The 57671-nt window shown below is 60.8% G+C and carries 49 protein-coding genes and 1 pseudogene (2 of these 50 running past the window's edge); 40 read left to right on the top strand and 10 right to left on the bottom strand.

Features of this window, described 5'->3' with window-relative positions; genetic code table 11:
* A protein-coding gene (locus KSS91_RS03660) for a DUF2333 family protein (protein WP_217837079.1) crosses the window boundary here: on the bottom strand, positions 1–292 show its start. Its footprint begins 776 nt before the window's first position; only the first 292 of its 1068 coding nucleotides appear in the window; it begins with the start codon at positions 290–292; its stop codon lies beyond the left edge, outside the window.
* Positions 293–775: 483 nt separating this feature from the next.
* Here KSS91_RS03660 and gcbA point away from each other — a divergent pair, with 483 nt between their 5' ends.
* From gcbA to KSS91_RS03590, 14 genes are all read left to right on the top strand, one after another.
* The gene (gene gcbA / locus KSS91_RS03655; RefSeq protein WP_217837078.1) at positions 776–2446 is read left to right on the top strand and encodes a diguanylate cyclase GcbA; all 1671 of its coding nucleotides are present in this window, start codon (positions 776–778) and stop codon (positions 2444–2446) included.
* Between the two features lie 52 nt (positions 2447–2498).
* The gene (locus KSS91_RS03650; RefSeq protein ID WP_217837077.1) at positions 2499–4445 is read left to right on the top strand and encodes a methyl-accepting chemotaxis protein; all 1947 of its coding nucleotides are present in this window, start codon (positions 2499–2501) and stop codon (positions 4443–4445) included.
* Positions 4446–4616: 171 nt separating this feature from the next.
* Positions 4617–6365, top strand: coding sequence for a protein-disulfide reductase DsbD (locus tag KSS91_RS03645; protein ID WP_217837076.1), 1749 nt, complete (start codon positions 4617–4619; stop codon positions 6363–6365).
* 132 nt (positions 6366–6497) lie between these two features.
* Positions 6498–6953, top strand: a complete 456-nt coding sequence (aroQ, locus tag KSS91_RS03640; RefSeq protein WP_217837075.1) for a type II 3-dehydroquinate dehydratase — start codon at positions 6498–6500, stop codon at positions 6951–6953.
* A 24-nt stretch (positions 6954–6977) separates the two neighbouring features.
* Complete coding sequence (accB, locus tag KSS91_RS03635; protein WP_007971363.1) at positions 6978–7442, top strand: acetyl-CoA carboxylase biotin carboxyl carrier protein; 465 nt, start codon at positions 6978–6980, stop codon at positions 7440–7442.
* A gap of 17 nt (positions 7443–7459) precedes the next feature.
* Positions 7460–8818, top strand: coding sequence for an acetyl-CoA carboxylase biotin carboxylase subunit (gene accC, locus KSS91_RS03630; protein ID WP_095964765.1), 1359 nt, complete (start codon positions 7460–7462; stop codon positions 8816–8818).
* 273 nt (positions 8819–9091) lie between these two features.
* Positions 9092–9970 carry a 50S ribosomal protein L11 methyltransferase gene (gene prmA / locus KSS91_RS03625; RefSeq protein ID WP_015093304.1) on the top strand — a complete coding sequence of 293 codons (879 nt, stop codon included), beginning with the start codon at positions 9092–9094 and terminating at the stop codon, positions 9968–9970.
* Positions 9971–10000: 30 nt separating this feature from the next.
* Positions 10001–11254, top strand: a complete 1254-nt coding sequence (locus KSS91_RS03620; protein WP_217837074.1) for a DUF3426 domain-containing protein — start codon at positions 10001–10003, stop codon at positions 11252–11254.
* A gap of 184 nt (positions 11255–11438) precedes the next feature.
* Positions 11439–12449 (top strand): tRNA dihydrouridine synthase DusB, encoded by a 1011-nt coding sequence (gene dusB, locus KSS91_RS03615; RefSeq protein WP_015093302.1) that lies wholly within the window; start codon positions 11439–11441, stop codon positions 12447–12449.
* Positions 12446–12766, top strand: a complete 321-nt coding sequence (gene fis / locus KSS91_RS03610; RefSeq protein WP_015093301.1) for a DNA-binding transcriptional regulator Fis — start codon at positions 12446–12448, stop codon at positions 12764–12766. The genes dusB and fis overlap by 4 nt, the downstream gene beginning before the upstream one ends.
* 82 nt (positions 12767–12848) lie before the next feature.
* Positions 12849–14456: a bifunctional phosphoribosylaminoimidazolecarboxamide formyltransferase/IMP cyclohydrolase gene (gene purH, locus KSS91_RS03605; protein WP_015093300.1), complete on the top strand. Its 1608-nt coding sequence runs from the start codon at positions 12849–12851 to the stop codon at positions 14454–14456.
* A gap of 189 nt (positions 14457–14645) precedes the next feature.
* Positions 14646–15941, top strand: a complete 1296-nt coding sequence (purD, locus tag KSS91_RS03600; RefSeq protein WP_095964762.1) for a phosphoribosylamine--glycine ligase — start codon at positions 14646–14648, stop codon at positions 15939–15941.
* A gap of 100 nt (positions 15942–16041) precedes the next feature.
* Positions 16042–18819, top strand: a complete 2778-nt coding sequence (locus KSS91_RS03595; RefSeq protein WP_217837073.1) for a hybrid sensor histidine kinase/response regulator — start codon at positions 16042–16044, stop codon at positions 18817–18819.
* 65 nt (positions 18820–18884) lie between these two features.
* A complete protein-coding gene (locus KSS91_RS03590; protein ID WP_007971378.1) occupies positions 18885–19481 on the top strand; it encodes a MarC family protein in 597 nt (198 codons plus the stop codon).
* Here the strand turns inward: KSS91_RS03590 and KSS91_RS03585 are convergent.
* The 6 genes from KSS91_RS03585 to cobG all read right to left on the bottom strand — a co-directional run bounded on the left by KSS91_RS03585 (position 19450) and on the right by cobG (position 25663).
* Complete coding sequence (locus tag KSS91_RS03585; protein ID WP_217837072.1) at positions 19450–20211, bottom strand: hypothetical protein; 762 nt, start codon at positions 20209–20211, stop codon at positions 19450–19452. The two genes, KSS91_RS03590 and KSS91_RS03585, sit on opposite strands and share 32 nt — an antisense overlap.
* Before the next feature lie 54 nt (positions 20212–20265).
* The gene (locus KSS91_RS03580) at positions 20266–21081 is read right to left on the bottom strand and encodes a hypothetical protein (RefSeq protein ID WP_225923719.1); all 816 of its coding nucleotides are present in this window, start codon (positions 21079–21081) and stop codon (positions 20266–20268) included.
* A 218-nt stretch (positions 21082–21299) separates the two neighbouring features.
* The gene (gene cobJ, locus KSS91_RS03575) at positions 21300–23006 is read right to left on the bottom strand and encodes a precorrin-3B C(17)-methyltransferase (protein WP_217837071.1); all 1707 of its coding nucleotides are present in this window, start codon (positions 23004–23006) and stop codon (positions 21300–21302) included.
* Entirely contained in the window at positions 23006–23737 is a 732-nt protein-coding gene (locus tag KSS91_RS03570; protein ID WP_217838358.1) for a precorrin-2 C(20)-methyltransferase, read from the bottom strand. Before KSS91_RS03570 ends, cobJ begins: the two co-directional genes overlap by 1 nt.
* A complete protein-coding gene (locus KSS91_RS03565; protein WP_015093293.1) occupies positions 23737–24363 on the bottom strand; it encodes a precorrin-8X methylmutase in 627 nt (208 codons plus the stop codon). Before KSS91_RS03565 ends, KSS91_RS03570 begins: the two co-directional genes overlap by 1 nt.
* A complete protein-coding gene (cobG, locus tag KSS91_RS03560; protein WP_437179747.1) occupies positions 24356–25663 on the bottom strand; it encodes a precorrin-3B synthase in 1308 nt (435 codons plus the stop codon). Before cobG ends, KSS91_RS03565 begins: the two co-directional genes overlap by 8 nt.
* 301 nt (positions 25664–25964) lie before the next feature.
* On the opposite strand from cobG, the gene KSS91_RS03555 reads away from it, so the two are divergent.
* The 25 genes and pseudogenes from KSS91_RS03555 to ureC all read left to right on the top strand — a co-directional run bounded on the left by KSS91_RS03555 (position 25965) and on the right by ureC (position 49865).
* Complete coding sequence (locus KSS91_RS03555; RefSeq protein WP_217837069.1) at positions 25965–26612, top strand: hypothetical protein; 648 nt, start codon at positions 25965–25967, stop codon at positions 26610–26612.
* A 158-nt stretch (positions 26613–26770) separates the two neighbouring features.
* Positions 26771–27982 (top strand): precorrin-6y C5,15-methyltransferase (decarboxylating) subunit CbiE, encoded by a 1212-nt coding sequence (cbiE, locus tag KSS91_RS03550; protein WP_217837068.1) that lies wholly within the window; start codon positions 26771–26773, stop codon positions 27980–27982.
* Positions 27975–29072 (top strand): cobalt-precorrin-5B (C(1))-methyltransferase, encoded by a 1098-nt coding sequence (locus KSS91_RS03545; RefSeq protein WP_217837067.1) that lies wholly within the window; start codon positions 27975–27977, stop codon positions 29070–29072. The genes cbiE and KSS91_RS03545 overlap by 8 nt, the downstream gene beginning before the upstream one ends.
* The gene (locus tag KSS91_RS03540; protein WP_217837066.1) at positions 29069–29797 is read left to right on the top strand and encodes a cobalt-precorrin-6A reductase; all 729 of its coding nucleotides are present in this window, start codon (positions 29069–29071) and stop codon (positions 29795–29797) included. The genes KSS91_RS03545 and KSS91_RS03540 overlap by 4 nt, the downstream gene beginning before the upstream one ends.
* A gap of 258 nt (positions 29798–30055) precedes the next feature.
* A pseudogene (locus KSS91_RS03535) lies at positions 30056–30375 on the top strand (addiction module antidote protein).
* A gap of 37 nt (positions 30376–30412) precedes the next feature.
* Positions 30413–30811, top strand: a complete 399-nt coding sequence (locus tag KSS91_RS03530; RefSeq protein WP_015093286.1) for a DUF2946 domain-containing protein — start codon at positions 30413–30415, stop codon at positions 30809–30811.
* Between the two features lie 47 nt (positions 30812–30858).
* Positions 30859–31338, top strand: coding sequence for a copper chaperone PCu(A)C (locus KSS91_RS03525; RefSeq protein WP_217837065.1), 480 nt, complete (start codon positions 30859–30861; stop codon positions 31336–31338).
* 21 nt (positions 31339–31359) lie between these two features.
* Positions 31360–31803, top strand: a complete 444-nt coding sequence (locus KSS91_RS03520) for a DUF2946 domain-containing protein (protein ID WP_217837064.1) — start codon at positions 31360–31362, stop codon at positions 31801–31803.
* A gap of 239 nt (positions 31804–32042) precedes the next feature.
* Complete coding sequence (locus KSS91_RS03515; RefSeq protein WP_437179727.1) at positions 32043–34112, top strand: TonB-dependent copper receptor; 2070 nt, start codon at positions 32043–32045, stop codon at positions 34110–34112.
* Positions 34113–34213: 101 nt separating this feature from the next.
* Positions 34214–35593, top strand: coding sequence for a PepSY-associated TM helix domain-containing protein (locus KSS91_RS03510; RefSeq protein WP_217837062.1), 1380 nt, complete (start codon positions 34214–34216; stop codon positions 35591–35593).
* 180 nt (positions 35594–35773) lie between these two features.
* The gene (locus tag KSS91_RS03505; RefSeq protein WP_015093281.1) at positions 35774–36562 is read left to right on the top strand and encodes an ABC transporter ATP-binding protein; all 789 of its coding nucleotides are present in this window, start codon (positions 35774–35776) and stop codon (positions 36560–36562) included.
* Positions 36559–37518 (top strand): ABC transporter substrate-binding protein, encoded by a 960-nt coding sequence (locus KSS91_RS03500; protein WP_217837061.1) that lies wholly within the window; start codon positions 36559–36561, stop codon positions 37516–37518. The genes KSS91_RS03505 and KSS91_RS03500 overlap by 4 nt, the downstream gene beginning before the upstream one ends.
* Complete coding sequence (locus tag KSS91_RS03495; RefSeq protein WP_217837060.1) at positions 37515–38525, top strand: FecCD family ABC transporter permease; 1011 nt, start codon at positions 37515–37517, stop codon at positions 38523–38525. Before KSS91_RS03500 ends, KSS91_RS03495 begins: the two co-directional genes overlap by 4 nt.
* Positions 38526–38725: 200 nt before the next feature.
* The gene (locus KSS91_RS03490) at positions 38726–39148 is read left to right on the top strand and encodes a hypothetical protein (RefSeq protein ID WP_217837059.1); all 423 of its coding nucleotides are present in this window, start codon (positions 38726–38728) and stop codon (positions 39146–39148) included.
* 317 nt (positions 39149–39465) lie between these two features.
* The gene (urtA, locus tag KSS91_RS03485; RefSeq protein ID WP_007979634.1) at positions 39466–40731 is read left to right on the top strand and encodes an urea ABC transporter substrate-binding protein; all 1266 of its coding nucleotides are present in this window, start codon (positions 39466–39468) and stop codon (positions 40729–40731) included.
* Between the two features lie 163 nt (positions 40732–40894).
* On the top strand, positions 40895–42397 hold the full coding sequence (gene urtB, locus KSS91_RS03480; protein WP_217837058.1) for an urea ABC transporter permease subunit UrtB: 1503 nt from the start codon (positions 40895–40897) through the stop codon (positions 42395–42397).
* The gene (gene urtC, locus KSS91_RS03475) at positions 42397–43476 is read left to right on the top strand and encodes an urea ABC transporter permease subunit UrtC (protein WP_217837057.1); all 1080 of its coding nucleotides are present in this window, start codon (positions 42397–42399) and stop codon (positions 43474–43476) included. Before urtB ends, urtC begins: the two co-directional genes overlap by 1 nt.
* The gene (urtD, locus tag KSS91_RS03470) at positions 43473–44342 is read left to right on the top strand and encodes an urea ABC transporter ATP-binding protein UrtD (RefSeq protein WP_015093274.1); all 870 of its coding nucleotides are present in this window, start codon (positions 43473–43475) and stop codon (positions 44340–44342) included. The genes urtC and urtD overlap by 4 nt, the downstream gene beginning before the upstream one ends.
* A gap of 132 nt (positions 44343–44474) precedes the next feature.
* Positions 44475–45173 (top strand): urea ABC transporter ATP-binding subunit UrtE, encoded by a 699-nt coding sequence (urtE, locus tag KSS91_RS03465; protein WP_126048981.1) that lies wholly within the window; start codon positions 44475–44477, stop codon positions 45171–45173.
* A gap of 165 nt (positions 45174–45338) precedes the next feature.
* Entirely contained in the window at positions 45339–46178 is an 840-nt protein-coding gene (locus KSS91_RS03460) for an urease accessory protein UreD (RefSeq protein ID WP_217837056.1), read from the top strand.
* Between the two features lie 155 nt (positions 46179–46333).
* On the top strand, positions 46334–46636 hold the full coding sequence (locus KSS91_RS03455; RefSeq protein ID WP_015093271.1) for an urease subunit gamma: 303 nt from the start codon (positions 46334–46336) through the stop codon (positions 46634–46636).
* A 9-nt stretch (positions 46637–46645) separates the two neighbouring features.
* Complete coding sequence (locus KSS91_RS03450) at positions 46646–47179, top strand: GNAT family N-acetyltransferase (RefSeq protein ID WP_015093270.1); 534 nt, start codon at positions 46646–46648, stop codon at positions 47177–47179.
* Between the two features lie 6 nt (positions 47180–47185).
* The gene (locus KSS91_RS03445) at positions 47186–47719 is read left to right on the top strand and encodes a GNAT family N-acetyltransferase (protein WP_217837055.1); all 534 of its coding nucleotides are present in this window, start codon (positions 47186–47188) and stop codon (positions 47717–47719) included.
* The gene (locus KSS91_RS03440; protein WP_007979653.1) at positions 47719–48024 is read left to right on the top strand and encodes an urease subunit beta; all 306 of its coding nucleotides are present in this window, start codon (positions 47719–47721) and stop codon (positions 48022–48024) included. The genes KSS91_RS03445 and KSS91_RS03440 overlap by 1 nt, the downstream gene beginning before the upstream one ends.
* A 140-nt stretch (positions 48025–48164) precedes the next feature.
* The gene (gene ureC / locus KSS91_RS03435) at positions 48165–49865 is read left to right on the top strand and encodes an urease subunit alpha (RefSeq protein ID WP_217837054.1); all 1701 of its coding nucleotides are present in this window, start codon (positions 48165–48167) and stop codon (positions 49863–49865) included.
* A 66-nt stretch (positions 49866–49931) separates the two neighbouring features.
* Here ureC and KSS91_RS03430 read toward each other — a convergent pair whose 3' ends face one another.
* Complete coding sequence (locus KSS91_RS03430) at positions 49932–55202, bottom strand: dermonecrotic toxin domain-containing protein (RefSeq protein WP_217837053.1); 5271 nt, start codon at positions 55200–55202, stop codon at positions 49932–49934.
* A 249-nt stretch (positions 55203–55451) separates the two neighbouring features.
* Here KSS91_RS03430 and KSS91_RS03425 point away from each other — a divergent pair, with 249 nt between their 5' ends.
* A complete protein-coding gene (locus KSS91_RS03425; RefSeq protein WP_217837052.1) occupies positions 55452–56579 on the top strand; it encodes a sensor histidine kinase in 1128 nt (375 codons plus the stop codon).
* Between the two features lie 114 nt (positions 56580–56693).
* Here KSS91_RS03425 and KSS91_RS03420 read toward each other — a convergent pair whose 3' ends face one another.
* Entirely contained in the window at positions 56694–56999 is a 306-nt protein-coding gene (locus tag KSS91_RS03420) for a chaperone modulator CbpM (protein WP_007979663.1), read from the bottom strand.
* A 27-nt stretch (positions 57000–57026) separates the two neighbouring features.
* A protein-coding gene (locus KSS91_RS03415) for a DnaJ C-terminal domain-containing protein (RefSeq protein WP_015093265.1) crosses the window boundary here: on the bottom strand, positions 57027–57671 show its 3' portion. Its footprint extends 303 nt past the window's final position; 645 of the gene's 948 nt are visible here — the last part of the coding sequence; its start codon lies beyond the right edge, outside the window; the stop codon is at positions 57027–57029.

Genomic DNA, 57671 nt, shown 5'->3' with positions numbered 1-57671 from the left:
GCTTGGTCAGCAAGGTGCCGGCGACGGTCTTGAGGGTTTCCACCGTGGTGTAGCCGACGACCATCTGCTTGCCTTCTTTCTCGGCCGCCAGTTGTGCGGTTTGCTGGACCGGGAAAAGTGCCGGCTCCTGGCTCCAGTACCAGCCCAGGACACACGCCACCAACAGGTAGATGCCCAGCAGAGTGGCCAGCGCCCGGCTGAACAACAGACCGCCCAGGTAACTGCGGGCCTCCGACTTCGGTTCAGCAGTACGTTCAGGCGCACTGCCTGTGCGGTTCTTCCAGTCCAGCATGGCGATATCCTTTAAATCTCTTGAGTTCAACGGTTCGACCACAACCATACAACAACGTGCCTTGGCCCGGCACCCGCCAATGCACCGATGCGGAAAATTACCGGGCTTGTGGATGAAAAGTGTTCCTGGTCTCCCGACGACGCTACGACCTTCAAAATCCGGCTAATGCCCTGAACTACCGCCTAAGGGAATCCCCTACCCCCCGAAACCGAAAAAAAGGGCCACTGCGCAGAGGCTGGAAAATCATGAATCTCCAAATGCCAGTCACATTTCAATTACCGCGCCACGCCCACCAAGTGCCCTGAATAAAGCGTTTCACCCCCGCACACCGCGACTTTAAAGGGCCAAATCAGACTGATCGGTCACAAACTGAATGAGGTTGCATTGCAGATTATTGACGTACAGCACTCATGTAATGGAAAAGTGATGCTAGCATAGAGCCACCAGTCGACCTCAGTGTGCACCCTAACTAGTAGTCAGGATATGACCGAGCCAGAAGACCCCAGCCGCGAGCGCCTCAAGCACCACTTTGCCCAGCGGGTAATTCATCAGGCTCGTCAGATTCTTGAGATATGGCAGCGCCTGCAACGCAGCGAGTGGTCCACCGCCGACCTGTCGGAACTGAGCGAGGCCAATCTGCGCCTGCTGCGTTTCGCCGAGCGCTTCGAGCAACCGGAACACACGCAACTGGCGCGTCATATCGGTCAATCCCTGAAGGCGGTCGACGCCAACCGCGGACGCCTGAGCAGCGGTCTGATCACCGACCTCAACCGCTTGATGCAGCGCCTGTCACGCACCGGCCTGCGCCATGGCGACCAACTCGATCAAACCTTCCTGCCGCCACTGCGCAAGCCCATCTATGTGATGCTGCAGGACCACGACCGCGCCGAGCGCCTGGCCAAACAACTGGAATTCTTCGGGCTCAGCGCCCAGTCCCTGGACAGCGTAGACGCGTTTCGCTCGTCGATGGTCGAGCGCTTGCCGGCGGCGATTGTCATGGACGTGGATTTCAGCGGCCCCGGCGTCGGCCTGAAGCTGGCCGCCGAAGCCCAGGAAGGCCTGGACCATCGCTTGCCACTGCTGTTCTTCAGCCTGCACGAAACCGACACACCTACCCGCCTCGCCGCCGTGCGGGCCGGAGGCCAGGAGTTCCTCACCGGCACCCTCGAAGCGTCGAGCCTGCTGGAGAAAATCGAAGTCCTGACCTGCGTCGCACAGTACGAACCTTATAAAGTGTTGATCATCGACGACTCCCGCGCCCAGGCCCTGCACACCGAGCGCCTGCTCAACAGTGCCGGGATCGTCACCCGGACGTTGATCGAGCCGATCCAGGCCATGGCCGAACTGGCGGACTTCCAGCCGGACCTGATCATCCTCGACATGTACATGCCGGCCTGCACCGGTACGGAACTGGCCAAGGTGATCCGTCACAACGACCGTTATGTCAGCGTGCCAATCATTTACCTGTCGGCCGAAGACGACCTGAACAAGCAACTCGACGCCATGAGCGAGGGCGGCGATGACTTCCTGACCAAACCGATCAAGCCCCGGCACCTGATCACCACCGTGCGCAACCGCGCAGCAAGGGCCCGCAACCTCAAGGCACGGATGGTCCGCGACAGCCTCACCGGCCTGTACAACCACACGCACATCCTGCAATTGCTCGAAGACTGCTCGTTCCGCGCCCGTCGCGAGAACAAGCCACTGAGCTTTGCCATGCTCGACATCGACCATTTCAAACGGGTCAACGACAGCCACGGCCACCCCATGGGCGACCGGGTGATCAAGAGCCTGGCGCTGTTTCTCAAGCAACGCCTGCGCAAAACCGACTTCATCGGCCGCTACGGTGGCGAAGAATTCGCCATCGTCATGCCGGACACCGATATCGAAGCGGCCTACAACGTGCTCGATGAAATCCGCCAGCGTTTTGCCGAGATTCACTACCCCGCTCAACCCCAGGACCTGTGGTGCACCTTCAGCGCCGGGGTGGTGGAGTTATGCGAAAGCTCCGACAGCCTGATGATGGCCAGCCTGGCAGACGAGGCGCTGTACCGCGCCAAGGGCGGCGGACGCAATCGCGTGCAGGCCGCCCGCACATCAAAGCAAAGTGCCACTTTTTCATCGGAATCGACCCATACGGTCATAACCCTGTAACAGAAACGCAATAACTTCAGGCGCTTACCATTTCTGCCGTTGGTAGTCCTTAATGCGCCTGAAGCTGCTGACCAATCTCAATACCCTCCTTTTGGTGGCTGTGTGCGTGGCCCTCGGCGCCACGCTGTGGTGGTCGCAAAAAGCCCTTGAGCGTCCGTATCTATTAATGGAGCGCTACCTGGGCCTGTCGCAGCAGTTTCAGAATGAAGTCGCCCGCAGCGTCGAGGATTACCTTGGCAGCGGCGATGCCCTGCGCCTGAGCAGTGCCGCACAAGGCATCGACAGCCTGCAAAAACAGCTCGGCGAATTGCCACCCGCCCTGGCCGAGACCTTGCGTCCGAGCCTGTCGACCCTTGAAGAGTTCAGCAAAACCGACCTGCTGGCAGCCGGCAAACTGGCCGGCGATCCGCAGGCCCTGCTGCTGCAGGCCGAACGGGAGCTGGGTGCCAGTCTCGATCAGCTCAGCCAGTACGCCAGTGGCAATGCCGCCTATCTGACGCCGCTGCTCATCGCATCGCAGCACCTGGGCAAGTTGACCCTGGCGCGGGACAAACTGGTCAGTCGCGGCCGCAGCGAACTGGCCGCCGACGTCGAACGCGAAGTGACCAACATCCGCACCCAGGCAGAAAAACTCGATGCCCTGCCCTTGCTGGGGGTGACCTCCAGCAGCGAATCGAACACCGATGATTTCGCCGCGATGATGGGTCTTGAGAACCAGGAAAAAACCGTCGCCGAAGATGCCGGCGTCGGCCTCAAGCGAGAGCTCAACAGCCTGCTCAGCCGCTACCCGGCCGAGCTCGCGCGCACCCGCGATCAAATCGGCAAACGCGCTGACCTGAGCACCGCGACTCACCTGAAAATCGCCGACGTGCAACAGGCCATCGCCGGGCTGGAGCCGGTGGTACGCGCCCAGCACGGGCAGATCCAGGGTGAAGTACGGCTAATGCAAGGGGTGATGATCGGCTTGATTCTGTTGATCGCGCTGCTGATCGACACCTTGCAACGCAAACTGGCCCGGACCCTGACCAACCTCGCCCCGGCCCTTTCGACCTGGGCCGAAGGTGACTTCAGCCGCGACATTCAACTGGGCAACACCAACCGCGAACTGCATGACATTGAAGCCTCGCTCAACCGCCTGCGCGCTTACCTGGTGGACCTGGTAGGGACCATCCGCCTCAATGCAGAGCAAGTGGCCGGCAGCAGCCGCACCCTGGCCGACCTGAGCAATGATTTGCATGACGGAGCAGAACATCAGGCCGGCGACACGGCGCTGATCCGCGACTCTCTCAGCGAACTGGAAGCGACCATTCAGCAAGTCGCCGGCGATGCCAGCCAGGCCGCCGACGCCAGCCGCCACGCCGGCCTGGCCGTGGAGCACGGACAGAAAGTCATCGGCCTGAGCCTCACCGGCCTGCACGCGCTGGTGGATGAAGTGCAAGGCAATGCGCAAATGATCGAACACCTGGCCGAGGAGTCGGCCACCATCGGCGGCGTGTTGACGGTGATCCGCTCGATCGCCGACCAGACCAATCTGCTGGCCTTGAACGCAGCCATCGAGGCGGCCCGGGCCGGGGAAATGGGCCGCGGCTTTGCCGTAGTGGCGGAAGAGGTGCGCTCACTGGCGCAACGGACCGCCGGGGCCACGGCAGAAATCCAGACGCTGATCGCCGGGCTGCAAACCGCCGCGCGGCAGTCGGTGGAAGGCATGCGTGCCCAGGTCGAACACGCCGAAGCCACGGCCAGCCAGGCCCAGGCCGCCGACGGCGCGCTGGATAAAATCGTCGGGGCGATCCAGACCATTTCCGACACGGCGGTGCGCATCGCCGATGTCACCGCCCAGCAAAGCGGCGCGGTCAGCGAGATTCGTGATCACAGCGAGCGGATTCATCAGTTGGGTGGGGATAACTTGCTGCGCATTGGCGAAGGTCGTGAGCAGGGGGAGAACCTGCTGGTGCTGGGTGGGCGATTGCACACCGCCGTTCAAGCCTTCCGCGTCTGATAGGCCGCCATCGCGGGCAAGCCCGCTCCCACATTTGATTTGTGCACGACGCCCCCCCCTGTGGGAGCGGGCTTGCTCGCGAAGGCGCCAGATCAATCACCACAGATTCCCAGCCTGCACACCCCGCCGCTGTCCGCTATCATCCCCCCTATTCCGATACGCGAGATTGTCATGCGCCGTTTGCTCTGCCTGCTGCTTTTAGTATTCGCCCTGCCGGCCAGCGCCACCGGCTTGCTGGAAAATCGTCCAAGCTCGACCTTGGGCTCGATCAACAACAGCGCCGACTTCCTGCCCGTGCGCGAAGCCTTCCAGTTGAGCCTGGTAGAAAGCACGCCGCAATCGATCAAGCTGCGCTTCGTCGCCACTGAAGGCTATTACCTCTACCGTCACCGCTTCCAGTTTCGCGCCGATCCGGCCGAAGTCGTGCTCGGCGCGGCGAAACTGCCCGATGGCCAGAAAAAGCACGACGAGTACTTCGGCGACGTCGAGGTCTACCACGGCATTCTCGACGTCGAACTACCGCGCACCGATCAGCGGGCCTTCACCCTGGCCGTGACCTATCAGGGTTGCGCCGACAAAGGCCTGTGCTATCCGCCGGAGACCGAGCGCCTGAGCATCGACGGCAGCGGCGCGACGACGACGACGGCTTCTCAATGGCGCTGGCGCGAACTGGCATTGTTTTTCCTCGCGGGCCTGGGCCTGACGTTCACACCCTGCGTGCTGCCCATGCTGCCGATCCTGTCCGGGGTAGTGCTGCGCGGCCAGGTCGGCGGCTGGCGTGGTTTCAATCTGTCACTGGCCTACGTGCTGCCGATGGCCGCGTGCTTTGCCCTGCTCGGCGCGCTGATGGGCCTGTTCGGTGCCCAGCTCAATCTGCAGGCGCGGCTGCAATCGGCCTGGGTGCTAGTGCCTTTTGCGATGTTTTTTGCGCTGTTCGCGCTGGCGATGTTCGGCGTCTTCGAACTTAAGCTGCCGCAGGCCATCAGCAGTCGCCTGGACCGCATCGCCGGCCGCACCGAAGGCGGGTCACTGTGGGGCGCCGCGGTGTTGGGCGTGGTCTCCAGCTTGCTGGTTTCACCCTGTGTTTCGGCACCATTGGCCGGCGCGTTGCTGTACATCAGCGCCAGTGGCGATGCGCTGGGCGGCAGCCTGAAACTGTTCATGCTCGGCCTCGGCATGGGGGCACCGCTGTTGCTGGTGGCCACCGGTGGCGCAGCCTGGTTGCCAAAAAGCGGTCCTTGGCTGGTCTACGTGAAAAACGCGATTGGCGTGCTATTGCTCGGGTTGGCCGTCGGCCTGCTCAGTCGCGTCCTGCCGGGCCAGGTCACCTTGCTGCTGATCGGTTTGCTGGCCGGCGGTGTCGGCCTGTTCATGGGGGCGCTGGAATTCGTCTATAAACCACCACGCAAACGTCTCGGACAGTTGCTCGGCATGTTCCTGGTGTTTTACGCGCTGGCCTGCTGGTACGGCGCGTTCAGCGGCCAGACCGACCCGTTCAACCCGATAGGCCAGCCCCGTATCGTTGCCAACGGCGGCGCCACGCAAAACACCAGCGCCTGGCAAACCGTCAGCACGCCAGCCGATCTGGACCGCGCACTCGCCGACGCACGCGCCTCCGGCACACCGCTGCTGCTCGACTGGTATGCCGACTGGTGCATCAGCTGCAAAGTCATCGAGCGTGAGGTGCTGGACGACCCTGTCGTCATCGAACGCCTGAAGGGTTACCGGCTGATCCGCTTCGACATCACCGCCAGCAACGCCGAGCAACGCGCCTTGCTCGACCGCTACCAGTTGTTCGGCCCCCCGGCCCTGATGTTTTTCGGCAAGGACGGCGTCGAACGCGCCGATGTGCGGGTGATCGGCGAGATCAACGCCAGGGACTTCGCCGAACGTGTTACCAGGGCGAATGACCGCATTTAATCAAGCAGTCATATATTTCGCGCAAACATCGGTCATCGTGCTGCCTATTGCAGAGAACTGGACAGTCACAAAGGCTTTGCGGCATAGTCGCCGGGTTCTGACAATTGCTCACGGAAAATAAAGGAACAGCCGATGGCGACCCTACTGGTTCTGCACGGACCCAACCTGAACTTGCTCGGCACTCGTGAACCGGGCACCTACGGCGCCACGACGCTGGCGCAGATCAACCAGGACCTGGAACGCCGTGCCCGCGAATCCGGTCACCATCTGCTGCACCTGCAAAGCAATGCCGAGTACGAATTGATCGACCGTATTCACGCTGCCCGCAGCGAAGGCGTGGACTTCATTTTGATCAACCCGGCAGCTTTTACACATACAAGTGTCGCATTACGTGACGCGCTGCTGGCGGTGAGCATCCCATTCATCGAAGTGCATTTGTCGAACGTGCACAAACGCGAACCTTTCCGCCATCACTCTTACTTCTCCGACGTAGCGGTGGGAGTGATCTGCGGCCTTGGCGCCAGCGGTTATCGACTGGCCCTGGAGGCCGCCCTGGAACAACTTGAACAACAAGTTAACCGCCCCTGACCGACCCTTGGGAGTTGATGATTCATGGATATCCGTAAAGTTAAGAAACTGATCGAATTGCTGGAAGAGTCCGGCATCGACGAGCTCGAGATCAAGGAAGGCGAAGAGTCCGTACGCATCAGCCGTCATAGCAAGACCCCGGCTCAGCAGTACTACGCGCCGGCTCCAATGCCTGCTCCGGCTGCCGCGCCTGTCGCTGCCGCTGCTCCGGCTGCCGCTGCCGCACCTGCTGCCGCCGCCGCACCAGCGCTGAACGGCACCGTTGCCCGTTCGCCGATGGTCGGTACGTTCTACCGCAAGTCTTCGCCAACCTCGCCGTCCTTCGTTGAAGTCGGCCAGACCGTGAAGAAAGGCGACACCCTGTGCATCGTTGAAGCCATGAAGATGATGAACCACATCGAAGCTGAAACCAGCGGTGTGATCGAATCCATCCTCGTCGAAGACGGCCAGCCGGTTGAGTACGACCAACCGCTGTTCACCATCGTTTGAACCGCGGAGAGCCTTTGATGACTGCGAAGTTGGAAAAAGTTCTGATCGCCAACCGCGGTGAGATCGCCCTGCGGATCCTGCGCGCCTGCAAAGAGATGGGCATCAAGACCGTCGCCGTTTACTCCAAGGCCGACAAGGAACTGATGCACCTGGGCCTGGCAGACGAATCCGTCTGCATCGGTCCGGCATCGGCCGCCCACTCCTACCTGCACATTCCGGCAATCATTGCCGCAGCCGAAGTGACTGGCGCCACCGCCATTCACCCGGGCTACGGCTTCCTTGCGGAAAACGCCGACTTCGCCGAACAGGTCGAGAAATCCGGCTTCGCGTTCATTGGCCCGAAAGCCGAAACCATTCGCCTGATGGGCGACAAGGTATCGGCCAAGCACGCCATGATCGCAGCTGGCGTACCGACCGTTCCGGGTTCTGACGGCCCGCTGCCGGAAGACGAAGAAACCGCTCTGCGCATTGGTCGCGAAGTGGGTTACCCGGTGATCATCAAGGCCGCTGGCGGCGGCGGTGGTCGCGGCATGCGCGTTGTGCACAAGGAAGAAGACCTGATTTCCTCGGCGAAACTGACCCGCTCCGAAGCAGGCGCGGCGTTCGGCAACCCGATGGTCTATCTGGAGAAATTCCTGACCAACCCACGGCACGTGGAAGTCCAGGTTCTTTCCGATGGCCAGGGCCAGGCTATCCATCTGGGCGACCGCGATTGCTCGCTGCAACGTCGTCACCAGAAGGTTCTTGAAGAAGCGCCGGCACCGGGCATTGACGAAAACGCACGCCAGGAAGTACTCGCACGCTGCGTCAAGGCGTGCATCGACATCGGCTACCGTGGCGCAGGCACTTTCGAGTTCCTGTACGAAAACGGTCGTTTCTACTTCATCGAGATGAACACTCGTGTCCAGGTAGAGCACCCGGTTTCGGAAATGGTCACCGGTATCGACATCGTCAAGGAGATGCTCAGCATCGCCGCCGGCAACAAGCTGTCGTTCACCCAGGATGACGTGGTCATCCGCGGTCACGCGCTGGAATGCCGGATCAACGCCGAAGACCCGAAAACCTTCATGCCGAGCCCTGGCACGGTCAAGCATTTCCACGCTCCAGGCGGCAACGGCGTTCGCGTCGACTCGCACCTGTACAGTGGTTATGCCGTTCCGCCGAACTACGATTCGTTGATCGGCAAGCTGATCACCTACGGCGCAACCCGTGACGAAGCCATGGCGCGCATGCGCAATGCGCTGGACGAGATCGTGGTTGACGGGATCAAGACCAACATCCCGTTGCACCGCGACCTGACCCGCGATGAAGGCTTCTGCAAAGGGGGCGTGAACATTCACTACCTCGAGCACAAGCTGGCTGGCGAGAAGCACTAAGCTTTAGCTGGCACATGACAAAGCCGCCTCTGGGCGGCTTTGTTGTATCTGGACATTTCATCAGATAGGTGGCTTTGCACAATCCCTGTGGGAGCGGGCTTGCCCGCGAAGACGTCGGCACATCCAACATCAATGTGACAGACAGTACGCATTCGCGAGCAAGCCCGCTCCCACAGGCACAGCGGACTCCCACAAAAGCCCCGCTCTCGCGTAAACTTGCGTCCTTCTCGCAGCCCGCCTGGCTGCAATCAACATTTTTCAAAGGTGCCCGCCATGCCTTGGCTGCAAGTACGTCTCGCCATCAGCCCAGAACAAGCCGAAACCTATGAAGACGCTTTCCTTGAAGTCGGCGCCGTGTCGGTGACCTTCATGGACGCCGAAGACCAGCCGATCTTCGAGCCGGAACTCAATACCACGCCGCTGTGGTCGCACACGCACCTGCTGGCCCTGTTCGAAGGTGGCACCGAGCCCGGCCCGGTACTGGCCCACCTGGAGCTGCTGACCGGCAGCCCGCTGCCTGAACACCACAGCGAAGTCATCGAAGACCAGGATTGGGAACGCAGCTGGATGGACGGATTCCAGCCAATGCGTTTCGGCCAGCGCCTGTGGATCGTGCCGAGCTGGCACGCCGCGCCGGAACCTGACGCAGTGAACCTGTTACTTGATCCGGGCCTGGCGTTCGGCACCGGCACCCACCCGACCACCGCACTGTGCCTGGAATGGCTCGACGGTCAGGACCTGAAAGACTGCAACGTGCTGGACTTCGGCTGCGGTTCGGGGATCCTGGCGATCGCCGCGCTGTTGCTGGGCGCCAGGGAAGCCGTGGGCACCGACATCGACGTGCAGGCGCTGGAAGCCTCCCGCGACAACGCCGGGCGCAACAACATCGCCGAACACCTGTTCCCGCTGTACCTGCCGCAAGACCTGCCGCAGGTGCAGGCCGACGTGCTGGTGGCCAACATTCTCGCCGGCCCGCTGGTTTCCCTGGCGCCGCAGCTGTCCGGCCTGGTCAAGTCGGGCGGTCGCCTGGCGCTGTCGGGCATCCTCGCCGAACAGGGTGACGAAGTCGCTGCCGCCTACGCCAAGGACTTCGATCTGGATCCGATCGCCAATCGCGATGGCTGGGTGCGCATCACTGGCCGTCGGCGCTAGAATGGCCGCCTGCATAATCCGGAACGCCGCATGACCGATAGCTTCGTCACTCAGTGCCCGCATTGCCAAACCAGCTTCCGCGTCAGCCATGCCCAATTGAGCGTGGCTCGCGGCGTGGTTCGCTGCGGCTCCTGCCTGCAGGTGTTCAATGCCGCCAGGCAATTGCTTGAGCAGGCCGGCAAGGAACCACCGGTAGCGGCGCCGTTACCGCCTGTGCAGCCTGCCGAACCGCTCGAGCCATCGGCACCACGCGCCATCAGCCAAAAGCAATGGAGCGCGACTGAACTGGACCTGGACAGTCTCGACCTCGACGAAGAACTCGCCCGGCTCGAACAGCGGGAAATCCAGCCAGCCACCGAGCTCGGCCGCCATCGCGACGACTCGCTGAGCGCCCGTCGCGACAGCACCAGGCAGGATGACGAGGAGCCCTGGCCCGACAGCCTGTTCAGTGAGTCGGCGGCCGATCGCGCGCAAGTCGACGAACCGTTAGACCACCTTGAATCGCCAGAGCCGACGGTTGAACCGGGCAAAGTCTCGCGCACCGAACCTTCGCTGTCCCTGGAACCGGTCGATCTCGACGACGAACTGCAACCACCCCAGTTGCGCTTGCATGACCCACTCGATGCGCCGCTGCACCACGAACGCCTGTCGGCCGCCGACGAGAACGAAATCGACGACAACCTGCCCTCGATCGAACCGCTGCGCAAGCGACGCGAACGCAGCGAGACGGGCCCGCGTGCCGAAGTGCTGCAAGACCTGACCGACGACCCGCTGCAACTGGACTGGCAAAAACGCCGCTCGCCCTGGGGCCGACGGCTGTTGTGGTTGCTGCTGGTGCTGATTGCCGCTGGCGCGCTCGCCGGCCAGTACATCGCCTACCATTTCGACGAACTGGCGAGACAGGATCAATATCGCCCGTGGTTCCAGCAACTGTGCCCGCAAATCGGCTGCACGGTGCCCTCCAAAGTCGACATTGCAAAAATCAAAAGCAGCAACCTGGTGGTGCGCAGCCATCCTGAATTCAATGGCGCGCTGGTGGTCGATGCGATCATCTATAACCGCGCAACCTTTTCCCAGCCCTTCCCGCTGCTGGAACTGCGCTTCGCCGACCTCAATGGCCACCTGATCGCCAGTCGCCGCTTCAAACCCGGCGAGTACCTCAATGGCGATCTCGAAGGCATGGCGGAAATGCCTCCGCAGACGCCGATCCACATCGCCCTGGACATTCTCGACCCCGGCGCCAAGGCCGTGAACTACAGTCTGAGCTTCCACTCTCCGGAGTGAAACGCTTCATCGCTCCCCGATTGAAGTCGGCTTTCTGACTCCCCCTGGCCAACCAAACCACGGGGAATAACAGAATAACTGTTCAGATTTTGTTCAATTCAGCCTTTATCCAGTCATCGAGAGCGGGTATCATGCCCACCCTTTTTCGAACTCTCATGATCCGGCCCCACAACAGGGAAGTCCTATGTCGGCGGTACGCATCGGCCCATACACATTGCATAACAGCTTGATTCTCGCCCCCATGGCGGGTGTCACCGACCAGCCCTTTCGTCAGCTGTGCAAGCGCTTGGGCGCGGGACTGGTCGTCTCGGAAATGGTCACCAGCGACATGAGTTTGTGGAACACCCGCAAGTCGCGAATGCGCATGATCCACACAGGTGATCCCGAGCCACGCTCGGTACAGATCGCCGGTGGGGACGCGCAGATGCTGGCGGACGCTGCCCGTGCCAACGTTGAAATGGGCGCGCAGATTATTGATATCAACATGGGCTGCCCGGCCAAGAAAGTCTGCAACAAGGCTGCCGGTTCTGCACTGCTGAAGGATGAAACCCTGGTAACCGAGATCCTGCAGGCCGTCGTGGCTGCGGTCGATGTGCCGGTTACCCTGAAGATCCGGACCGGCTGGGACCGGGACAACAAGAACGGCCTGACGGTGGCGAAGATCGCCGAGCAGGCAGGCATTACGGCGCTGGCAGTGCATGGCCGCACCCGTGCCGACCTGTACACAGGTGTTGCCGAGTACGACACCATTGCCGCGATCAAGCAGGCGGTGTCGATTCCGGTCTTCGCCAACGGCGATATCGATTCACCGGAAAAAGCCCGGTACGTGCTCGACGCGACCGGTGCCGATGGTTTGTTGATTGGCCGGGCTGCCCAGGGGCGGCCATGGATTTTTCGCGAGATCGACCACTTCCTGCGTACCGGCGAGAAACTCCCGGCGCTGGAACTGATCGAGGTGGAACGCATCCTGCTAGAGCATCTGGCTGCCCTGCACGCCTTCTATGGCGATGTCATGGGTGTACGCATTGCTCGAAAGCATGTGGGCTGGTATCTCGCAACCCTGCCGGGCGCCAGGGAGTTTCGCGCCCACTTCAATCGTTTGGATGGTACGGATACACAATGCGCCAACGTTCGGGCGTTTTTCGCCGAGCGTTACAAGAGCCTGACAGGGGACGGAGAGTGGGTGGCCGCATGACGATGATGACCGAGACTTTAGTGAGTGGAACAACACCCGTGAGCGACAACGTGAATTTGAAACAGCACCTCAATACACCGAGCGAAGAGGGCCAGACCCTTCGCGGGAGTGTCGAGAAGGCGCTGCACAATTATTTCGCCCACCTTGAGGGCGCTGCCGTCACTGATGTGTACAACCTGGTGCTCTCCGAAGTCGAGGCTCCCCTGCTCGAATGCGTGATGAACTACGTCAAGGGCAACCAGACCAAGGCCAGCGAGATGCTCGGACTGAACCGGGGCACGCTGCGCAAGAAACTCAAGCAGTACGATTTGCTGTAAGCATTCAATCAAACCAGAAAGGCGCCCGCGTAAAACCGGTCGCCTTTTTTGCTGACTTCCTTTGCTTTTGATGGAAATTGAGATGACCGACCAGACTACCCGCCTGCCGATCCGCCGCGCCTTGATCAGCGTTTCCGACAAGACCGGGATCCTCGAATTCGCCAAGGAGCTTGAAGCCCTGGGCGTCGAGATCCTCTCCACCGGCGGGACGTTCAAGCTGCTGCAGGACAACGGCGTTGCCGCAGTGGAAGTCGCGGATTACACCGGTTTCGCCGAAATGATGGACGGCCGGGTGAAAACCCTGCACCCGAAAATCCACGGCGGGATCCTCGGTCGTCGCGGTATCGACGACGCGATCATGAACGAACACGGCATCAAGCCGATCGACCTGGTCGCAGTCAACCTGTACCCGTTCGAAGCCACCATCAACAAGCCAGGCTGCGACCTGCCGACTGCCATCGAGAACATCGACATCGGCGGCCCGACCATGGTTCGTTCGGCCGCGAAAAACCATAAAGACGTAGCGATCGTGGTCAATGCCAGCGATTACGCCAGCGTCCTTGAAAACCTCAAGGCCGGCGGCCTGACCTACGCACAGCGCTTCGACCTGATGCTCAAGGCGTTCGAACACACCGCCGCCTACGACGGCATGATCGCCAACTACATGGGCACCGTGAACCAGGCGGCTGACACCCTGAGCACAGAAGGCCGCAGCGAATTCCCGCGTACCTTCAACAGCCAGTTCATCAAGGCCCAGGAAATGCGCTACGGCGAGAACCCGCACCAGAGCGCGGCGTTCTACGTGGAAGCCAAGCCTGCCGAAGTCGGCATCGCCACCGCGACCCAGCTGCAAGGCAAGGAACTGTCGTACAACAACGTGGCCGACACCGACGCCGCGCTGGAATGCGTGAAGAGCTTCGTCAAGCCGGCTTGCGTGATCGTCAAGCACGCCAACCCGTGCGGCGTGGCTGTCAGCCCTGACGCCGAAGGCGGCATCCGCAAGGCCTACGACCTGGCCTACGCCACCGACACCGAATCCGCTTTCGGCGGCATCATCGCCTTCAACCGCGAACTGGACGCCGAGACCGCCAAGGCCATCGTCGAGCGCCAGTTCGTCGAAGTGATCATTGCTCCGAGCGTCAGCGAAGAAGCCCGCGCCATTGTCGCCGCAAAAGCCAACGTACGCCTGCTGGCCTGTGGCGAGTGGTCGGCTGACCGCGCCGCTGCCTGGGACTACAAACGCGTCAACGGTGGCCTGCTGGTGCAGAGCCGCGACATCGGCATGATCGGCGCCGACGACCTGAAAGTGGTGACCAAGCGCGCACCGACCGAACAGGAAATCAACGACCTGATCTTCGCCTGGAAAGTCGCCAAGTACGTGAAGTCCAACGCCATCGTCTACGCCAAGAATCGCCAGACCATCGGTGTCGGCGCCGGCCAGATGAGCCGCGTGAACTCGGCGCGCATTGCTGCCATCAAGGCAGAACATGCCGGCTTGCAGGTAGCCGGTTCGGTGATGGCTTCCGACGCATTCTTCCCGTTCCGCGACGGTCTGGACAATGCGGCCAAGGCGGGCGTGACTGCCGTGATCCAGCCAGGCGGCTCGATGCGTGATGCTGAAGTGATTGCTGCGGCCGACGAAGCCGGCATCGCGATGGTATTCACCGGCATGCGCCACTTCCGTCACTAATACGGCAACGGTCGCACTGACGCCGGCATCTGCTGCGTTGGAGCCCACCTCGATGATGCTCATTGCCAAAAGGCAACTCCGCTCATCGAGGTGGGCTCCGCCTTGCATCTACCGGCGTCATTGCAACCTCCTAGGGCGTGAAGCGCTTTAGGTTCCAAAACAGAATTAGCGTCATCCGAGGTTTTTGAAATGAATGTTTTGATCATTGGCAGCGGTGGCCGTGAACACGCCCTGGCCTGGAAAGTGGCTCAGGATCCGCGCGTGCAGAAAGTGTTCGTGGCGCCGGGCAACGCCGGTACCGCCATCGAAGCCAAGTGCGAGAACGTCGCCATCGACGTACTGGCGCTTGAGCAACTGGCAGACTTTGCCGAGAAAAACGTTTCCCTGACCATCGTCGGCCCTGAAGTTCCGCTGGTTGCCGGTGTTGTAGACCTGTTCCGCAGCCGCGGCCTCGACTGCTTCGGCCCGACCGCTGGCGCTGCGCAGCTGGAAGGTTCGAAAGCCTTCACCAAAGACTTCCTGGCTCGCCACAAGATCCCGACTGCCGACTACCAGAACTTCACCGAAATCGAGCCGGCCCTCGCCTACCTGCGTGAAAAAGGCGCTCCGATCGTGATCAAGGCCGACGGCCTGGCCGCCGGTAAAGGCGTGATCGTCGCCATGACCCTGGCCGAAGCCGAAGACGCCGTGCGCGATATGCTGGCGGGCAATGCCTTTGGCGATGCGGGTTCGCGTGTGGTCATCGAAGAGTTCCTGGACGGCGAAGAAGCCAGCTTCATCGTCATGGTCGACGGCAAGAACGTGCTGCCAATGGCCACCAGCCAGGACCACAAACGCGTCGGCGACGGCGACACCGGTCCGAACACCGGCGGCATGGGTGCTTACTCCCCGGCGCCAGTGGTCACCGCCGACGTGCACAAGCGCGTCATGGACCTGGTGATCTGGCCGACCGTGCGCGGCATGGCCGAGGAAGGCAACGTCTACACTGGCTTCCTGTACGCCGGCCTGATGATCGACAAGGCTGGTAACCCAAAAGTCATCGAATTCAACTGCCGTTTCGGCGACCCTGAAACCCAACCGGTGATGCTGCGCCTGCAGTCGAGCCTGGTGTTGCTGGTTGAAGCCGCCCTGGCCCAGGCGCTGGACAAAGTGGAAGCGCAATGGGATCCACGTCCGAGCGTTGGCATCGTTCTGGCCGCTGGCGGCTATCCTGGTGACTATGCCAAGGGCACAGCCATAAAGGGTCTGGATGCTGCCGCCGCACTGGAAGGCAAGGTTTTCCACGCCGGTACGGCGCTCAAGGACGGTCAGGTAGTAACCGCCGGTGGTCGTGTGTTGTGCGCCACCGCCATGGGTGCCAGCGTCGACGCTGCACAGCAGCAGGCCTACAAGCTGGCGGCAACGATTGACTGGGAAGGTTGTTTCTATCGCAAGGACATTGGCTACCGCGCCATTGCCCGCGAGCGTGGCGAAAGCCAGGAATAAGGTAGACACCGCGCCAGGCAATGAACACGGTTCATTGCCTGGCTATTCCGGCGCCGCGCATCGTTATACTCTGGCATCAACCTATCGAAGGGATTTCGCCGTGCGCTGGCTCAGGATTGCCATAAGCTTAACCGTCACATTGCTGACCCTGCTCTGCATGCTACCGGCCCAGGCCGCGCAAGGCAGTGGCTGGGCGGTATTGCTCGACGAACAGGGCGATCTGCAACTGAGCGACATCCGTTCCGCACGCTACACCAATCAATTCAGCCCCATCGAACTCGACCGCATTACCGCGGCTGAACCCGATGGAGCGCTATGGTTGCGATTCAAGCTTGCACCGGGCAAGCACGAACAGGTGCTGCGATTGTTCGCGCCTGATCTGCGCCAGTTCAACATGTACGTACTGGACGGCGACAAGCTGATCGACCAATCCAGCACGGGCAACGATCAACCCCAATCCGAGCGTCCATTGCCCAGCAGCGACTTCATGCTGCCCCTGCCACAAAGCGACAGCCCACTGGACGTCTACCTGCGACTGGCCTCCGACCACCAGTTACGACCCTACATCACCCTGCAATCGGCGGTCATCGCGGCTGCCAACCAGAACCAGACGCTGATCTATGGCCTGCTGTTCGGTTGCATCGCCATGCTGATCCTGCACAACCTCATCCGCTACGCCTACACCCGCTCGCACAGCGCCCTCTGGCTGGCAGCGTGTGAAGGACTGCTGATGCTCAGCCTGCTGTTGTTGCTGAACCTCGCCGGCCCCTGGCTACCGGACTGGCCCGCACTGCAGACGCCGGGGGCTTACTTGACATTACTGCTGACGGCGCCCTGCGGCCTGATGCTTGCCTATCGCTTCTTCTCCCCGCTCGGGCCGCACCCGCTGAACCGGTTGCTGCTCGGCGAAGTCCTGCTGATCACCGCCTGCGGCCTGATGCTGCTGTTCGTCAATACCTTGCCGCTGAACTTCATTACCTACGGCCTGGTAGCCCTGGCTGGCCTGACCATGCTGTTCATCAGCGCCTATCACTGGCAAAAAGGCTATCGCCCGGCCCGCCTCTTCGTGGCGGCCATGGTGGTATTCAACCTCGGGACCCTGGTCATCCTGCCTGCGCTGTTGGGGCTGACCCTGGTCGAACCCCATGGCCTGATCACCACCTTGCTGGTATTCATCTGCATCAGCGGCCTGCTGATGAGCATCGCGTTGAGCGAGCGCCAGCGCCGCATCACCGAAGACCGTTTCAGCATCAGCCGCGACCTGGCGGCCAGCAATGCCGAGATCAACGCCAAGGCCGAGTTCCTGGCGAAGATCAGCCATGAAATCCGCACCCCGATGAACGGTGTTCTCGGCATGACCGAGCTGCTGTTGGGCACACCGCTTTCGGTCAAGCAACGCGACTATGTGCAGACGATCCACAGCGCCGGCAACGAGCTGCTGACACTGATCAACGAAATTCTCGACATTTCCAAACTCGAGTCCGGGCAGATCGAACTGGACGATGTGCAGTTCGACCTCAACGCACTGATCGAAGACTGCCTGAGCATTTTCCGCGCCAAGGCCGAGCAGCAAAACGTCGAGTTGATCAGCTTCATCCAGCCGCAAGTGCCTAGAGTGATCAGCGGTGACCCGACACGCCTGCGCCAGACCCTGTTGAGCCTGCTCGAAAACGCCCTGAAAAAAACCGATGAAGGCGAAGTCCTGATCGTCGTGGCGCTCGACGAGCGCAACTCCAAACCGCGCCTGCGTATCGCCGTGCAGGACAGCGGCGAGCCGATGGACGCCGAAGAGCGCGACGCCCTGATGCACGCCGAACTGCACAGCCGGCATTTTCTGTCGGCCACCCACCTGGGCGGCAACCTGGGCCTGGTGATTGCCCGGCAACTGATACGCTTGATGCAAGGGGAATTCGGAATCAAGAGTGGCAGCAACCAGGGCAGCACCCTGTGGCTGACCCTGCCACTGGATCCGGATCGCCTCGAGCACCCGACCTCCGACCTCGATGGCCCGCTGCAAGGTGCACGGGTATTGGTGGTGGACGACAACGACACCTGTCGCAAGGTGCTGGTGCAGCAATGCAGCGCCTGGGGCCTTAACGTCAGCGCCGCGCCTTCCGGCAAGGAAGCGCTGGCACTGCTGCGCACCAAGGCGCATTTGCGCGATTACTTCGATGTGGTCCTGCTGGACCAGAACATGCCCGGCATGACCGGCATGCAACTGGCGGCCAAGATCAAGGAAGACCCGAGCCTGAACCATGACATCCTGCTGATCATGCTCACCGGCATCAGCAATGCGCCGAGCAAGATCATTGCGCGCAACTCCGGCATCAAGCGCATCCTCGCCAAACCGGTGGCCGGCTACACCCTCAAGACCACCCTGGCCGACGAACTGACCCAACGCAACAAAGGCCTGGTCGTCACGCAATCACCGCCAAGCGGCCCGCCCCCGCCGGTCAAGGTCCCCAGCGATTTCCGCATTCTGGTGGCCGAAGACAACAGCATTTCGACCAAGGTGATCCGCGGCATGCTGAGCAAGCTCAACCTGCAACCGGATACCGCCTGCAACGGCGAAGAAGCCTTGCAGGCGATGAAAGCCCAGCGTTACGACCTGGTGCTGATGGACTGCGAAATGCCGATCCTCGACGGCTTCTCGGCCACCCAGCAATTGCGTGCCTGGGAAGTCGGCAACCAGCGGGTCCGTACCCCCGTGGTGGCATTGACCGCCCACATCCTGGCCGAACACAAAGAGCGTGCGCGCCAGGCCGGTATGGACGGACACATGGCCAAACCGGTCGAACTGTCACAACTGCGTGAATTGATCGAACACTGGGTCGCCCAGCGTGACCAGCAGAATCGCGCAACGACCCAAACGTCCTGAGCCGACAGACTGCGCAACCCCTGATAGACTCCCCCTCGACTTCCCTCGCCAGTGAGCCCGGCACCATGCTCCATGTGTTGTTCAGCGTTTACCTGAAGATGCTGGTGCTCTACAGCCCATTCTTCGTGTTGTCCTGCTTCATCAGCCTGACCCGTGGTTATTCGCGCAAGGAACAGCGACGGCTGGCCTGGAAAGTTGCGGTCGCCACACTGGTCTCCAGTGTGCTGCTGTACTTGTTCGGCCGAGTGATTTTCAGTGTTTTCGGCATTACCGTGGACGCATTCCGCATCGGTGCCGGTAGCGTCCTGTTCATCTCGGCGCTCGGGATGGCACAAGGCAAATCGGCGGTACAGACCGACAACGTGCAGCAGGATGTGACCATCGTCCCGCTGACCATTCCACTGACCGTCGGCCCCGGCACCATCGGTGCGTTACTGGTGATGGGCGTGAGTCAGCCGCACTGGGACGACAAACTCACGGCCATAGTCGGCATTGCCATGGCCAGTTTTACAGTGGGCGTGGTGCTGTTTTTGTCCAGTCGAATCGAGCGCATTCTCGGTGATCAGGGATTACAGATCGTCAGCCGTTTGATGGGGCTATTCGTATGCGCACTGGCGGCGCAGATTATCTTCACCGGGGTGAGGGGGTATCTGGTGCCTTAGCCCGCCCCCCCTGAGCAAGCTGCACCGCATGTTCGCCGACCTTGATGCACAGTGCCTGCCGTTGCGGCCCTAGCCACCGCACTGTGTCTTCTCGGAATGCCGTGTATTCGTTGACAGCAAATCGGGCGTGAAGAAATGAAGTCATCACACCTCCCTCTACGCGATTCAAAGCGAAGTCTTGCCCGATAAACTGGCCTTCAATCGGCTGATCTGTTTCAAAGAACACGGTGGCCAATGTTAAAAAACCATCAGCCTCGACTACGCCTGCCAGCACTCTCACACGATGAGTACGCTTGAGATTGTCTTCGATACCGACTGAATGAGTCCCACTCTCCAATATCGATTGCTCACGGAAAACCCCAGCCCCCAGCGACTGTACCGGCAGTTGCGCAATCATGCGCAAAGCACTTCCCATCAGAATGACTTGCTGAGCGGACAGCCTTGATTGAAAGGCTGCATGCACAGCGTCATACACGGAAAAAATCGTGACGCCTGATCGAGGGAACATTCCTGAGGTTGCCCCCTGGTCATGGAACTGCCAGCCACAAGCGGCCAGCGTATCCACGAATACTTCGGCCCATTTGACGTGGGCGTGACCATTCGGAAAATCTTCCTCGGCGGTGAGTTGCGCAAACAAGACAGTGTCAAGGCTGTCCTGCAGGGCCGCAGGCGACAACGCCTTCGACATCAGCAAAACGCTGCCTGAATTTATTACTACGGAGTACGTCATTCGCTTTCCTTGATTCAGGAAGGCCAAAGACCTAAAGCCTCTGGCCTCGTTCCTTCACTTGCGCCGGCTGAACCGCCTGACCAACACATCTTTTCGGTGTTCGCCGAGGTACTCTTCGATGTCCGACTTGATTTCCGCATAACGGGCAGGGTTGAACGTTACAAACGACTTTCCGTGAAAGATTTCCAGGGAAGAAGTCTTCCAGTCGACAAACAGCGCACCGCCATCATCACTACCACCCTGATGATCAACCGCGCCTACCGCGATCAGGATAATTCCGTTGGCCATTTGCTCGCAGGGAATAGTGCTCAGGCGTACGCCTTCCGTATTCTTCGCTTCAAGGTTGAACAGATTTAGTGCATCAGGCTCTTTCTTCAATGCATCCAGCGTGGAGTTGGTGATTGCACTGAGCACAGTTGCGCCAGGAATTGCGGCCTTTGCAGCCTCGACGGCAGCCTGGATAATATCGACCATGACATTATCCATCGTGATCTTCAGCGAAGTGGCACTGTACTTTGAGTAACCTTTATCTGGAACGAAACACCCCAACTCTTCCAGGCACTTGGTAAAGGCGTGATACCAAGCCTTGGGATCCTTATTCCCCGGCACTTCGTAATTAGCTTCCATCTTCGACATGGTTATCAGGTTTTCAATGATCGCCATGTTCTCGATGCTGATCTTGTCACCGTAGCCAATCAGACTATTGCCCAACACCAGTGCGTCTAATTCCTTGGTAGGACTCGAAGCGACCGACGACATCAACGACATTGTGCGCGGCCGCTTGGCCATGGCACTTTTACGCATCTTAATGCATGCCCTTACAAAATCAGCACTTTTCGAAAAACTTACAGAACTTTTAAAATCATCCACAAGTAATACTCCTTTATTTACTAACAAGCGCTCCATCCAGAAGCGCCTTAAAACTAACGCAGTTCACTCCAACCATCAACCGCAACCAAATACAACATGTGTATATCAACATTACAAACTAGCGAGACACGCATTCAATAAAAAACAAACAGACACCACCCACCAGGCCATTACTAATTAATAATGGCCTGGAGTTATTCAGCAGTCCGGAATAGTAACTATTGAATGGGGGCAAGCTTGTCGCCATAACTGCGTGGCGTGTACACCCAGGTACTACCGTCCAGGCGAGGGAACACACGAGTTGTCGAAGACCCGATGAGTACCATTGTCCGCATGTCTACCTGATCGACACCCAGTTGACCCAGCGTGGTCACCCGTAACGTCTGACCCGGACGGCCAATATCCCGCCCCAATACGACGGGAGTTCCCGGCTCACGGTGTTGGCTGACAATCTCCAGCGCCCGGCCCAGTTGCCAAGGGCGTGAACGAGAGATCGGATTGTAGAAAGCCAGCGCAAGATCGGCTTGCGCGGCCAGGTCCAGACGTTTCTCAATGATCGACCAGGGCTTGAGGTTGTCTGACAGCGACAGCACACAAAAGTCATGACCCAACGGCGCACCGGCCTGGGCGGCCGTCGCCAGCGAGGCTGAGACACCTGGCAGGATTTCGAGATCGACGTTGTGCCAGGCGGCATCGCTGGACTCGTGAAGCGCCTCCAGCACAGCCGCGGCCATGGCAAAGACCCCCGGATCACCGGACGACACCACCACCACCGAACGCCCTTGAGCCGCCAGTTCGAAGGCGTGACGGGCACGCTGCATTTCTTCGCGGTTATCCGTGCAGTGCAGCACCTGGTCAGCCCGGAATGGCCCGGCCATGCGTACGTAGGTTTCGTAGCCGAGCACATCGTTGGCGCGAGCCAGTTCTGCCTTCACCGCCGGCACCATCAAGTCGGCAGCGCCTGGCCCGAGGCCAATCACCGCCAGCCGTCCGCGCGGTCGGCCGATCTGCGATGGCTCCAACGGCTGCTCGGCGACTGCAATGGCAATCACGTCATCGCCGACGATGGATACAGGCCTGATGGCATGATGCACCAGCTCACTCGCCGCACCTGCAGCGCTGACAAAACGCAACGGCACACTCAGCTCGAGCGCCGCTTCGCGCAACGTGGAGCCGGCCATTTCACTGTCGGCTGCCAACAGGCAAGCCACCGATTGCACTGCGATTCCGGCCTGACGCAAAGCATGGCGAATGGCGGCCGATGCATCGGCCACTTCACCCGCCACGGCAACCAGCACGTTGCGTGGATAGATCCGCAATTCGTGGGCCGCAGGCGCTCGCTCGGCATGACCGACATGAACGGTCAGTCGCGCGTGTTCATTCTCAGGCAATTGCGCTTGCGCCAACCACGGTGCAGAACCTTCGATGCGCACCGTTTCACCCGCCAGCAAATCGGACACGAAACGCTTGCCCAATTCCAGATCGCCCAAGACATACCCACTGGGCGGATTGAGCAGGCAGGTGCCGAAACGCAGTTCACCGCTGGTGGTGATCGCCGCCGAGACCTCCAGTGCGGCGGCAATCTCGCGCGCCATCACATTCACGCCGCCAAGACCACCAAGCAGAGGCACCACCGCGCTGCCGTCTTCGGCCACGGCCAGCACTGGCGGCTCGGCGCCTTTTTCCAGCAGCAATGGCGCCAGCGTCCGGATCACGATCCCGGCTGCGCACAAGGCTATGATCGGCGTGTCCTGTTGATAAAGCTCACGCAGGGTCGCACCGAATTCACGGTAGACGCGGTCAGCGCCCTCAACCCGCCCGGTCAGGCCGTGGATCAACGCCCCCGGATAAAACTGCTGAATTTTCTGTGCGGTCGCGAGGCTGCCATTGCCGAGAATGACAATCGCCGGAACTGGACGGGTCATCAGCCTTGCCACCTTTCACCGGGAACGATGATCAACGAGAAGTACGGCGAAGACATCGGCTCGACCTGATCCAGCGGCACGATCTTCTGATTGGCCATGGTTGCGCGTTCGACGTACAGCGCACGCTCGGCCAGGCCGAGATCTTCGAGCACCTGGCGGACCTTGGGAAAGTTGCGTCCCAGTTTCATGATCACCGCCGCATCGGCATCGGCCAGGCGACGCTTGAGTTCGTCGTGCGGCAGCACACCGGACAACACCGACAGACTCTGATTGCGATACACCAGCGGCGCACCGAGTACCGAGGCTCCGCCGAGCATCGAGCACACGCCAGGCACGACCTCAGCCTGATAACGCTGGGCGAGCCGGTCGTGCAGGTACATGTAGGAGCCGTAGAAGAACGGATCGCCCTCGCAGATCACCGCCACATCGCGGCCTGCGTCGAGATGCGCGGCCAGCTCTGCGGCAGCGTCATCATAGAAGTCGCTGATCACTTGCTCGTAGGACAAAGGCGCCGGCAAGGCTTCTGTGGTCACCGGGTACACCAGTGGCAACAAATTCTGTGCGTCCTGCAGGTGTGCTTCGATGATACCGAAGGCGTTGCCCTTCTTGCCCTTGGCGACGAAGTACGCCACTACAGGCGACTCGCGCAGCAACCGCAGCGCCTTGACGGTAATCAGTTCCGGATCACCGGGACCGACGCCAAGGCCGATCAAACGTCCAGGTTGCTGCATCATTCGATCTCCGTGGCGAGGGCATTGACGGCGGCGGCAGCCATGGCGCTACCGCCCAGGCGACCCTGCATGATGACAAAAGGCACGCCACGGCTGTCAGCCGCCAGCGCTGCCTTGGATTCGGCGGCGCCGACGAAACCTACAGGGAACCCGAGGATCAGCGCCGGTTTCGGCGCACCGGCGTCGAGCATTTCCAGCAAATAAAACAATGCCGTCGGGGCGTTGCCGATGACCACCACGCTACCTTCCAGATGGGGCCGCCACAGTTCCAGCGCAGCGGCTGAGCGGGTGTTGCCCAATTCACGGGCCAGCTGCGGAACGCTTTCGTCGCGCAAGGTGCAGATCACCGGATTGTTCGCTGGCAACCGCGCGCGGGTCACGCCTTCGGAGACCATTCGCGCATCGCACAAAATCGGCGCGCCGGCCGCCAGCGCATCACGCCCGGCCTTGCCCGCCCCTTCGGAAAACTGCAAACCGTCGATGGCCTCGACCATGCCGCAGGCGTGAATCACACGGACCGCGAGTTTCTCCAGATCGGCAGGAATTCGGTCGAGGTTGGCCTCGGCGCGAATGATCGCGAAGGAGTTGCGATAGATCTCCTGACCGTCGCGGATGTAATCAAGCATCAAGGGGGCTCCGTGAGCGAGCGTCGAGCAAGGCCGCGACCGCTTCAATAGTAAGGTTGTGTGCGTGCAGCGCGCCGAAACCCGGCTGCGCGGCGTCGCGAAAATATAGATCGTAGTGACCGGGGGCGACGGCCAGCAACGTGACGGGCGCGATATGCGCGGCGGCGCAGGAACGCGGGCAACCGCTCAGGTGTATGTTCAGCGCCGGTCCGTGGCGGCGCAACAGCGCGGCCAATTGCAGGGCATCGCCCTTGGTCTCGGCCAGGCCTTTGGCGCAACCGTTTGAGCCGGTGCAGGCGATCAGCCGGGACAATGGCTGATCGGCTTCGCACTGCAGACCCAGACACTGCAGTCGCCGAATGACCTCAGCGGCATTTTCCGCGCGAACATTGGGCACCAGCAGACTTTGCCAGGGTGTGAAGCGCAGACTCGAATCACCGAGTTCGCACGCCACTTGCGCCACGCCCCGCAGCATCGTCGGATCGAGCCGTCCCAGTGGCGGGACAGCCCCCACATAGACAACGCCGGAGTCGGCCTGGGGATGGGCGCCGATGTGCAAATCGCTGCCAGCCGAAACCCGCTGCCAATCGACAACCGCTTGCATCGATACACACTCAGCCAGCCGAAGCAGAACGTGCTCGATCGAGTACTCGGCCAGCAAATGACGCATCCGCGTCTGCTCGGGGCGCGCCCGTTCAAGGAACAACTCAAGCACCGCGACTACCAGGGCATGGCCATCGTCGAGCGCGACCGAACCGGCCGGTTTGTCCGTCGGGCATCCGGCCAACCCAAACGCCAGCCGTCGCACACCGTTTCGCTCGAAGGCCGCGAGCCACAGGTCGTGGGGATGCTCAAGCATCGCCAGAGCCTCGCCGCCATCGAGTTGCATGGCGAACTTGGCACTGAGATCGTGAAAGCGTTCTTGCTGTTGCACCGTGGCCAAAATCCGATCGGCAAGTGCTCGGGTATCGAACAGCATCTGCCGATCGAACCCGGCGGCAGGGCTGAGCATCAGATTGCGAACATCGTCACCCGCCGCATGGCTCGGGCCCAATCCTGCGGCAAGCAGGCAGTCGATCAAAGCGGCCTGTTCGTTGCCGATGCCACGAATCTGCAAGTTGCCGCGATTGGTCGCCTCGATCACGCCACCGGCATATCGCTCGGCCGCATCGGCCACCGCGAAGGCCTGCTGTGCGCGGATGGAACCACTGCTGAGTTTGATTCGGCAAATGCCGCCGTCCAACGCCTGGACGATACGCAGCAACCCGGGACAGGCCGAAGGGCGTAAAGGGTTGGATATCTGACGAGGATTCACTGGATGACCGGTACGAGGCGAAGGGCAGCATTATGCCTGCTTTGTCAGGCGGGATGAAAAGTCCAGGCAGATGGACGACGAAAAGCGCCCGGCTCCGGCGTCAGGATATTTGTTCTGGCGCACGAGTCGTACTGGCTCATGTCAGGCATAAACGCCGCAAAAAATACTGACAACAAAAATCAACTTCACAACCCGCTCTTATTTCAACCCTATATCGACTCCTGTACTTTTAATTCGCAAACAATAATAGCAAACATATCAAACAGCTAACTATCAGGAGCAACCCATGAGCAAAAACAGCCTGTCTGGAGCATTGACCGGACACAGCCTTACTTCATGCATAGACGAACTTTCACCGCAAGATCACAAAGACCTTACCGATTGCACGCAAATAGCCACAAAATCCGCTGACATGCTTTGTAGTCGCTTCACTGATTCGTCAAAGTGGCTTCATGAGTATGTAAATACGCTGGATTTCCTGGGTTGGTCTGTCTTTGAAGACGCGATTTTCACCCGCACCCGTAGCGTCATTTCACAAAGCGTTGCGCACTTTCTGGTGCAAAGCGCTGAAGGCATGCGGGACTCCCGACAAGGCAATGCCATGATAGACACGCTCGACGCGCTGAAGCCCGACAAATCGGCGCTGCTTTCACTGGATAAAGAGAGTCTTATGGGAGAAGGTTTTCAGGTAATACCTGCACGCTACGATTCAAGGGGGGTCCTTGAAATAGCCGTTTTTAATCTTGAATTGCTAGTAACCACAAGAAAAAATGGTTTTTTGTTCTGGAACTGGGAAGATCAGGATGCACAAATCACCCAGAGACGGGCCAGTCTTAAACTGGACAGATACAAACTCGAAAGTATAAAACCGCTGATTGAAAAAAAGCTTCGCGAGATCACCATGAAGAGATTCGAACTGCGCAAACCATCATAAGATTGAATATCCTGACACTTGAACGGTGTCATCACGGTCAAAAGCACGCCTTCACCCGATGACAACAGGCGAATGCCGCGCCGCGGTATGATGCGCAACCGCCAGCCCGGCACGGACCGGCTCCGTGATTTGGCTTCGATTGATAGATGAGGAACAGCATGACCCCCTGGCTGACAGTAGTAGGCATCGGAGAGGAAGGCTTCAAGGGGCTTGGAAAAAATGCCCGACATGCTCTGCTGAAGGCTTCGCGGATCATTGGCGGTCAACGACAACTGGATCTGCTGCCAGCCTGCATCCGTGGCGAACGGCAACTGTGGCCAAGTCCTTTTTCCCTTGAACCGATCCTGGCCAGACGTGGCGAGCCCGTCTGCGTCCTGGCCAGTGGCGATCCAATGTTCTATGGCGTCGGCGCCAGCCTTGCCCGACAACTCCCTGCCAGCGAAGTGCTGACGCTTCCAGCGCCCTCCTCCTGCTCACTGGCAGCAGCGCGAATGGGTTGGCCCTTGCAGGACGTGGTCACCCTCTCGGTGGTGGCCCGGCCGCTCGCCGCACTCAACGCCCACCTGTCCAGCGGCGTGCGCTTGCTGGTATTGAGCAACGACGGCCGCAGCCCCGCGGCCATCGCTGCACTGTTGCGCGAACGAGGCTTCGGCCCCAGCCGCCTCACCATCCTGGAACACCTTGGCGGTGAAAACGAGCGGCGTATCGACGGTATCGCCAGCGACTGGAACGCTCCGCTGATCGCCGACCTGAACCTGGTCGCCATCGAATGTGTCGCTGAACCGAATACACCTCGCCTGTCCCGACTGGCCGGACTGCCGGACTCCGCCTTCAGGCACGACGGCCAATTGACCAAGCGCGATGTGCGCGCCATCACCCTCGCACGTCTGGCCCCGGTCCCCGGCGAACTGTTGTGGGATGTCGGTGCCGGCAGTGGCTCGATCGGTATCGAATGGATGCGCACCCACCCCGGTTGTCGTGCACTGGCCATCGAGGCGGATGACGGCCGCCAGGCGTTGATCGAGCACAACCGCGATGCCCTCGGCGTTCCCGGTCTGCAACTGGTTCGCGGCAATGCGCCACAGGCCTTGGCCGGCCTGGAACGACCGGACGCGATTTTCATCGGTGGCGGTGTCACCCGTGAAGGCGTGCTGGATACGTGCTGGGCCGAACTCAAACCCGGTGGCCGGCTGATTGCCAACGCGGTCACCCTGCAAAGTGAAATGACCTTGATGACCTGGCGCGAGCAACACGGCGGAGAACTGACACGAATTCATATCGCGCAAGCACAACCGCTGGGCGACTTTGACACCTGGCGCCAGGCCCTGCCGATTACCTTGCTGGACGTGACGAAGCCTTTCGATGCGTGACGAAACCGCCGAACAACCCGCCCCGCTGCGCAGTGGCCTGACCACCGGCAGTTGCGCAACCGCTACCAGCCTCGCTGCCGCACGCTTGCTGTTGGCCGGTGTAACGGCCGATGCGGTGGAAATCATGCTGCCCAAAGGCAAGCACGTGCAGATGCGCCTGGAGTTCTGCCGTCTTACCGAGGACGGCGCCGAAGCGGGAACCCTCAAGGACGCCGGCGACGATCCCGACGTGACCCATGGCGCCCTGCTGTACTCGCAGGTGCGTCTGAGCGCCGAGCCGGGGATTCGCTTCCATGCCGGCCGCGGCGTCGGCACCGTGACCCGGCCCGGGCTGGTGCTGGGGGTCGGCGAACCGGCGATCAACCCGGTGCCACGCAAGATGATCGGCGATCACCTGGCTCGACTGGCCGACGAGCTCGGTTATGCCGGCGGTTTCGACGTTACGGTCAATGTCGAGAATGGCGAGGCACTGGCACTGAAAACCATGAACCCGCGCCTGGGCATTCTTGGCGGACTGTCGATCCTCGGCACCAGCGGCATCGTCCGACCGTTTTCATGCGCGGCCTACATCGCCTCGATCCATCAGGGCATCGACGTGGCGAAAACCAACGGATACCTGCACATCGCCGCCTGTACCGGCAACGCCAGCGAAGACACCATGCGCCAGGTCTACAACCTGCCGGAAATTGCCCTGATCGAAATGGGCGACTTCGTCGGTGCCGTACTCAAGCACCTGCGCAAAGTGCCCGTGGACAAGCTCAGCCTGTGCGGTGGTTTCGGCAAGATCAGCAAACTGGCAGCCGGGCATATGGATTTGCACAGTCGTCATTCGAGCATCGACCTGCCGCAACTGGCGCAATGGGCCGCACAGGTCGGTGCCGATACGGCATTGCAGCAAAGCATCCGCGAGGCCAACACCAGCCAGCAGGCACTGGCCATGGCCGCCGCAGCCGGGGTTGCCCTGGGCGACGCAGTCTGCCAGCACGCCCTGGATTTTGCCCGCAGCGTGGTGCCGGCACAGGTTCAGGTGGAAGTCTTTGCCATCGATCGCCAGGGCGGGATTGTCGGCCATGCAGGCGCGTTTCAATGAAGCGCATCCTGTTGCTCGGCGGTGTGACCGAAGCCCTGGCCATTGCCCGCACGCTGGGGCCGCAACACATCTATAGCCTGGCCGGTATCGGTCGGGTGCCCACGGACCTGCAATGTCAGATCCGCATTGGCGGTTACGGCGGTGCCGAGGGTCTGGCGCAATTCATTCGCGATGAAGGTATCGAACTGCTGGTCGACGCCACTCACCCCTACGCCGCCCAAATCAGCCAGAACGCTGCGACCGCCGCGCACTTGAGCGGCGTTCCCTGCTGGGCGCTGCGACGTCCGGCCTGGCAAGCCCGGGTGGGTGATGACTGGCGGGAAGTTGCCGATTGGGCCGAACTGATCGAAGCCCTGAAACCCTTCCGCCGACCGCTGTTCACCCTCGGCCGCGAGCCCCTGCAACACCTGGATGAAATTCCTGCGGAGCAATTCTGGACTCTGCGCGCGCTGGAGGTCTATCCGGGTAACGAGCGCTGCGAAGTGATCGGCGCACGAGGCCCCTTCCTGATTGAGGATGAACGAGCCTTGTTCGAACGCCGACAGATCGACGTATTGATCAGCAAGAACAGCGGCAGCGCAGCGACCGAGCCGAAGCTGGAAGTGGCGCGTGAGCGTGGGGTGCCGGTGATTGTTTTAAAGCGCGCCGAATTGCCAAGCGTGGAACGGGAGTTCGATTCGGTCGTAGACCTGTTGCGAGCGATGACAGAGCAGTTTTTAACCTGATTTTTGCGAACGCGTCAGGACGCCTTCGCGGGCAAGCCCGCTCCCACAGTGGACCTCACCGAACACAAGTCCAGGGCTATACAAAGAAACCCTGTGGGAGCGGGCTTGCCCGCGAAGGCGCCATCAGTGGCGACGCAAAGGTTGGAACCTACTAATCACTCAGACTTTACGTACAAATCTTTAAGGAACTACTGACTGACCGGCTCAGCAATCAAGTTACGCTTTCGTTTCATGTAAGCAATGTGTCCGAGAACCGAAATGACTGAACAGTTCACCCGTTTCGATGCCGTGCAGTTTCTCAAATCGTCGGATGAAATGGCCGCATATCTTAATGCCTGCTTTGAAGAAGATGTGGGCGATGGCCTCCTGATACGCGCAGCACTCAACGACATAACCCGTGCACGAGGCGCAACACAACTTGACCGTGACACCGGTACAGCTCGTGAGATTCTGAACAATGTTTAAGCGGTGCTGGCATTCTGGAATTCGCAGCTATGATGAAATCAATGAACGCAGCGCACTGCGACACCAAACCGCACACCGCGTTTTTACTTATCGGCCCTGATCAGGCTAAATAGCCCGCGCCTGATCGCCCACCCAAACGGATTTTGTCCCATGTCCCGACAACGGCTCGCAATTGCCTGGATAGCCTGCTTCGCAGTGCTGTTCAATTTGCTCGCCATGCCGATGTCCGGAGCGATGGCGCAAACGTCGAAGTCACCTGCCGAACAGTTGTTGTGGGGCAGCTTCTGCAGCGCCAGCGGCACCAGGATGGTGGCGATTTCCATCGGCGACCTTGAACAGAAAGCCCCGCAGAACGACGATCATTCCAATATGCAGCATTGCTGGTGCTGCTCGGGTTCTGCGCCATTGGTGGCGTTGCCGGGGCATTCGCCACAGCTGTATTTCGCGCACTTCGAATCCAACCGAAGCTTGCCTGCCACCTCGCTCGACAGCCCGTCACCACGCCAGCAATGGCCGAGCCTCAACCCCCGCGCTTCACCTCTGGTGTGATTTTTTCTCGCAATTGACCTGCGTTTAAATCGTTCCGGAGAACTGCCATGTTGAACAAACTCATCGTTCTGGCCGCGTTGCTGCAGCCTGCCTGCTTTGCCAATGCCCACGAATACAAGGTCGGCACGCTGGAAATCGCCCATCCGTGGTCTCAGGAGTTGCCACCCAATGCGCCCACCGTTGCGGCGTATTTCGTGATCGACAACGAAGGCATGACCGCCGACCGCCTGCTCAGCGTCGACACCCCCATTGCCGGCGAAGCGCAATTGCATGAGCACGTGATGCAAGGCGACATGATGAAAATGCAGCACGTACCGAGCGTGGAAGTGCCCGCAGGTGGCGAGGTCACTTTCGCACCGATGGCCTATCACGTGATGTTGCTGGGTCTGAAGGACCGCAGCCTGCTGGTTGACGGCAAGCGCTTCCCCATGACACTGCACTTCGAGAAAGCCGGTGACGTGACGGTCGAAGTCGCGGTGCAGAAGCAGGCGCCGGACGGCACGCAAGCGCACATGCACAATCCATAATCGCCTGAGCTGAAAACGCCCATGCGCTCGCTTAGCGCCAGGTCATCCAGGCCACGCAGTCAGGCATTGAGCCTGACACGCGGCAGCTGGATCAGCCTGTTCGCCATGCTGATGATCTTTATCGGTCCGCTGATTTCCCAGTCGATGCCGATGGATTCGCGCGCCATGTCGATGAGCATGCCTGCGGGTATGAGCATGGACATGTCGGCGATGGAGCATGCCGACCACGGCAAGCAAACCTCTGCCGAGCATTGCCCGCCAGCCCCAGGGCACCATGTGCTGTGGGAAAAGTGCGGCTATTGCAGCCTGCTGTTCAATTGCCCGGCGCTGACCGGCGGCGTGTTCTTCGCCAACTTCGTCACTCCACCTGTCAACACCTTCACCACGCCCTCTCCGCGCCTGGGCCATGCCCGGCTAACCGTCTTCCCCGGCGCCCGCACCCGCGCCCCGCCTGCCGTCGCGTAAACACCCACCTCCGATCTCACACGGTCCGCAAGACAACCCAAGCAACCGGTGGGAGCGGGCTTGCCCGCGAAGAGGGAGTGTCAGTCAAAGTTGATGTCGCCTGGCACACTGCTTTCGCGAGCAAGCCCGCTCCCACAGGGAAAGCTTCAGGCTGCCGGCCGTGTCGTTTACGACTGTTCGATGGAAATTTCATGTCCAGGTTTTCTGCTGACACAGGCTTGAGCCCAGCTCAAGTCTCCATGGCCCAAAACGAATCCGGCATTCGTTTCAGGCACGCCACTGCGATTTTGTGCAGTGCATTGCTGGCGCCTTCCGCGCTGGCCGATGAACACGCCGGTCACACTGAAGAACTGAGCCCGACGGTGATTACCGCCGTTGCCCCCAGCTCGCCATTGACCATCGTCACCAACCCCAAGGACCCGCGCCAACCGGTGCCGGCCAGCGACGGCTCGGATTATCTCAAAACCATTCCGGGCTTCGCCCAAGTGCGCAACGGCGGCACCAACGGCGACCCGGTGCTGCGCGGCATGTTCGGCTCGCGCCTGAACATCCTCACCAACGGCGGCATGATGCTTGGCGCCTGTCCTGGGCGGATGGACGCGCCGACCTCCTACATTTCGCCGGAAACCTACGACAAGCTGACCGTGATCAAAGGCCCGCAAACCGTGCTCTGGGGACCGGGCGCTTCGGCCGGCACCATCCTGTTCGACCGCGAGCCGGAAAGCTTCGGCGAACTCGGCACGAGGGTGAATGCCAGTGTGCTGGCCGGCTCCAACGGGCGCTTCGACAAACTGGTGGACGCCGCTGCCGGCGGGCCACTGGGCTACGTGCGGGTAATCGGCAACACCGCACATGCAGACGACTACCAGGATGGCAACAACGACACCGTCCCATCGCGCTACGACAAATGGAACGGCGACGTCGCACTCGGCTGGACCCCGGATGCCGATACCCTGCTGGAGCTGACCGCCGGCAAGGGTGACGGTGAAGCGCGCTACGCCGGGCGCAGCATGGACGGTTCGCAGTTCCTGCGCGAAAGCCTCGGCCTGCGCTTCGAGAAATCCAACATCGGCGATGTACTGGATACGGTCGAGGCGCAGGTCTACTACAACTACGCCGACCACGTGATGGACAACTACACCCTGCGCACGCCGTCCGGCACCGGCATGATGGCCGGCCCCATGGCCTCCAACGTCGACCGCCGCACCCTCGGCGCACGGATCAAGGCCACCTGGCGCTGGGCTGATGTGCAGCTGATCAGCGGCATCGACGCACAGACCAACGAGCATCGCCAGCGCGGTGCCATGGGTGTCGACACCTACAAGGACCTGCCCTACACCAAGGATGCCGACTTCCATAACTACGGTGTGTTCGGCGAACTGACCTGGTACGCCGCCGACCGTGACCGCTTGATCAGCGGCGCACGCCTGGACCGCGCCTCGGCCAAGGATTATCGGCAGACCATCGGCTCGGGAATGATGACCCGCCCGAATCCGACCGCCGACGACACCCGCGCCGACACCCTGCCAAGCGGCTTCATCCGCTACGAGCATGACCTGGCCGACAGCCCGACCACCTTGTACGCGGGCCTCGGTCACACCCAGCGGTTCCCGGATTACTGGGAGCTGTTTTCACCCAAGTCCGGCCCCGCCGGTTCGGTGAATGCCTTCGACTCGATCAAACCGGAAAAAACCACCCAGCTCGATTTCGGCCTGCAATACAAGACCGAAACACTCGAAGCCTGGGCCTCGGGTTACGTCGGGCAGGTGCGCGATTACATCCTGTTCAACTACACCCCGACAATGATGGGCACGACCTCGCAAGCCGAGAACATCGACGCACGAATCATGGGCGGCGAACTGGGCGCCGCGTACAGCCTCACTGAACACTGGAAAGCCGACGCGACCCTGGCCTACGCCTGGGGCAAGAACAGCAGCGATGGCTCTGCATTGCCGCAGATGCCGCCGCTGGATGCCCGTTTCGGCCTGACCTACAGCGAAGACAACTGGAGTGCCGGCGCACTGTGGAGAGTGGTCGCCGCACAAAACCGTATCGACCAGAACAAGGGCAACGTGGTCGGCAAGGACTTCGGCAAGACGCCAGGGTTCGGCGTGTTCTCCCTCAACGGTGCCTATCGGATCAACAGCAACTGGAAGGTCAGCAGCGGCGTCGACAACCTGTTCGGCAAGGCTTACGCCGAGCACTTGAACCTGGCCGGCAACGCCGGCTTCGGCTACCCGGCCAATGACCCGCAAGCCATCAAGGAGCCGGGGCGCACGCTCTGGACCAAGGTGGACATGAGCTTCTGACAACAAGATCAAAAGATCGCAGGCTTCGCCAGCTCCTACAGGGAATGCGTACTGCGATCTTTTAAAAAAAACAATTGATTCGCCAATGCGGAGCACACGTGATGAAACAGCCCAAAGTGAACTTCTACAACCTGGCCTGGCGCTGGCATTTCTATGCCGGATTGTTCGTTGCGCCATTCATGGTGATGCTGGCCCTGACCGGCACCATTTACCTGTTCAAGCCGCAACTCGATTCGCTGATGTACAGCAGCCTGCTCAACGTGCCGGCCGGTCATCACACCATCGCGGCCGACGACCTGCTCAAACGGGTAAAAGATGCCTATCCCCAGGCAACGATCAAACAGTACCTGCCACCGGTCAATGCCGAACGCAGCGCCCAGTTCGTCGTGATCAACGACGGCACCGAGCTGAACGTTTTTGTCGATCCGTACCACGGCGACATCCTCGGCGAGCAAGATGCCAAGAAGAACCTGCAAGCCATTGCGCGCGCGATTCACGGCGAGCTGATGATCGGCACCGTCGGCGATCGGCTGATCGAACTGGCCGCCGGTTGGGGTGTGGTGCTGGTAGTGTCCGGGGTATTCCTGTGGTGGCCGCGCGGTCAGGCCGCCGGCATTCTGTGGCCACGCCTGAGCAGTCGCGGGCGGGTGCTTTGGCGTGACTTGCATGCCGTCACCGGGTTCTGGGGCGCCTCCCTGCTGCTGGTGATGCTGCTCAGCGGCATGACGTGGACCGGCTTCTGGGGCCAGCAATACGCTGCCGTGTGGAATGTCTTTCCGGCGGCAATGTGGGACAACGTACCGAAGTCCGACGTCGAGGCGCGCAGCCTCAACAGCGCCACCCGCCAGACCGTGCCCTGGGCCATGGAAAACACGCCGATGCCAATGTCCGGTGACCACGCCGAACACATGGCCCACGATGGCGCGCAAGCCGGCCCGGCCGCACCGACCATCAGCCTGCAGGACGTGCAGAACATCGCCAACCAAAGCAAGGTCGAGCCGGGCTACAGCATCACCTTGCCAACGACCGCCACGGGTGTGTTCACCATCGCCGTGTTCGCCGATGACCCGCGCAATGACGCCACGTTGCACATCGACCAGTACACCGGCAAGGTCCTTGCCGATGTGCGTTACGAGCAATATGGCGCCGTCGCCCGCGCCACGGAAATCGGCGTGATGCTGCACGAAGGCAAGATGTTCGGCACGCTCAATCAGATCATCGTGTTGCTGATCTGCCTGATGATCCTGCTCAGCGCGGTCAGCGGCGTGGTGATCTGGTGGAAGCGTCGTCCGCAAGGAAAACTCGGCGTACCGCCGCTGCGCCACGACCTGCCGAAATGGAAAACCGCCATGGTGATCATGTTCGCCCTCGCGGTGGCCTTCCCGTTGGTGGGCGCTTCGCTGGTGGTGGTGTGGGTGCTGGATCGTGTGCTGCTGTCGCGTTTTACCCGGCAGACTGAGAACGCCTCATCTTCATCATGAAACAGCTGAGATGCGCGGGGCTCAAGGGGCTGTAAACTGCCCCGCGCGTCACCCTCTCGCATTGAGGGTATCCTTTCGGGCCTCTTCGCGGGCAAGCCCGCTCCCACAGGATTTGCGCAATTGCTGTGGGAGCGGGCTTGCTCGCGAAGAGGCCATCAGCATCACCTCAAGAGCCACTGCATGACCTCGCTGAACCTCGCAAACATTTCCTGGACGCCCCTGGGCCACGGCCATTGCCATCATCAATTCCAGCTGCGTGATGCCTCCGTGCACGTGGCCGCAGGTGAGTTCGTCGGGTTGATCGGCCCCAACGGCAGTGGCAAGACCAGCCTGTTGCGTTGTGCCTGGCGCTTCAGTAAACCGGAGCACGGCGAGGTCAGGCTTGATCATCAGAATGTCTGGAAGCAATCCTCGCGCTGGTGTGCGCAACGCATCGCCGTGGTCTTGCAGGAGTTCCCCGACGCCTTCGGCCTGACCGTCGAGGAAGTGGTCGCCATGGGCCGCACGCCGCACAAAGGCCTGTTCGATGGCGACTCGCTCGAGGACTCGACACTCATTCATCAGGCGCTGGAGTCCGTCGGCCTCAAGGGCTTCGATGACCATGAGTTCGCCACCCTCTCAGGCGGTGAAAAACAGCGGGTTATCCTCGCCCGAGCCCTGGCCCAGCAACCGCAACTGCTGATCCTCGACGAGCCGACCAACCACCTCGACCCACGCTATCAGCTTGAGCTGTTGAAGTTGGTCAAGCACCTGAACATCGGCACCCTGGCGAGCATCCACGACCTCAACCTGGCGGCGGCTTTTTGTGATCGGCTGTACGTGATCAACCATGGTCGCATCGTCGCCAGCGGCACACCGCAAGAGGTGCTCACCACCGCCCTGCTGCGCAATGTGTTTGGCGTCGACGCGCTTATCGATGACCATCCGCTGCACGGCTACCCACGAATCACCTGGATAACCCAACCATGAATTTGCGTTCCCTGCTGCGCTCCGGCCTCTGCCTCGTGATGCTGTCGATCAGCGCCCAGGCCTTGGCCGAAGCCACCCATTACCCGCTGACAGTCAAAAGCTGCAACCGCGAAGTGACCTTCACGCAAGCACCGCAACACGCCCTCAGCCACGACATCAACATGACCCAGATGATGCTCGCCCTCGGCCTCAAACCACGAATGGCCGGCTACAGCGGCGTCAGTGGCTGGAAGGCCGTGACACCCGACATGCAGTCGCTGCTCGACGGTCTGCCGGAACTGGCGGCCAAGTACCCGTCGGTGGAAACCCTGCTCGATGCCAACGTCGATTTCCTCTTCGCCGGCTGGGACTACGGCATGCGCGTGGGCGGCGATCTCACTCCGCAGACCCTGCAGCCGCTGGGCATCAATGTGTATGAGCTGAGCGAATCCTGCGCCTTCGTGATGAAGCGCCCACCGGCCAGCCTCGAAGACACCTACAACGACCTGCGCAACCTCGGCAGGATCTTCGACGTGCAGGACCGCGCCAACGCCCTGGTCGCCCACATGCAGGCGCAAGTGGCCAACATTCGCAAAACCCTGCCCGCGCAAAGACCGCGGGTCTTCCTGTACGACAGCGGCGAAGACCGGGCCATGACCTCAGGCCGCCTGGGCATGCCGCAAGCACTGATCGACGCCGCTGGCGGGCGCAACATCCTGGAGGATGTCGAGGCAAGCTGGACCCGGGTCAACTGGGAAAGCGTGGTCGAACACAATCCACAGGTGATCGTGATCGTCGACTACAGCGAAATCACTGCCGAACAGAAGATTCAGTTCCTGCTGGCCAACAAGGCCCTGCAATCGGTGGACGCGATCAAGCACCGGCGCTTCATCGTCATCCCGTACGTGCAGGCCACGCCGGGCATCGATAACGTGCTGGCGGTCGCCACCCTGGCCAAGGGCTTCCACAGCGAATGATCAACCGTCGCTACGCCCTGTTGCTGATTGCCCTCGGTGCGCTGTTGCTGGTGTCGTGCGTGGTGTCCCTGGGTTTCGGCCCGGCGCGGGTACCGCTGGACGTGGTGTGGCGCATTCTGTTGCACAAACTGTTCGGCTTCGGTGTGCCGCACTGGAGCCCCGGGCAGGAACATATCGTCTGGCTGATCCGTGTCCCGCGCATGCTGCTCGGCGCACTCGTGGGCGCCGGGCTGGCTTTGATCGGCGCCGTGCTGCAAGCGGTGACGCGCAATCCGCTGGCTGACCCGCATTTACTTGGCGTCACCTCCGGCGCGACGTTGGGCGCGGTGATCGTGGTGTTGCATGTCGGAGAAATCGTTGGCCTGCTGACCTTGCCGGTCGCAGCCTTCATCGGTGCATTGCTGAGCATGCTGGTGGTGCTGATGATCGCCAGCCGCCACGGTCGCCTCGACAGTGATCGCCTGTTGCTGTGCGGCGTGGCGGTGTCGTTCGTGATGATGGCGATCGCCAATTTGTTGCTGTTCCTGGGCGACCATCGAGCCAGTTCGGCGGTGATGTTCTGGATGCTCGGCGGACTCGGGCTGGCGCGCTGGGAATTGCTGGCGGTACCGACCGCCAGTGTGTTGTTCGGGCTGGTGTTGCTGCTGGGCATGGCGCGACCGTTGAATGCGCTGATGGCCGGTGAGCAGACGGCGGTGACCCTGGGCCTGAATGCGCGCACCGTGCGCCTGCGGGTATTTCTGATTGCATCGCTGATGACCGGAGTGCTGGTGTCGATCAGCGGCTCGATCGGTTTTGTCGGACTGATGGTGCCGCACATCGCACGGCGTCTGGTCGGGGCTGAACACCGAAGGGTGCTGCCGGCGTGCGTGTTGCTCGGCAGCGTGTTTCTGGTCTGGGTCGACATCGCCGCCCGGACGATGATCGCGCCCGAAGACTTGCCTATCGGAGTGGCCACGGCGGCGATTGGCGGGTTGTTCTTCATCGGTTTGATGCGACGTCGTTAACGTCATGTTTAATTAAAACAAACTTCAAAACTGCATGCATGCCTGGAAAAACCTCGTATTGGGTTAGCACTTAACAAATCCATTACCACGCTCATACTCCGCTCCCGCGAGTTGAATAATAAAAACACTCGCGCACTTCAATGATGATTATTCCTACACCTTAATCGTCACAACTCTTACAAGAGCGGAAAGAGCTAACCATGTTCAAAAAACTCATCATATCCATCGCACTTGTTTCAACGCCTGCATGGGCAGCCAAGCCACCCTTTACTGGCGTTGACTACAGCGGCCGATATCAATGCACCGGGATGGACAGCCATATCGGTGCGTTTGAAGGAGTTGTCGACATGAAACTCAATGCCGAACAAAGCACCGGCGAACATGGCGCCTACGGTTTTACCCTGACGCTCCTCGACAACTCCCGGTATGACGGGTTTGCCGCCGCCAACTTGAATTCCCTGGCGATTTACTTTGCCCATACGGATCCGTCGCATAAGGACTACGGTGTCGGAATAGCGAACATCGCTTCCACGCCTGATGGGAAAACCTCATTCACCAAGTACTACTATGGCCCGGAGTACGAAGGTGGCGGGCATGGCTTTGAAACCTGCATCAAAAGCTGAGTTGATGCGCCGCTGACTTTGTGGGAGCGGGCTTGCTCGCGAAAGCAGTGGATCAGTCGACACTGTAATCGACTGACCTGACGCTTTCGCGAGCAAGCCCGCTCCCACAATTGATCGATGCTGCCCGCCCCAATCTGGCGCAACGCTTCGCACCAATACGCCTGCAGCGATCCTTCATGGTGCGCCATCAAACCGCACAACCGCTCTAAAACGCCATTCCCGTACCTTTCCCCGACCGGGCACAGCCCTTGCTAAAGACCCTTCAGTAGTCCGCATCTGCCAACCAAGAAAATTCATAAGTTCATGGAGATCGCACAATGAAGCGTCGCAGTTTGATCAAGGCTTTCACTCTCTCGGCATCCATTGCCGCAATGGGCATGACCTGGACCGTCCAGGCCGCCGAGACCATCAAGGTCGGTATTCTGCATTCGTTGTCCGGGACCATGGCGATCTCCGAAACGTCGTTGAAAGACATGGCGCTGATGACCATCGACGAGATCAACGCCAAGGGCGGCGTGAACGGCAAGATGCTGGAACCGGTGGTGGTCGACCCGGCGTCGAACTGGCCGCTGTTCGCCGAAAAGGGTCGTCAGTTGCTGACCCAGGACAAGGTCGCCGTGGTGTTCGGCTGCTGGACTTCGGTGTCGCGCAAATCGGTACTGCCGGTGTTCGAAGAGCTCAATGGCCTGCTGTTCTACCCGGTGCAGTACGAAGGCGAAGAAATGTCGCCGAACGTGTTCTACACCGGCGCCGCGCCGAACCAGCAGGCGATCCCCGCCGTTGAATACCTGATGAGCGAAGAAGGCGGCAGCGCCAAGCGCTACTTCCTGCTCGGCACCGACTACGTCTACCCGCGCACCACCAACAAGATCCTGCGCTCGTTCCTGCACTCCAAAGGTGTGGCCGACAAGGACATCGAAGAGGTCTACACCCCCTTCGGTCACAGCGACTACCAGACCATCGTCGCCAACATCAAGAAGTTCTCGGCGGGCGGCAAGACCGCCGTCATCTCCACCGTCAACGGCGACTCCAACGTGCCGTTCTATAAAGAGCTGGCCAACCAGGGCCTGAAAGCCACCGACGTTCCGGTCGTGGCGTTCTCGGTCGGCGAAGAAGAACTGCGCGGCATCGACACCAAGCCACTGGTGGGCAACCTCGCCGCTTGGAACTACTTCGAATCGGTCGAGAACCCGGTGAACAAGAAGTTCGTCGATGACTGGAAAGCCTACGCCAAGAAACACAACCTGCCGGGCGCCGACAAAGCGGTGACCAACGACCCGATGGAAGCCACCTATGTCGGCATCCACATGTGGGCGCAAGCCGCCGAAAAAGCCAAATCCACCGACGTCGACAAAGTCCGCGAAGCCCTGGCCGGCCAGACCTTTGCTGCGCCGTCCGGTTACACGCTGACCATGGACAAGACCAATCACCACCTGCACAAGCCGGTGATGATCGGTGAGATCCAGTCTGACGGTCAGTTCAACGTGGTGTGGCAGACCGAAGGACCGATCCGCGCCCAACCGTGGAGCCCGTTCATCCAGGGCAACGACAAGAAGCCGGAGTATGCGGTGAAGAGCAACTAAAGCCATTGGGTGTCGGGGCCGAACATGGAGTTCAGACCCGACACGATTCCTGTGGGAGCGGGCTTGCTCGCGAAGACGGCGGCACATCCAACAACCATGTGACAGACACACCGCTTTCGCGAGCAAGCCCGCTCCCACATTTAGTCCGCGCAAGGCCAAGCATATGCCCACTGCCCTCTACCGCTTCCTCCTCGCCATCGCACTCTTGCTGCCGATGGCCACCCACGCCGGCGACGCCGAAGACTTCGTCGCCGCCAATCCCGTGCAGCAAGCCAAACTTCTGGAAGCCTGGGCCGCGCAGCCCGATCCGGCCCGTATCGAGTTGATCGATGCCCTGCAACAAGGCGAACTGACCATCGACGGGCAACCGAAAACCCTGCGCCTGAACAACCGCCTGCGGGGTCTGATCGACTCGGCCCTGGCCAGTCATCAGTTGCTCGCCGCCGACGCCAAAATCCGTCTGGCCGCCGCGCAGCAATTGCAGAAGAGTGCCAAACCGGCGCAATTGAAATTTCTCGACCAGCAACTGGCGGGTGAAACGGATGAAGGCGTCCACGCAGCCCTCAGCCTGGCCCTGGCCAATCTGCAACTGGTCGACGGCGATCCGGCCGTGCGCCTCGCTGCCGTGCGCCTGCTCGGCGAAACCGGCGATCCGCTGGCCCGCACCCGCCTCGAAAGCCTGCTGGAGCCGGGCGTTGAAACCGATGCGATGGTGCGCACTGCCGCTGAAACCAGCCTCGCCCAGGTCAAGCGCAAACTGCTGGTCGGCGAGATGCTGGGCCAGGCGTTCAGCGGCATGTCCCTCGGTTCGATCCTGCTGCTCGCGGCACTGGGCCTTGCGATCACCTTCGGCCTGCTTGGCGTGATCAACATGGCTCACGGCGAGATGCTGATGCTCGGCGCCTACTCGACCTATGTGGTGCAACTGATGTTCCAGCGCTTCGCCCCGCAGGCCATCGAGTTCTATCCGCTGATCGCGCTACCCGTGGCATTTTTCGTCACCGCCGCCATCGGCATGGCGCTGGAGCGCACGGTGATTCGCCACCTTTATGGCCGACCACTGGAAACCCTGCTCGCCACCTGGGGCATCAGCCTGATGCTGATTCAGCTTGTTCGGTTGCTGTTCGGCGCGCAGAACGTCGAAGTGGCCAACCCGGCCTGGCTGTCGGGCGGGATTCAGGTGCTGCCCAATCTCGTGCTGCCCTACAACCGCATCGTCATCATTGCCTTTGCGCTGTTTGTGGTGGTGCTGACCTGGCTGCTGCTGAACAAGACACGCCTGGGCCTGAACGTGCGAGCGGTCACCCAGAATCGCAACATGGCCGCCTGCTGCGGCGTGCCCACCGGGCGCGTCGACATGCTCGCCTTCGGTCTCGGCTCGGGCATCGCCGGCCTCGGTGGCGTGGCCCTGAGCCAGATCGGCAACGTCGGCCCGGACCTCGGCCAGAGCTACATCATCGACTCGTTCCTGGTGGTGGTGCTCGGTGGTGTCGGCCAGTTGGCCGGTAGCGTGCTGGCGGCATTCGGCTTAGGGATAGCCAACAAGATTCTCGAACCGCAGATCGGTGCGGTGCTCGGCAAGATCCTCATCCTCGCGCTGATCATTCTGTTCATCCAGAAACGTCCGCAAGGCCTCTTCGCACTCAAAGGACGGGTGATCGACTGATGAACCAGCCACTACTCGTTACCGCGACCCAAAAAGCCGGCCCCAAAGTCTCGATTGCCATCGGCGCAGTGATCCTCATTGTGTTGCTGGCGTTACCGCTGCTGTCGTTGTTACCGGTGGACAACACGCTGCATGTTTCAGCCTATACGCTGACGTTGGCGGGCAAGATTCTCTGCTACGCCATCGTCGCCCTGGCGCTCGATCTAGTCTGGGGCTACGCCGGCCTGCTGTCCCTGGGGCACGGCCTGTTCTTCGCCCTCGGCGGCTATGCCATGGGCATGTACCTGATGCGCCAGGCTTCGGGCGATGGCTTGCCGGCGTTCATGACGTTCCTGTCGTGGACTGAAATGCCGTGGTTCTGGACCGGCACCAGTAGCTTCCTCTGGACCCTGTGCCTGGTGGTATTGGCGCCGGGGTTGCTGGCGCTGGTGTTCGGTTTCTTCGCCTTCCGTTCGCGGATCAAGGGCGTGTATTTCTCGATCATGACCCAGGCCCTGACCTTCGCTGGCATGTTGCTGTTCTTCCGCAACGAAACCGGTTTTGGCGGCAACAACGGCTTCACCAACTTCCGCACCATTCTCGGCTTTGGCATCACCGAACCGGGCACCCGCGCGGTGCTGTTTTTCGCCACGGTGCTGTTGCTGGTGGCGAGCCTGTACATCGGCTGGCGCCTGGCGCAGAGCAAGTTCGGGCGGGTGCTGACCGCACTGCGCGATGCGGAGAACCGCCTGATGTTCTGCGGCTACGATCCGCGCGGGTTCAAGTTGTTTGTCTGGGTGTTGAGCGCGGTGTTGTGTGGTCTGGCCGGTGCGCTGTACGTGCCACAAGTCGGCATCATCAACCCGAGTGAAATGTCGCCAACCAACTCGATCGAAGCCGCCGTATGGGTCGCCCTCGGCGGTCGTGGCACCTTGATCGGTCCGTTGCTCGGCGCCGGTGTGGTCAACGGCATGAAGAGCTGGTTCACCGTGGCGTTCCCCGAGTACTGGCTGTTCTTCCTCGGCGCGCTGTTCATCGTCGTGACCCTGTACCTGCCCAAAGGCGTGATCGGTCTGCTGAAGAAAGGAGGTGAATCATGAGAATCACGGCAACCGCTGAATTCATGCTCGAACCGGCGTTTTTCCCCGTAGAACCCAACAAGGACGCCGGCAGCAGCCGCGACGCCATCGGTCTTGGCCAGCGCGCCGGCAAAGGCCTGAATACACGCCACGGCACCATCCTGACCCTGGAAGACATCAGCGTCAGCTTCGACGGCTTCAAGGCGCTGAACGATTTGAACCTGTACATCGGCGTCGGCGAACTGCGCTGCATCATCGGCCCCAATGGCGCAGGCAAGACCACGCTGATGGACGTAATCACCGGCAAGACTCGCCCCAGCCACGGCAAAGCCTGGTTCGGCGAAACCCTGGACCTGACGCAGATGGGCGAAGTGCAGATCGCCCAGGCCGGCATCGGGCGCAAGTTCCAGAAGCCGACGGTGTTCGAAGCCTTGAGCGTGTTCGAGAACCTGGAACTGGCGCAGAAAACCGACAAGTCGGTGTGGGCCAGCTTGCGGGCGCGCTTGAGCGGCGAGCAGAAAGACCGCATCGCCGAAGTGCTGGATACCATTCGCTTGACCAGTTCGGTCAATCGCCCGGCCGGCCTGCTGTCCCACGGCCAGAAACAGTTCCTCGAGATCGGCATGCTGCTGATGCAGGACCCGCAATTGCTGCTGCTCGATGAACCGGTGGCGGGCATGACCGACGCCGAAACCGAATTCACCGCCGAGCTGTTCAAGCGCCTGGCCGGCAAGCATTCGCTGATGGTGGTGGAACACGACATGGGCTTCGTCGGCTCGATTGCCGACCACGTCACCGTGTTGCATCAGGGCAGCGTGCTGGCCGAGGGCTCACTGGAGCAGGTGCAGGACAACGAGCGGGTGATCGAGGTGTATCTCGGTCGATAGACCTGCAAACACATACCAATGTGGGAGCGGGCTTGCTCGCGAAAGCAGTGTGTCCGTCGATGCAAATGTTGAATGTCAGTCCGCATTCGCGAGCAAGCCCGCTCCCACAGGGGAATTGAGGAGTATTTGAGAATGCTACAAGTCGAAAAACTGCACCAATACTACGGCGGAAGCCACATCCTGCGCGGCCTGACGTTTGACGTGAAGGTCGGCGAAGTCACCTGTCTGCTCGGGCGCAACGGCGTGGGCAAGACCACCCTGCTCAAATGCCTGATGGGCCTGCTGCCAGCCAGGGAAGGCGCGGTGAACTGGGAAGGCAAACCCATCACTGCGTTCAAGCCGCACCAGCGAGTGCATGCCGGTATTGCCTACGTACCCCAGGGCCGGGAGATCTTCGGCCGCCTCACCGTGGAAGAGAACCTGCTGATGGGGCTGTCGCGGTTTCCCGGCAGCGAAGCCAGGGAAGTCCCGGCGTTTATCTACGAGCTGTTCCCGGTGCTGTTGCAAATGAAGCAGCGGCGCGGCGGCGATCTGTCCGGCGGCCAGCAACAGCAACTGGCCATCGGTCGCGCGCTGGCCAGCCGCCCTCGCCTGCTGATCCTCGACGAGCCCACCGAAGGCATCCAGCCGTCGGTGATCAAGGAGATCGGTGCCGTGATCAAAAAACTCGCGGCCCGGGGCGACATGGCCATTCTGCTGGTGGAGCAGTTCTACGATTTCGCCGCCGAACTGGCTGACCAATACCTGGTGATGTCCCGGGGCGAGATCGTGCAACAGGGCCGTGGAGAAAACATGGAAGCGGAGGGCGTACGCGGGCTCGTTACCATCTGAGCCGTCACCGTCCGCCTTTATTGACAGGGCACCAATTTGTCGCGCCAAAGCTTCGGTTTCGCACGCTATTGGTGCGTCGCAACACTCAACAGCCTCATCCTGCCTGCAATGTCTGGCGGCACAGCCTTTGCAAACATCCTGATGACCTCTCGACAAGCATTGACTATGACTCTTCCAGCTTCAGGCGTTTTGTTCACCCCCAGTTGGCACGCCGAACTGGAACTGGGCTACGCCCGATTCGACAACACCACGCGCCCGGTCCAGCGCCGGCACAAAGGCCCGCTACGGGTACAAAAGCACCTGTATGCCGAAGGGCCGGAAGTCTGCCAGCACATCATCGTCCACCCACCCGGCGGAATTGCCGGCGGCGATCGACTGGATATTTCTGCCAGCGTCGAGGGCAATGCCTGGGCGCAAATCACCAGCCCCGGCGCGGCCAAGTGGTATCGCGCTGCCGGCCCGGCCTTTCAGCAATTGAAGTTGAAGGCGGCGGCCGGTGCGACACTGGAATGGCTGCCCCAGGAGACGATCATTTTCAGTGCGGCCCAGGCTGAACTCAGCACCGCCATCGACCTTGAAGGCGATGCGCGTCTGTTCTACTGGGACGTCGTGGCCCTGGGCCGTCCGGCCAGTGGCGAGCGCTTCGACCTCGGGCATTTCCAGGCACGCCTGGATGTGCGCCGCGACGGCCAGTTGCTCTGGCATGAACGTCAGCGCATTGTCGGAGCGGACGGTTTACTTGACTCGCCCATCGGGCTCGACGGGCAGCCGGTGTTTGCCACGTTGTTGGTGACGGGTGAGATCGATAGCGAACTGCTGGAGTCCTGCCGCTCGCTGCCCAACGACGTGCGCGGGGATTTGACCCAGTTGCCGGGGTTACTGGTTGCACGGTGCCTGGCGAGTGAGGCGTTGTTGGCGCGGGGATGGTTGATTGAACTTTGGAAGTTGTTACGCCCCGCCCTTCTGGGTCGCGAGGCCGTATCACCCAGAATATGGAGCACCTGAAATGCGATCGAATGTGGGAGCGGGCTTGCTCGCGAATGTGGTGGGCCAGTCAGCATTGATGTTGAATGACACTCCGCATTCGCGAGCAAGCCCGCTCCCACAGGGTTTGTACTCACAGATCCGAACTTTTTAATCTGCCCAGATGGATGTCTACGATGGACTTGACCCCACGCGAAAAAGACAAGCTGCTGATCTTCACCGCGGGCCTGGTGGCCGAGCGGCGTTTGGCGCGCGGCGTGAAACTCAATTACCCGGAAACCATGGCCTATATCTCCGCGGCTCTGCTCGAAGGCGCCCGTGACGGCCAGACCGTGGCCGACCTGATGCACCTGGGCACCACCCTGCTGACTCGCGAACAAGTGATGGAAGGCATCCCGGAAATGATCCCGGAAATCCAGGTCGAGGCCACCTTTCCCGATGGCACCAAACTGGTCACCGTCCACCAACCCATCGCCTGAGGCCGCGCCATGACTTACCGCATCCGCGATGCCGTGCATGCCGACTTGCCGGCCATCTGTGACATCTACAACGACGCCGTGCTCAACACCACGGCGATCTGGAATGAACAGGCGGTCGACCTCGGCAACCGCCAGGCCTGGTTCAGCGCCCGGCAATCCCAGGCTTACCCGATTCTGGTGATCGTCGATGGTGAAAACTCGGTACTGGGCTATGCCTCATTCGGTGACTGGCGACCTTTCGATGGTTTCCGCCACACCGTCGAGCACTCGGTCTACGTGCGCAGCGACCAGCGCGGCAACGGCCTCGGCCCACAACTGATGGAAGCGCTGGTCGAGCGCGCCAAAGGCTGCGGCAAGCACGTGATGGTCGCCGCCATCGAAAGCGGTAACGCCGCGTCCATTCGCTTGCATGAGCGCATCGGTTTCATCACCACCGGGCAAATGCCTCAGGTCGGCACCAAATTCGGCCGCTGGCTGGATCTGACGTTCATGCAACTGACCCTCAACCCCGGCGCGCAGCCGCCAGGCATCAACCAGGAGTAATACCCGATGAACGCCGCCCAACTGCGACGCGTCAACGTTGAAAGCTTTGCGCACTATCGTCAGGGCCTGATCGACCTGCTGCTCGACGCCGTCGGCTACGGGGCCAGTGTCGGCTTCATGGCCGGCCTCGATGCGACCCAGGCACACGCCTATTTCGATGAGGTCCAGGACAACCTGAACAAGGGCAATCTGTTGCTGTGGGTGGTGGTCAAGGACGAACAGGTGCAGGCCAGCGTGCAGTTGGGTTTGTGCCAGAAAGCCAACGGCCTGAACCGCGCCGAAGTGCAAAAGCTGCTGGTGCGCGAACATGCCCGGCGTCGCGGTCTTGGCCAGCAACTGATGAGCGCTCTGGAGGCGGCCGCCCTGCAGCACAAGCGCGGCATGCTGTACCTCGACACCGAGGCCGGTTCGCCCGCCGAAGCCTTCTACCAATCGCTGGGCTATACCCGCGCCGGTGAAGTTCCCGACTACGCCTGCGACCCGAGCGGCCGCTACAAACCGACCGCCCTTTATTACAAGATTCTCCAAGGAGCCCAATGATGATTCCCGGTGAATACCAGATCCAGCCCGGTGACATCGAACTCAACGTCGGCCGCCGCACGATCAGCCTGAAGGTGGCCAACAGTGGTGACCGGCCGATCCAGGTCGGCTCGCATTATCACTTTTTCGAAACCAACGACGCCCTGGCGTTCGACCGTGCCGCCAGTCGTGGCATGCGCCTGAATATCCCGGCCGGCACGGCGGTGCGTTTCGAACCGGGGCAGAGTCGCGAGGTGGAGTTGGTGGATCTGGCGGGGCATCGTCGGGTGTTCGGGTTTGCCGGCAGGATCATGGGCGATCTTTAAGTAACGCTGCGGCCGCACTGGCGTCATCGCGAGCAAGCTCGCTCCCACAGTTGATCGCGTTCCTCTGTGGGAGCGAGCTTGCTCGCGATAGTGAGCGCAGCGAACGATCTCAAATCCAATTAAACCCCCAAGGCAAGCGCATGAAAATCTCAAGACAAGCCTACGCCGACATGTTCGGTCCCACCGTCGGTGACAAGGTGCGCCTGGCCGATACCGAATTGTGGATCGAAGTGGAACAGGACTTCACCACCTACGGCGAAGAAGTGAAATTCGGTGGCGGCAAGGTCATTCGTGACGGCCAGGGTCAGAGCCAGTTGCTGGCCGCCGAAGTGGTCGACACCCTGATCACCAACGCGCTGATCATCGATCACTGGGGTATCGTGAAGGCAGACGTCGGTCTCAAGGACGGGCGCATCGCGGCGATCGGCAAGGCCGGCAATCCGGACATCCAGCCCAACGTCAACATCGCCATTGGCGCCAGCACCGAAGTCATCGCCGGTGAAGGCATGATCCTCACCGCCGGCGGCATCGACACCCACATCCACTTCATCTGCCCGCAGCAGATCGAAGAGGCATTGATGAGCGGTATCACCACCATGATCGGTGGCGGCACCGGACCGGCCACCGGCACCAATGCGACCACATGCACCTCCGGGCCGTGGCACCTGGCGCGCATGCTTCAGGCCGTCGACGCGTTCCCGATGAACATCGGCCTCACCGGCAAGGGCAACGCCAGCTTGCCGGAGCCGTTGATCGAACAGGTCAAGGCCGGTGCCATCGGCCTCAAGTTGCATGAGGACTGGGGCACCACACCCGCGAGCATCGACAACTGCCTGAGCGTGGCCGACCGGTTCGACGTGCAGGTGGCGATCCACACCGACACCCTCAACGAATCCGGTTTCGTCGAGACCACCCTCGCCGCCTTCAAGGGCCGCACCATTCACACCTATCACACCGAAGGTGCCGGTGGCGGTCACGCGCCGGACATCATCAAGGCCTGCGGTTTTGCCAACGTGCTGCCGAGTTCGACCAACCCGACCCGGCCGTTCACCCGCAACACCATCGACGAACACCTCGACATGCTGATGGTCTGCCATCACCTCGACCCAAGCATTGCCGAGGATGTGGCCTTCGCCGAAAGCCGCATTCGCCGCGAGACGATTGCCGCCGAAGACATCCTCCACGACCTCGGTGCGTTCTCGATGATCAGCTCCGACAGCCAGGCCATGGGGCGGGTCGGTGAAGTCATCACCCGCACCTGGCAGACCGCCGACAAGATGAAAAAACAACGCGGGCCGCTGCCCGGTGATGGTGAGGGCAATGACAACTTCCGCGCCAAGCGCTACATCGCCAAGTACACCATCAACCCGGCGATCACCCACGGCATCAGCCATGAAGTGGGTTCGGTCGAAGTGGGCAAATGGGCGGACCTGGTGCTCTGGCGTCCGGCGTTTTTCGGCGTGAAACCGACGCTGATTCTCAAGGGCGGTGCCATCGCGGCCAGCCTGATGGGCGACGCCAATGCCTCGATCCCGACACCGCAACCGGTGCACTACCGCCCGATGTTCGCCAGCTTCGGCGGTTCGCTGCACGCCACCAGCATGACCTTCATCAGTCTGGCGGCGCAGGAGGCAGGCTTGCCTGAAGCGCTGGGTTTGAAGAAGAAAATCGCAGTGGTCAAAGGTTGCCGCGACGTGCAGAAAACCGACCTGATCCATAACGACTACCTGCCGAAAATCGACGTCGATCCGCAGACCTATCAGGTCAAGGCCGATGGGGTTTTGCTGTGGTGTGAACCGGCTGAGACATTGCCGATGGCCCAGCGTTACTTCCTGTTCTGACCCGGCAATCACGACACGAGCAAAGGCCTCGCACACCCTGTGTCGAGGCCTTTGTTTTTTCCGTGATTACTGAACGGAGTCAATCCGCAGCCGATCCAGCTTGGCCCGAATCATCGCTTCCCGTGTCAGTTTTTTCAGCAACTGCGTAATCTGCAGATCGATGTCATCCAAGGCTTGAACATATTCCTCGTCAGTCATCAGCTTGCCGTCCACAAAGTCAGTTTCACTTTTGCCCAACTCACTGCACAACCCCTTGATTTCCGCCTCCACCGCCGCCTTTCCCTCGGCGGTGAGCCGCGTACCATCGGCCCGACGCTGCAATGCATCCTGCAAATCGGTGGTCGCGTCGATCCTGCGCTTCAAGCCGTTCAATTCCTCGCGGTAAGTAGTCTCCAGCCAGGCTCGCCAGAGCGGTTGCTCGAAGAGGCGATCAATCAGCAGATCACCTTCCTCCAGTGCCTTGATCCGCTGGAACGCTGCTTCGATCATCTCCTTGCTCACACCGGCGATATTGCGAAACTGCATGCCCCGCGCCTGCCACGGCAAATCCAGACGCTCCGCCAGATCGGTCATGTAGGCCAGGTGCACTTCCACTTCATCGATAGTGCCGATCACATCGCCATTGGCGTCGTAGCGACGGAACCGTTCGCCGTTAGCCAACCGCGCAGACACCCGCTGACGGGCGATGGCACCGAGTTCATCGAGCCGGGACTTGCCCAGGGCCAGTTCCAGCAATTGCGCCTCGATCAGGTCCGCACGCATCAGGGCGTAGGCTTCGTGCACCATCACCTGCACGCCCATGGCATTGAACAGTTGCGTGCCGCCATCCACGCACTCGGTGGGCGTTGCCGCCTCGTTGAACAGCTTGCTTCGCAGTTCACTGTCGCTGGCCATGGCTTCGAGCATGCGCCAGACCTTGGTCGTCAGTTCCGTCTGATAGTCACCGCCGGCCTTGAAGTCGGCGGACTGGGTGAGCTTGCGCAGTTCATTGAAAAACGGCACCGAACCAAACTCGTCTTCAACGTCGTTCCAGACTTCCTGCTTTTCCTGCCATTGCCGCTCGGTCATGCCCATCCACCATTCCGCGCTGTCGAGCAGACCTCGGGGTGGGTATGGGCGGTCCGGGTCCATGCCGACCGACTCGATGTAAGACTTGAGGATCTCGAGATTTTCCGACGAGATCCAACGCGGGCCCCGGCTGATTACGGTACGCGCCAGTAGCTCTGCGCGAAATGAACCGGGTGCGACCTCGGGTATCCGACTGATCGGGTTGCTGCTCAAGTCAAGGTAGATACTGCGCGGTCGCGATTGCGAAAACAGCCCGACGGGCCAACTGTCCAGTCCGGTTTCGCCCAGCAACAACACCTGCAAATGCGGCATTCGGCTGATGTTCGGAATGAGCTTGAGCGGGTTGCCGCGCAAGCGCAGGAATGCCATGCGCGTCAGGTTTTTCAGGTGATCGAGCGCCAATGCATCCAGTTCAATGTTATTGCCGTCAAGAAACAGGTGAGTGAGATGACGCATGTCTTTCACCGCCTGCGGAAGCGTCGTCAGCAGATTGTCTTGCAGATTGAGGTAGCGCACCTGATGGAACGAGTCGAGGAACGACAGGTTCCCGGAACGCAACTGCCCACCGCGCAGACTCAGGCTGGTGACATGATCGAAGTTGGCCTCCAGTCTCGGCAGGGTTTCCAGCAGTCGGCTCAGACTGGGAATGTTGTCCAGACTCAACGCCTGCGGCCGCACTACCCCGAAAGCCTCGATGCCCTCCGGCCCGGTGCGCTGCCAGCATTGCCTGAGCGTTTTGTAGATGTTGTTTCGCGCATGCCATTCCGCCACGCCCGCCGGGGTAAAACGAGCGGATTGCGTCGGCGAATTCATCCAGCGTTGCAGGGCACGGTTCAATTGGTTGAACTCGGCCTCCAGCACGGTCAGCCGTTCATGCACCGCCCCTTCGCCCTGACCGAAACCCGCCAGCAGTGCCTCGACTTCCTCCGAAGTAAAATCCGGATACAGTGCATGAGCCCGTTGTCGCAGCCCCACGCCTTGCGGTGCTTGTCGGGCATAGCCACGCATGCCGCCACGCAAGCGCATGACGCTCGGGTCGTAAGCCGGCCTGGTGATCGGGTGGTCCCGCAGAATCGGCTCAAACCGGGATCGATCCAGCGGCTGCGCCCTGACCGCTTGCTCAAGGCGTGAAGACTCATGGATTTCAAAGCCAAGCGCTGTGCGCTCAGAGTCGGGCAAGGCATGCAGCACTGCCGCGTACAGATTGTCCGCACCGTGCAGCTGTTGATCGCTGCCGTCCCGTGCCTCGTATTGGCCATCCTCACCCAGGACCAGCACTTTGCGGGTCGTCGCGTCGACGGGGCCGAGGCTGTCGGTCAGTGATCCCGTGAATGAATACTCACGGATTTCCAGACGCAGATCCGCCGGCCAGCCCGGCAATGCGGCCAGCGAGTGCAGCTCCAGGCGTGCGGTATCGCGATTGTGCAGTGCGTCGAGGTACAGGCCTTCATAAGCCCGTGTCACACGCAGTTGTTCCGCTGCCTCCCGAGCTTGTTGAGCCAGTCTCAACGGGACACGTTTTTTTTCGTTCAAATGCTGCACATCCGAGGGATGCGCTTCACTCAGCAACTCCTGCGCCTGACTGACAGAGATATCAGCCCCATCATCCTTGAGCATGTTCACCAACGGATCGTCCGACCGAGTACGGCGCTTGTACAACAGGTCGAACAACTGACTTTTGCGCTGACGCGCCAGCGCCGCCCATTGATCACAAAGTGCCTGGGCACGATTCGCCTGGTCACCGGAATACCCTTCTCCAAGCAGTTCGCGTAGCGCTGTTTCGTCAAGGAAACCGACCACCCGTTCCGGCAACTCACCCGCAAGCAGTTCAGACCAGGTCATCTGCAAGGCATTGGTCGTTGACGCATTGGCGTAGCCTTCCTTGATCGATACACCGGTCAGGCCCGGTCCCTGGAAGACTTCAATGGCCTTGTCGCCGGGCCAGCCGCGCAATTCCGTCATGAGTCGAAGCGAGTAATCCGCCCAATCGTTACTGATCCGATGGGCCAGAATCTGTTGCGCACCGGCTTCGGCATCGGCATGGGCCTTGAAGCGCTTGAGAGTATCGGCCAATGACGCGGGCGGAGTTTCATGTTCGACATGGAGCCGGCGCAAGGTGTTTTCATGCACACCGCTGGCAGTCAAAACCTGCTCCAGGGTCTCATCGGACAGCCCCTCCACCGAAGCGCCCAGACGCCTGAGCACTACACGCCGATCCCATTCGAGCGGTTGATCGAGCTCAGTCTTCCAGCTGCCGGCACCGTTGTGCTCCAACAGCGGCTGATAGGCTTCGGCGCGAGTCGGGTGTTGCAGCCGATGCTGGCCAGTGTCCGGGTCTTGCCTGACGGCATAGCATTTGTCATCGAGGCGTAGCAGGTCTTGCTCCTGATAACGGTACAGCCCAGTGTCACCAGCCTTCGCCCCATCGGGCAATGCGGTCTTTTGCTCATAAGGGGCGAGATCAGGGTTCCACAACCGCACCTTGCCGCCGACTTCCACTGGCTTGAGCCCCTCGACAAACGGCGACACCTTGATCGGTGCGACAGCTGTGCCGGGCAACACATGTCCGGCGCCCATCAGTGCCAGTTGCGCGAAGTTGATCAAGACCCCGTTGAAGTACGCCGAAGCCTGTTCCTTGTCACCCTTGCTCCAGTCCTCGACGCCTTCGGCAACCTCGGCGAGCATTTGCGCGACCATGATGCCAAGCATGACTTCACCCAGCCCCGGCACCAGCATTGCGGCGAAATTGAAAACATTCCAGCCGATCGACAGGTAACCGGTCAGGCGCTTGAAGCGTGCGTTGGCATCCTCGTCGCCGGTCGGTACGGCGATCAGCCGGGCATCGGCGATGGCCTTGTCGCGGCGCTCCACAAACAGCGTGGCCCACAGTTCATCGCGGATCTGGTTAGTCACCGGTTCCGCATCGGGATTTTCGACCGCCGTTTCACGCCACCATGGACCCATGTCCAGCGGTTCGCGCTCATGCCAGGTGTAGGTCGTGAGACGCTCTTTGACCCGGGCGAAAAACAGCCCCTTGTCCTTCTGCGCCACAAAGCGGCTGAAAAAAGCCTGGTAATCGGTACTTCTCAACTGACCCAGCAGCGCCTTCATGAACGCGGTCAGCGAGGGATACTCCTTCAACGGATGGTCAGGATCATCGGGCACATAGGCGATCAACGGACCGCTTACACGACTCTGTTGATAGATATCGTCGCGGCGCAACAGCTCATCGCTCAACCCCTGCGGCCCATTGGCGAAGAAGGCTTGCAACAGTTTGAATTGATCGTATTCCCGGCCCGGCAGAACAGGAATACGGCGCGACCAGTCGATCCAGAACCTCAACAGGGCCGGCGTCAGCGCTTCAATTTCGCGCCTTATTTGCGATGGCTCGCTGACCGCGCTGAACAACACGATGCCGGTCAACCGAAAACCCATCAGCGACAAACGATGACAATGCAACGGCCGGTCGTACAGCGTGATGTTTGCCTGCCCCTCACGCACCTGGCCCAATTTGACGTAGGCATGGTCACTGATATCGCCCTTCAATCGGGCAATCAGTGCGGCCACATGAAAGGCCGCCTGTTCACTGGCCACCGAGTCTTGTTGCAAAGTTCGCTGTGCTTGCGGGGTATCGGGCAACAGGACGGACTTGATGTGCCGCTGGTATTGCCCGCCGATGTCCAGGCTACGGCACAACGCGGCAAAATCCGGCAGGGCAATGGCCGGCTCCAGGCTGAGACCGCCCCGACTGTCCTTGCGGTAAATACCGGAACTGTCTCGGAACGCCCCTTCGACGGTTTCAGCTTCCTCGAAGTTGTGCAGTGCCGCCTCCAGCAAGGTGGACTGGCGGACGCGACTGGCGCCGGTGTCGATGCCGAAGATGATCGTACTTGGCACCTCGAGCTGCACGCTGAGTTCGTCGACGCGTTCCACCGAGCTGAAATTCGCCTGCAACATCTCCCTGAGCAGCGGTTTGGCGAAGGCCTCAATGTCGTGTTGCAAGCTGCCCAGGGTTTTGTCCAGTACGCCCTGCACACGCCAGCGCTCCTCGATCAACTGCTTCAGGTACTGGCGGTCCATGGCCCGTGCGCCGCTGTACCACTCGGGCATCACCGGCTTCAGGGTTTCGAGGGATTTGAGCCTTGCAAGCGGGGCATTTTTCAGGGCGCCCGGTATCCCGTCGAATACGCGACGGTAATGCACGCCCTGGTGTTCGACGCCTGTGGTTTCAATGGTTTGCTGTGAATGGCTTCCATGCAATTCAGACACTTTTACAACACCTTGATGGCTGGATTTGAACCCACAGCTTCGCCAACCCGCCCGCCAAACAAAAGCCCAAAAAACCGTTGGGCCGCCCCCGAAAAAAGGCCTTCACCGTTCGAAATTCAAAGAGCCGTCATTACATAAGTACCGCCACAGGGGCCTGGACTTATGCCACCGAACGAGCGGTCGTGTTTTTTCCGGCAAAGGGACTACTATTCGATTCGCTGTCCCCCGATTCATGCTCAGGTAACCGCCATGCGTCTTTCCGAATTCATCGTGCTACAGGTTGATCGCATCGTCGATGAGTGGGAGCAGTTCGCCAAAACCATTACCCCGGCCGCCGAGTCCATGGACAGCGCCGCCTTGCGCGACCATGCCAGGTCGATCCTGCTGGCCGCGGCCCGGGACATTTGCAAACCCCAGACACCCGCCGAACAAGCGGCCAAGGCACGCGGCGAAGGCCCGGAGAAAACCCCGAGCCTCGACGAGGCCGGCGCCAGCCATGGCGAGTTGCGCCATACCGTGGGTTTTGACCTGGTGCAGATGACCAGTGAATTCCGTCATTTGCGCGCCTGTGTCATCCGCCTGTGGGTCAACAGCCTGCAGTCACCTGACCTGGCCTACTTCCAGGACATGATCCGCTTCAACGAAGCCATCGACGAAGCCCTGGCCGAATCCACCGCCGCCTATGCCGAAATGGTCAACCGCTCCCGGGACATTTTCCTCGCGATCCTCGGTCATGACCTGCGCGCGCCCCTGCAGGCGGTGAGCATGTCCACCGAAATCCTGCTGCGCAAAGCCGCGTTGGAAGGTGATGCGCTCAAGTGCGCGATCAATATCCAGCGCAGCACCGGACATCTGGCAGTGATGGTCGGGGATTTGCTGGAACTGGTGCGCAGTCGCCTGGGCAAGCACCTGCCGATCGAACCGACGCCCATGGACCTGGCCGAAGCGGCACGGGACGCGATTGCGCGGGCCTGTGTCAGTCAACCGGAGTGCGATCCGACCCTGACGGTACAGGGTGACACCCGCGGTACCTGGGACCCGCGCAGGATCGATCAGATGCTGCAAAACCTGATCGGCAATGCCTTGCAGCATGGCTCGAGCAAACGTGAAGTGACCTTGACCCTCAAGGGCGAGGCCGACGGCGTTCGGCTGACGGTGCAGAACGACGGAGCCCCCATCCCTTGCGATGCGATCCCGACCCTTTTCGACCCGCTGGTGCGCAGTGCCAGCGAAGAACTCGGCGAGCCCACTACCAGCCTTGGGTTGGGGTTGTTTATCGTCAAGGAAGTGGTCGACGCCCACCAGGGGACGATTGAAGTCAGTTCCAGTGAGATGGATGGCACGACCTTTACCGTGGTGTTGCCACGCAAAACCTGAAGCACCCCGTGTAGGAGCTGCCGCAGGCTGCGATCTTTTGATCTTGTGTTTCATTGCCCCTGCGGATGCAAAACTTCAGAAGCAAAATCAAAAGATCGCAGCCTGCGGCAGCTCCTACTCGACCAACAACCGCCCCAACCGCTGCTTGAGCATGCGGTTCTCGGCGCGCAGCTGCTGCACTTCTTCGAGCAGGTCCAGCGCCAGGGCGACGCCTTCCCACTCCAGGTCAAGGTCGCGCCGCAGCTTGGCGGCACGCTTGGCCAGGGTCAGCTCATAGTCGTTGAAAACCCAGTCCTTGGGCTGAGCGCCCTGAGGTTCGAGGATGCCGTGCTCGACGATTTCGATCACGTAGACGTCCGACAGCTCGGTCGCCTCACAGAATTCTGCCATGTCCAGTTGAACGATCAGGGGACTGCTCATTGTCAGTGACTCCTTGGTTCTAAGGGATCAAAAATGCTCTCGCGGGTCGAACGCGGCTTTTTTCGCCAGCTCCTGCCACAGGGCCTTGATGTCATCGTCGGATTTCTTCGGCATCACGGCCTTCAATTGCACAAACAGGTAACCGCGCTCACCGGCCTTGTTCATCAGGCCATGGCCCTTGGCGCGCATGCGCTGGCCGTTCTGGCTGCCGGCCGGCACCTTGAGGTTGATCTTGCCGGTCAGGGTCGGCACGGCGACTTCGGCCCCCAGCGCCAGCTCCCACGGAGCCAGTGGCAAGGTGATGATCAGGTTATCGCCTTCGACGTCGAATTTCGGGTGCGGTGCGAAACGGATCGTCAGGTACAGGTCGCCATTGGCGCCGCCACCCACACCCGGAGCGCCCTGCCCCTTGAGGCGAATGCGTTCGCCGTCGGCCACACCGGCCGGAATCTTCACGTTCAGGCTTTTGCTGGTGTTGCTCACATGCTGGCCGGCCGCGTTGTACTGCGGTACCTGGAAGGTGACCTTCTTCGATTCGGTCGACAGCGTTTCTTCGAGAAAAACCCCAAGCTCCATTTCCACGTCTTGCCCTCGACGTCCGGTGCTGCGACGCGACTGTCCACCGCCATTGAAACCAGGCCCACGGTTGCCGAAGATCGAACTGAAGAAGTC

Source organism: Pseudomonas azerbaijanorientalis (assembly GCF_019139795.1).
In the GTDB taxonomy this organism is placed as follows: domain Bacteria; phylum Pseudomonadota; class Gammaproteobacteria; order Pseudomonadales; family Pseudomonadaceae; genus Aquipseudomonas; species Aquipseudomonas laurylsulfatiphila.
Note: the sequence above shows the minus strand (reverse complement) of the source record. Positions and strands in the feature narration are given on the sequence as shown.

Bases quoted from the DNA above. Each gene is read 5' to 3' on its own strand.
- KSS91_RS03520 (WP_217837064.1), top strand. From the start codon at position 31,360: ATGCGCTCGCTTAGCGCCAGGTCATCCAGGCCACGCAGTCAGGCATTG.
- aroQ (WP_217837075.1), top strand. From the start codon at position 6,498: ATGGCGACCCTACTGGTTCTGCACGGACCCAACCTGAACTTGCTCGGC.
- KSS91_RS03445 (WP_217837055.1), top strand. From the start codon at position 47,186: ATGAACGCCGCCCAACTGCGACGCGTCAACGTTGAAAGCTTTGCGCAC.
- fis (WP_015093301.1), top strand. From the start codon at position 12,446: ATGACGATGATGACCGAGACTTTAGTGAGTGGAACAACACCCGTGAGC.
- KSS91_RS03425 (WP_217837052.1), top strand. From the start codon at position 55,452: ATGCGTCTTTCCGAATTCATCGTGCTACAGGTTGATCGCATCGTCGAT.
- KSS91_RS03585 (WP_217837072.1), bottom strand. From the start codon at position 20,211: ATGACGTACTCCGTAGTAATAAATTCAGGCAGCGTTTTGCTGATGTCG.
- KSS91_RS03620 (WP_217837074.1), top strand. From the start codon at position 10,001: ATGACCGATAGCTTCGTCACTCAGTGCCCGCATTGCCAAACCAGCTTC.
- accC (WP_095964765.1), top strand. From the start codon at position 7,460: ATGACTGCGAAGTTGGAAAAAGTTCTGATCGCCAACCGCGGTGAGATC.
- KSS91_RS03545 (WP_217837067.1), top strand. From the start codon at position 27,975: ATGCGTGACGAAACCGCCGAACAACCCGCCCCGCTGCGCAGTGGCCTG.
- urtA (WP_007979634.1), top strand. From the start codon at position 39,466: ATGAAGCGTCGCAGTTTGATCAAGGCTTTCACTCTCTCGGCATCCATT.
- KSS91_RS03455 (WP_015093271.1), top strand. From the start codon at position 46,334: ATGGACTTGACCCCACGCGAAAAAGACAAGCTGCTGATCTTCACCGCG.
- KSS91_RS03525 (WP_217837065.1), top strand. From the start codon at position 30,859: ATGTTGAACAAACTCATCGTTCTGGCCGCGTTGCTGCAGCCTGCCTGC.
- KSS91_RS03440 (WP_007979653.1), top strand. From the start codon at position 47,719: ATGATTCCCGGTGAATACCAGATCCAGCCCGGTGACATCGAACTCAAC.
- accB (WP_007971363.1), top strand. From the start codon at position 6,978: ATGGATATCCGTAAAGTTAAGAAACTGATCGAATTGCTGGAAGAGTCC.
- KSS91_RS03495 (WP_217837060.1), top strand. From the start codon at position 37,515: ATGATCAACCGTCGCTACGCCCTGTTGCTGATTGCCCTCGGTGCGCTG.
- KSS91_RS03645 (WP_217837076.1), top strand. From the start codon at position 4,617: ATGCGCCGTTTGCTCTGCCTGCTGCTTTTAGTATTCGCCCTGCCGGCC.
- KSS91_RS03450 (WP_015093270.1), top strand. From the start codon at position 46,646: ATGACTTACCGCATCCGCGATGCCGTGCATGCCGACTTGCCGGCCATC.
- KSS91_RS03650 (WP_217837077.1), top strand. From the start codon at position 2,499: ATGCGCCTGAAGCTGCTGACCAATCTCAATACCCTCCTTTTGGTGGCT.
- dusB (WP_015093302.1), top strand. From the start codon at position 11,439: ATGTCGGCGGTACGCATCGGCCCATACACATTGCATAACAGCTTGATT.
- ureC (WP_217837054.1), top strand. From the start codon at position 48,165: ATGAAAATCTCAAGACAAGCCTACGCCGACATGTTCGGTCCCACCGTC.
- KSS91_RS03565 (WP_015093293.1), bottom strand. From the start codon at position 24,363: ATGCTTGATTACATCCGCGACGGTCAGGAGATCTATCGCAACTCCTTC.
- urtD (WP_015093274.1), top strand. From the start codon at position 43,473: ATGAGAATCACGGCAACCGCTGAATTCATGCTCGAACCGGCGTTTTTC.
- purD (WP_095964762.1), top strand. From the start codon at position 14,646: ATGAATGTTTTGATCATTGGCAGCGGTGGCCGTGAACACGCCCTGGCC.
- KSS91_RS03420 (WP_007979663.1), bottom strand. From the start codon at position 56,999: ATGAGCAGTCCCCTGATCGTTCAACTGGACATGGCAGAATTCTGTGAG.
- gcbA (WP_217837078.1), top strand. From the start codon at position 776: ATGACCGAGCCAGAAGACCCCAGCCGCGAGCGCCTCAAGCACCACTTT.
- KSS91_RS03530 (WP_015093286.1), top strand. From the start codon at position 30,413: ATGTCCCGACAACGGCTCGCAATTGCCTGGATAGCCTGCTTCGCAGTG.
- KSS91_RS03500 (WP_217837061.1), top strand. From the start codon at position 36,559: ATGAATTTGCGTTCCCTGCTGCGCTCCGGCCTCTGCCTCGTGATGCTG.
- prmA (WP_015093304.1), top strand. From the start codon at position 9,092: ATGCCTTGGCTGCAAGTACGTCTCGCCATCAGCCCAGAACAAGCCGAA.
- KSS91_RS03505 (WP_015093281.1), top strand. From the start codon at position 35,774: ATGACCTCGCTGAACCTCGCAAACATTTCCTGGACGCCCCTGGGCCAC.
- urtC (WP_217837057.1), top strand. From the start codon at position 42,397: ATGAACCAGCCACTACTCGTTACCGCGACCCAAAAAGCCGGCCCCAAA.
- cobJ (WP_217837071.1), bottom strand. From the start codon at position 23,006: ATGACCCGTCCAGTTCCGGCGATTGTCATTCTCGGCAATGGCAGCCTC.
- KSS91_RS03555 (WP_217837069.1), top strand. From the start codon at position 25,965: ATGAGCAAAAACAGCCTGTCTGGAGCATTGACCGGACACAGCCTTACT.
- KSS91_RS03460 (WP_217837056.1), top strand. From the start codon at position 45,339: ATGACTCTTCCAGCTTCAGGCGTTTTGTTCACCCCCAGTTGGCACGCC.
- KSS91_RS03590 (WP_007971378.1), top strand. From the start codon at position 18,885: ATGCTCCATGTGTTGTTCAGCGTTTACCTGAAGATGCTGGTGCTCTAC.
- KSS91_RS03510 (WP_217837062.1), top strand. From the start codon at position 34,214: ATGAAACAGCCCAAAGTGAACTTCTACAACCTGGCCTGGCGCTGGCAT.
- KSS91_RS03540 (WP_217837066.1), top strand. From the start codon at position 29,069: ATGAAGCGCATCCTGTTGCTCGGCGGTGTGACCGAAGCCCTGGCCATT.
- KSS91_RS03515 (WP_437179727.1), top strand. From the start codon at position 32,043: ATGGCCCAAAACGAATCCGGCATTCGTTTCAGGCACGCCACTGCGATT.
- cbiE (WP_217837068.1), top strand. From the start codon at position 26,771: ATGACCCCCTGGCTGACAGTAGTAGGCATCGGAGAGGAAGGCTTCAAG.
- purH (WP_015093300.1), top strand. From the start codon at position 12,849: ATGACCGACCAGACTACCCGCCTGCCGATCCGCCGCGCCTTGATCAGC.
- KSS91_RS03490 (WP_217837059.1), top strand. From the start codon at position 38,726: ATGTTCAAAAAACTCATCATATCCATCGCACTTGTTTCAACGCCTGCA.
- KSS91_RS03570 (WP_217838358.1), bottom strand. From the start codon at position 23,737: ATGCAGCAACCTGGACGTTTGATCGGCCTTGGCGTCGGTCCCGGTGAT.
- urtE (WP_126048981.1), top strand. From the start codon at position 44,475: ATGCTACAAGTCGAAAAACTGCACCAATACTACGGCGGAAGCCACATC.
- urtB (WP_217837058.1), top strand. From the start codon at position 40,895: ATGCCCACTGCCCTCTACCGCTTCCTCCTCGCCATCGCACTCTTGCTG.